At 66.7% G+C, this 53,761-nt stretch carries 59 protein-coding genes and 4 tRNA genes; 35 read left to right on the top strand and 28 right to left on the bottom strand.

What is annotated here, in order from left to right; translation table 11 throughout:
• Positions 1-95 precede the first annotated feature (95 nt).
• The 4 genes from rbfA to pnp all read left to right on the top strand — a co-directional run bounded on the left by rbfA (position 96) and on the right by pnp (position 4,189).
• Complete coding sequence (rbfA, locus tag ABE423_RS09235; RefSeq protein ID WP_005410447.1) at positions 96-479, top strand: 30S ribosome-binding factor RbfA; 384 nt, start codon at positions 96-98, stop codon at positions 477-479.
• A 107-nt stretch (positions 480-586) separates the two neighbouring features.
• Positions 587-1,495, top strand: a complete 909-nt coding sequence (gene truB, locus ABE423_RS09240) for a tRNA pseudouridine(55) synthase TruB (RefSeq protein ID WP_125894340.1) — start codon at positions 587-589, stop codon at positions 1,493-1,495.
• 173 nt (positions 1,496-1,668) lie between these two features.
• Positions 1,669-1,929, top strand: coding sequence for a 30S ribosomal protein S15 (gene rpsO / locus ABE423_RS09245; RefSeq protein ID WP_005410445.1), 261 nt, complete (start codon positions 1,669-1,671; stop codon positions 1,927-1,929).
• A gap of 151 nt (positions 1,930-2,080) precedes the next feature.
• Positions 2,081-4,189 carry a polyribonucleotide nucleotidyltransferase gene (gene pnp / locus ABE423_RS09250; protein WP_125427128.1) on the top strand — a complete coding sequence of 703 codons (2,109 nt, stop codon included), beginning with the start codon at positions 2,081-2,083 and terminating at the stop codon, positions 4,187-4,189.
• 120 nt (positions 4,190-4,309) lie between these two features.
• On the opposite strand, the gene ABE423_RS09255 is transcribed toward pnp, so the two are convergent.
• Entirely contained in the window at positions 4,310-5,296 is a 987-nt protein-coding gene (locus ABE423_RS09255) for a hypothetical protein (RefSeq protein ID WP_346485821.1), read from the bottom strand.
• Positions 5,297-5,518: 222 nt separating this feature from the next.
• On the opposite strand from ABE423_RS09255, the gene ABE423_RS09260 reads away from it, so the two are divergent.
• Both ABE423_RS09260 and ABE423_RS09265 read left to right on the top strand, forming a co-directional pair.
• A complete protein-coding gene (locus ABE423_RS09260) occupies positions 5,519-6,709 on the top strand; it encodes a glycoside hydrolase family 18 protein (RefSeq protein ID WP_346485823.1) in 1,191 nt (396 codons plus the stop codon).
• A gap of 90 nt (positions 6,710-6,799) precedes the next feature.
• The gene (locus ABE423_RS09265) at positions 6,800-7,192 is read left to right on the top strand and encodes a VOC family protein (RefSeq protein ID WP_346485825.1); all 393 of its coding nucleotides are present in this window, start codon (positions 6,800-6,802) and stop codon (positions 7,190-7,192) included.
• Positions 7,193-7,321: 129 nt separating this feature from the next.
• On the opposite strand, the gene ABE423_RS09270 is transcribed toward ABE423_RS09265, so the two are convergent.
• The 3 genes from ABE423_RS09270 to ABE423_RS09280 are packed head-to-tail and all read right to left on the bottom strand — an operon-like array spanning position 7,322 to position 9,451.
• Positions 7,322-8,881 (bottom strand): PepSY-associated TM helix domain-containing protein, encoded by a 1,560-nt coding sequence (locus ABE423_RS09270; protein WP_329893986.1) that lies wholly within the window; start codon positions 8,879-8,881, stop codon positions 7,322-7,324.
• A 10-nt stretch (positions 8,882-8,891) separates the two neighbouring features.
• On the bottom strand, positions 8,892-9,155 hold the full coding sequence (locus ABE423_RS09275) for a hypothetical protein (protein ID WP_049401219.1): 264 nt from the start codon (positions 9,153-9,155) through the stop codon (positions 8,892-8,894).
• Positions 9,155-9,451 (bottom strand): hypothetical protein, encoded by a 297-nt coding sequence (locus ABE423_RS09280; RefSeq protein ID WP_005410439.1) that lies wholly within the window; start codon positions 9,449-9,451, stop codon positions 9,155-9,157. The genes ABE423_RS09275 and ABE423_RS09280 overlap by 1 nt, the downstream gene beginning before the upstream one ends.
• A gap of 429 nt (positions 9,452-9,880) precedes the next feature.
• On the opposite strand from ABE423_RS09280, the gene thrS reads away from it, so the two are divergent.
• The 11 genes from thrS (at position 9,881) to ABE423_RS09335 (ending at position 18,365) form a co-directional block, all read left to right on the top strand.
• Positions 9,881-11,782: a threonine--tRNA ligase gene (thrS, locus tag ABE423_RS09285; protein WP_032128659.1), complete on the top strand. Its 1,902-nt coding sequence runs from the start codon at positions 9,881-9,883 to the stop codon at positions 11,780-11,782.
• Between the two features lie 63 nt (positions 11,783-11,845).
• On the top strand, positions 11,846-12,373 hold the full coding sequence (infC, locus tag ABE423_RS09290; RefSeq protein ID WP_074725076.1) for a translation initiation factor IF-3: 528 nt from the start codon (positions 11,846-11,848) through the stop codon (positions 12,371-12,373).
• A 266-nt stretch (positions 12,374-12,639) separates the two neighbouring features.
• Complete coding sequence (gene rpmI, locus ABE423_RS09295; protein WP_005410436.1) at positions 12,640-12,837, top strand: 50S ribosomal protein L35; 198 nt, start codon at positions 12,640-12,642, stop codon at positions 12,835-12,837.
• Positions 12,838-12,848: 11 nt separating this feature from the next.
• Entirely contained in the window at positions 12,849-13,208 is a 360-nt protein-coding gene (gene rplT / locus ABE423_RS09300) for a 50S ribosomal protein L20 (protein ID WP_006380762.1), read from the top strand.
• A 193-nt stretch (positions 13,209-13,401) separates the two neighbouring features.
• Complete coding sequence (locus tag ABE423_RS09305) at positions 13,402-14,397, top strand: phenylalanine--tRNA ligase subunit alpha (RefSeq protein WP_005417865.1); 996 nt, start codon at positions 13,402-13,404, stop codon at positions 14,395-14,397.
• Positions 14,398-14,518: 121 nt separating this feature from the next.
• On the top strand, positions 14,519-16,900 hold the full coding sequence (gene pheT / locus ABE423_RS09310) for a phenylalanine--tRNA ligase subunit beta (RefSeq protein ID WP_346485828.1): 2,382 nt from the start codon (positions 14,519-14,521) through the stop codon (positions 16,898-16,900).
• Between the two features lie 27 nt (positions 16,901-16,927).
• Positions 16,928-17,227 (top strand): integration host factor subunit alpha, encoded by a 300-nt coding sequence (locus ABE423_RS09315; protein ID WP_005410432.1) that lies wholly within the window; start codon positions 16,928-16,930, stop codon positions 17,225-17,227.
• A complete protein-coding gene (locus ABE423_RS09320; protein ID WP_005410431.1) occupies positions 17,208-17,564 on the top strand; it encodes a MerR family transcriptional regulator in 357 nt (118 codons plus the stop codon). Before ABE423_RS09315 ends, ABE423_RS09320 begins: the two co-directional genes overlap by 20 nt.
• 68 nt (positions 17,565-17,632) lie before the next feature.
• Positions 17,633-17,709 (top strand) — tRNA-Pro (locus ABE423_RS09325).
• Between the two features lie 117 nt (positions 17,710-17,826).
• Entirely contained in the window at positions 17,827-18,027 is a 201-nt protein-coding gene (locus ABE423_RS09330) for a hypothetical protein (protein ID WP_014037933.1), read from the top strand.
• Positions 18,024-18,365, top strand: a complete 342-nt coding sequence (locus ABE423_RS09335; RefSeq protein WP_346485830.1) for a phosphotyrosine protein phosphatase — start codon at positions 18,024-18,026, stop codon at positions 18,363-18,365. Before ABE423_RS09330 ends, ABE423_RS09335 begins: the two co-directional genes overlap by 4 nt.
• On the opposite strand, the gene ABE423_RS09340 is transcribed toward ABE423_RS09335, so the two are convergent.
• Positions 18,344-18,781: a GNAT family N-acetyltransferase gene (locus ABE423_RS09340; protein ID WP_346485832.1), complete on the bottom strand. Its 438-nt coding sequence runs from the start codon at positions 18,779-18,781 to the stop codon at positions 18,344-18,346. The two genes, ABE423_RS09335 and ABE423_RS09340, sit on opposite strands and share 22 nt — an antisense overlap.
• An 85-nt stretch (positions 18,782-18,866) precedes the next feature.
• Positions 18,867-19,376, bottom strand: a complete 510-nt coding sequence (locus tag ABE423_RS09345) for a DUF3011 domain-containing protein (RefSeq protein WP_346485834.1) — start codon at positions 19,374-19,376, stop codon at positions 18,867-18,869.
• A gap of 240 nt (positions 19,377-19,616) precedes the next feature.
• On the opposite strand from ABE423_RS09345, the gene ABE423_RS09350 reads away from it, so the two are divergent.
• Positions 19,617-20,012 carry a hypothetical protein gene (locus ABE423_RS09350; RefSeq protein ID WP_012511691.1) on the top strand — a complete coding sequence of 132 codons (396 nt, stop codon included), beginning with the start codon at positions 19,617-19,619 and terminating at the stop codon, positions 20,010-20,012.
• Between the two features lie 24 nt (positions 20,013-20,036).
• On the opposite strand, the gene ABE423_RS09355 is transcribed toward ABE423_RS09350, so the two are convergent.
• Positions 20,037-20,729 carry an aspartate/glutamate racemase family protein gene (locus tag ABE423_RS09355; protein WP_134951707.1) on the bottom strand — a complete coding sequence of 231 codons (693 nt, stop codon included), beginning with the start codon at positions 20,727-20,729 and terminating at the stop codon, positions 20,037-20,039.
• 86 nt (positions 20,730-20,815) lie between these two features.
• On the opposite strand from ABE423_RS09355, the gene ABE423_RS09360 reads away from it, so the two are divergent.
• The 5 genes from ABE423_RS09360 (at position 20,816) to ABE423_RS09380 (ending at position 23,131) form a co-directional block, all read left to right on the top strand.
• A complete protein-coding gene (locus tag ABE423_RS09360) occupies positions 20,816-21,127 on the top strand; it encodes a metalloregulator ArsR/SmtB family transcription factor (RefSeq protein ID WP_042358872.1) in 312 nt (103 codons plus the stop codon).
• Positions 21,127-21,477, top strand: coding sequence for a polyketide cyclase (locus ABE423_RS09365; protein ID WP_197615937.1), 351 nt, complete (start codon positions 21,127-21,129; stop codon positions 21,475-21,477). Before ABE423_RS09360 ends, ABE423_RS09365 begins: the two co-directional genes overlap by 1 nt.
• Before the next feature lie 37 nt (positions 21,478-21,514).
• Positions 21,515-22,123: an ATP-dependent Clp protease proteolytic subunit gene (locus ABE423_RS09370; protein WP_032128666.1), complete on the top strand. Its 609-nt coding sequence runs from the start codon at positions 21,515-21,517 to the stop codon at positions 22,121-22,123.
• Positions 22,124-22,221: 98 nt separating this feature from the next.
• Positions 22,222-22,863, top strand: a complete 642-nt coding sequence (locus ABE423_RS09375) for a LysE family translocator (RefSeq protein ID WP_032128667.1) — start codon at positions 22,222-22,224, stop codon at positions 22,861-22,863.
• 94 nt (positions 22,864-22,957) lie between these two features.
• Positions 22,958-23,131 (top strand): DUF1328 domain-containing protein, encoded by a 174-nt coding sequence (locus ABE423_RS09380; RefSeq protein WP_006380555.1) that lies wholly within the window; start codon positions 22,958-22,960, stop codon positions 23,129-23,131.
• A 22-nt stretch (positions 23,132-23,153) separates the two neighbouring features.
• Here ABE423_RS09380 and ABE423_RS09385 read toward each other — a convergent pair whose 3' ends face one another.
• The 4 genes from ABE423_RS09385 to ABE423_RS09400 form a co-directional block, all read right to left on the bottom strand.
• Positions 23,154-23,486 carry an SMR family transporter gene (locus ABE423_RS09385; RefSeq protein ID WP_005410423.1) on the bottom strand — a complete coding sequence of 111 codons (333 nt, stop codon included), beginning with the start codon at positions 23,484-23,486 and terminating at the stop codon, positions 23,154-23,156.
• Between the two features lie 13 nt (positions 23,487-23,499).
• On the bottom strand, positions 23,500-24,072 hold the full coding sequence (locus ABE423_RS09390; protein ID WP_049401207.1) for a TetR/AcrR family transcriptional regulator: 573 nt from the start codon (positions 24,070-24,072) through the stop codon (positions 23,500-23,502).
• 86 nt (positions 24,073-24,158) lie between these two features.
• Entirely contained in the window at positions 24,159-24,392 is a 234-nt protein-coding gene (locus ABE423_RS09395; protein WP_032128669.1) for a DUF1653 domain-containing protein, read from the bottom strand.
• 12 nt (positions 24,393-24,404) lie between these two features.
• A complete protein-coding gene (locus ABE423_RS09400) occupies positions 24,405-24,689 on the bottom strand; it encodes a hypothetical protein (protein WP_253144734.1) in 285 nt (94 codons plus the stop codon).
• A 404-nt stretch (positions 24,690-25,093) separates the two neighbouring features.
• Here ABE423_RS09400 and ABE423_RS09405 point away from each other — a divergent pair, with 404 nt between their 5' ends.
• From ABE423_RS09405 to ABE423_RS09415, 3 genes are all read left to right on the top strand, one after another.
• Positions 25,094-25,300, top strand: coding sequence for a hypothetical protein (locus ABE423_RS09405; protein WP_049423877.1), 207 nt, complete (start codon positions 25,094-25,096; stop codon positions 25,298-25,300).
• 132 nt (positions 25,301-25,432) lie between these two features.
• Positions 25,433-25,996, top strand: coding sequence for a DUF3011 domain-containing protein (locus ABE423_RS09410; RefSeq protein WP_346485837.1), 564 nt, complete (start codon positions 25,433-25,435; stop codon positions 25,994-25,996).
• 167 nt (positions 25,997-26,163) lie between these two features.
• Positions 26,164-26,367 carry a hypothetical protein gene (locus tag ABE423_RS09415; protein WP_005417823.1) on the top strand — a complete coding sequence of 68 codons (204 nt, stop codon included), beginning with the start codon at positions 26,164-26,166 and terminating at the stop codon, positions 26,365-26,367.
• A gap of 152 nt (positions 26,368-26,519) precedes the next feature.
• Here the strand turns inward: ABE423_RS09415 and dxs are convergent, their stop codons facing one another.
• From dxs to ABE423_RS09450, 7 genes are all read right to left on the bottom strand, one after another.
• Positions 26,520-28,427 (bottom strand): 1-deoxy-D-xylulose-5-phosphate synthase, encoded by a 1,908-nt coding sequence (gene dxs, locus ABE423_RS09420; protein ID WP_110714350.1) that lies wholly within the window; start codon positions 28,425-28,427, stop codon positions 26,520-26,522.
• A 105-nt stretch (positions 28,428-28,532) separates the two neighbouring features.
• On the bottom strand, positions 28,533-29,198 hold the full coding sequence (locus ABE423_RS09425) for an HNH endonuclease (RefSeq protein WP_019336875.1): 666 nt from the start codon (positions 29,196-29,198) through the stop codon (positions 28,533-28,535).
• A 507-nt stretch (positions 29,199-29,705) separates the two neighbouring features.
• The gene (locus ABE423_RS09430) at positions 29,706-31,496 is read right to left on the bottom strand and encodes an acyl-CoA dehydrogenase C-terminal domain-containing protein (RefSeq protein ID WP_346485839.1); all 1,791 of its coding nucleotides are present in this window, start codon (positions 31,494-31,496) and stop codon (positions 29,706-29,708) included.
• A gap of 65 nt (positions 31,497-31,561) precedes the next feature.
• Positions 31,562-32,038 (bottom strand): LEA type 2 family protein, encoded by a 477-nt coding sequence (locus ABE423_RS09435; protein ID WP_032130304.1) that lies wholly within the window; start codon positions 32,036-32,038, stop codon positions 31,562-31,564.
• 162 nt (positions 32,039-32,200) lie between these two features.
• Positions 32,201-32,752, bottom strand: a complete 552-nt coding sequence (locus tag ABE423_RS09440) for a lipocalin family protein (protein WP_032130303.1) — start codon at positions 32,750-32,752, stop codon at positions 32,201-32,203.
• A 140-nt stretch (positions 32,753-32,892) separates the two neighbouring features.
• Positions 32,893-32,968: transfer RNA gene (locus tag ABE423_RS09445), tRNA-Phe, on the bottom strand.
• 73 nt (positions 32,969-33,041) lie between these two features.
• Positions 33,042-33,117: transfer RNA gene (locus ABE423_RS09450), tRNA-Phe, on the bottom strand.
• Between the two features lie 334 nt (positions 33,118-33,451).
• Between ABE423_RS09450 and ABE423_RS09455 the strand changes: the two genes are divergently transcribed.
• A complete protein-coding gene (locus tag ABE423_RS09455) occupies positions 33,452-34,477 on the top strand; it encodes an NADP-dependent oxidoreductase (protein ID WP_197615933.1) in 1,026 nt (341 codons plus the stop codon).
• A 37-nt stretch (positions 34,478-34,514) separates the two neighbouring features.
• On the opposite strand, the gene ABE423_RS09460 is transcribed toward ABE423_RS09455, so the two are convergent.
• Positions 34,515-35,357: a methylated-DNA--[protein]-cysteine S-methyltransferase gene (locus ABE423_RS09460; protein WP_032130301.1), complete on the bottom strand. Its 843-nt coding sequence runs from the start codon at positions 35,355-35,357 to the stop codon at positions 34,515-34,517.
• A gap of 132 nt (positions 35,358-35,489) precedes the next feature.
• On the opposite strand from ABE423_RS09460, the gene ABE423_RS09465 reads away from it, so the two are divergent.
• Positions 35,490-36,251: an SDR family oxidoreductase gene (locus ABE423_RS09465; RefSeq protein WP_032130300.1), complete on the top strand. Its 762-nt coding sequence runs from the start codon at positions 35,490-35,492 to the stop codon at positions 36,249-36,251.
• Between the two features lie 6 nt (positions 36,252-36,257).
• On the opposite strand, the gene ABE423_RS09470 is transcribed toward ABE423_RS09465, so the two are convergent.
• Positions 36,258-36,743 (bottom strand): hypothetical protein, encoded by a 486-nt coding sequence (locus ABE423_RS09470; protein WP_197585214.1) that lies wholly within the window; start codon positions 36,741-36,743, stop codon positions 36,258-36,260.
• Between the two features lie 161 nt (positions 36,744-36,904).
• Between ABE423_RS09470 and ABE423_RS09475 the strand changes: the two genes are divergently transcribed.
• Complete coding sequence (locus tag ABE423_RS09475) at positions 36,905-37,075, top strand: hypothetical protein (protein WP_165929940.1); 171 nt, start codon at positions 36,905-36,907, stop codon at positions 37,073-37,075.
• 62 nt (positions 37,076-37,137) lie between these two features.
• Here the strand turns inward: ABE423_RS09475 and ABE423_RS09480 are convergent.
• From ABE423_RS09480 to ABE423_RS09495, 4 genes are all read right to left on the bottom strand, one after another.
• Positions 37,138-37,213, bottom strand: a tRNA-Ala gene (locus ABE423_RS09480).
• A 95-nt stretch (positions 37,214-37,308) separates the two neighbouring features.
• Positions 37,309-38,241 carry an alpha/beta hydrolase gene (locus ABE423_RS09485; protein WP_253144726.1) on the bottom strand — a complete coding sequence of 311 codons (933 nt, stop codon included), beginning with the start codon at positions 38,239-38,241 and terminating at the stop codon, positions 37,309-37,311.
• Positions 38,231-39,124, bottom strand: a complete 894-nt coding sequence (locus ABE423_RS09490) for an alpha/beta hydrolase (RefSeq protein ID WP_032130297.1) — start codon at positions 39,122-39,124, stop codon at positions 38,231-38,233. Before ABE423_RS09490 ends, ABE423_RS09485 begins: the two co-directional genes overlap by 11 nt.
• Positions 39,125-39,144: 20 nt before the next feature.
• Complete coding sequence (locus ABE423_RS09495) at positions 39,145-40,200, bottom strand: sugar phosphate isomerase/epimerase family protein (RefSeq protein ID WP_253144722.1); 1,056 nt, start codon at positions 40,198-40,200, stop codon at positions 39,145-39,147.
• Positions 40,201-40,301: 101 nt separating this feature from the next.
• On the opposite strand from ABE423_RS09495, the gene ABE423_RS09500 reads away from it, so the two are divergent.
• Entirely contained in the window at positions 40,302-40,883 is a 582-nt protein-coding gene (locus ABE423_RS09500; RefSeq protein WP_049461862.1) for a TetR/AcrR family transcriptional regulator, read from the top strand.
• A gap of 180 nt (positions 40,884-41,063) precedes the next feature.
• Complete coding sequence (locus ABE423_RS09505) at positions 41,064-43,394, top strand: TonB-dependent receptor (RefSeq protein WP_346485845.1); 2,331 nt, start codon at positions 41,064-41,066, stop codon at positions 43,392-43,394.
• A 74-nt stretch (positions 43,395-43,468) separates the two neighbouring features.
• Here ABE423_RS09505 and ABE423_RS09510 read toward each other — a convergent pair whose 3' ends face one another.
• Both ABE423_RS09510 and rnd read right to left on the bottom strand, forming a co-directional pair.
• Entirely contained in the window at positions 43,469-44,542 is a 1,074-nt protein-coding gene (locus ABE423_RS09510; RefSeq protein ID WP_032130293.1) for a hypothetical protein, read from the bottom strand.
• A 90-nt stretch (positions 44,543-44,632) separates the two neighbouring features.
• The gene (rnd, locus tag ABE423_RS09515) at positions 44,633-45,712 is read right to left on the bottom strand and encodes a ribonuclease D (protein ID WP_032130292.1); all 1,080 of its coding nucleotides are present in this window, start codon (positions 45,710-45,712) and stop codon (positions 44,633-44,635) included.
• 84 nt (positions 45,713-45,796) lie between these two features.
• On the opposite strand from rnd, the gene ABE423_RS09520 reads away from it, so the two are divergent.
• Together ABE423_RS09520 and ABE423_RS09525 are read left to right on the top strand one after the other, a co-directional pair.
• On the top strand, positions 45,797-47,683 hold the full coding sequence (locus ABE423_RS09520; RefSeq protein WP_346485847.1) for a formylglycine-generating enzyme family protein: 1,887 nt from the start codon (positions 45,797-45,799) through the stop codon (positions 47,681-47,683).
• Between the two features lie 89 nt (positions 47,684-47,772).
• Positions 47,773-48,669: a M48 family metallopeptidase gene (locus tag ABE423_RS09525; protein ID WP_106468687.1), complete on the top strand. Its 897-nt coding sequence runs from the start codon at positions 47,773-47,775 to the stop codon at positions 48,667-48,669.
• Positions 48,670-49,287: 618 nt separating this feature from the next.
• Here ABE423_RS09525 and xseA read toward each other — a convergent pair.
• Together xseA and queG are read right to left on the bottom strand one after the other, a co-directional pair.
• Positions 49,288-50,619: an exodeoxyribonuclease VII large subunit gene (gene xseA / locus ABE423_RS09530; RefSeq protein WP_049463075.1), complete on the bottom strand. Its 1,332-nt coding sequence runs from the start codon at positions 50,617-50,619 to the stop codon at positions 49,288-49,290.
• Positions 50,620-50,663: 44 nt separating this feature from the next.
• Positions 50,664-51,734 carry a tRNA epoxyqueuosine(34) reductase QueG gene (gene queG, locus ABE423_RS09535; RefSeq protein ID WP_346485850.1) on the bottom strand — a complete coding sequence of 357 codons (1,071 nt, stop codon included), beginning with the start codon at positions 51,732-51,734 and terminating at the stop codon, positions 50,664-50,666.
• Between the two features lie 23 nt (positions 51,735-51,757).
• Between queG and ABE423_RS09540 the strand changes: the two genes are divergently transcribed.
• Positions 51,758-53,242, top strand: coding sequence for an NAD(P)H-hydrate dehydratase (locus tag ABE423_RS09540; RefSeq protein ID WP_346485852.1), 1,485 nt, complete (start codon positions 51,758-51,760; stop codon positions 53,240-53,242).
• Positions 53,239-53,721, top strand: coding sequence for a tRNA (adenosine(37)-N6)-threonylcarbamoyltransferase complex ATPase subunit type 1 TsaE (tsaE, locus tag ABE423_RS09545; protein ID WP_253143611.1), 483 nt, complete (start codon positions 53,239-53,241; stop codon positions 53,719-53,721). The genes ABE423_RS09540 and tsaE overlap by 4 nt, the downstream gene beginning before the upstream one ends.
• Positions 53,722-53,761 lie beyond the last annotated feature (40 nt).

A 53,761-nucleotide genomic window follows, 5' to 3' on the forward strand; every position in this document is an offset into this window, starting at 1 on the left:
ACATTGTTGTCGCCCCCGCCCGGGGGTCGGGCGACCATTGAATCAAGAGTCGTGCCCGACCGTTGGTCGGGCGACAACTGAACCAAGAGCTCCTCGTGCCCAAGACTTTCCATCGAACCGACCGTGTCTCCGCCCAGCTGCGCCGTGAACTCGGCACCCTGGTGCACAACGCCGTGCGCGAGCACGGGTTGCCCTCGGTGAGCGTGTCCGACGTGGAAATCACCCGCGACATGGCCCATGCCAAGGTATTCGTCACTGCGCTGATGCCGGAACGTTCGGCTGAAGCCGTGGCCGGCCTGAAGGAGCTGGGCTATCGCCTGCGCATGGACCTGGCCCGTGCGATGAAGCTGCGCCACGTGCCGGAGCTGCATTTCCACTACGACGACTCGGTCGACCGTGGTGAGCACATCGACAACATCCTGCGCGATCTGCCTGATACGTTGGCCGCCGAGAAGCGTCGCGAGAGCGACGAAGAATAACCGCGCGACGCCGGGCATGCCCGGCGTCGTTGCATTCCGGCTGCGCGATGTCTGATGCAGACCGCGCTGCAGCAGTCGAGCATGGCTCGACTCTACAAAATCCTGTCATGACCCGAATTCAGTTCCGCCGCCTGGATGGCATCCTGCTGCTCGACAAGTCGACCGGCATGAGCTCCAACGCCGCCCTGCAGGTGGCCCGTCGCCTGTTCCGTGCCGAAAAGGGTGGCCATACCGGCAGCCTCGATCCGCTGGCCACCGGCCTGTTGCCGCTGTGCTTCGGCGAGGCGACCAAGATTGCCGGTCTGCTGCTCGGCTCGGCCAAGGCCTACGACGCCGAGATCATGCTGGGCCAGACCACCGACACTGACGATTCCGAAGGCCAGGTGCTGCTGCAGCGCCCGGTGCCTTCGATCAGTGCCGAGGCCCTGCAGGCGGCGCTGGCGCCGCTGACCGGCAGCATCCGCCAGCGTGCTCCGATCTATTCGGCACTGAAGCAGGGTGGGGAGCCGCTGTATGTGAAGGCCCGCCGCGGTGACGTCATCGAAGCGCCGGTGCGCGAGGTGCAGGTGCACGCCATCGAGGTGATGGAGCAGCAGCCCGAGCGGTTGCGGCTGCGCGTGACCTGCGGCTCCGGCACCTACATCCGCAGCCTGGCCCGCGACCTGGGCGAGGCGCTGGGCTGCGGTGCCCACATCAGCGCGTTGCGCCGGCTCTGGGTCGAGCCGTTCCATGAACCGGCGATGGTCACCCTGGACCAGCTGCGGGCGATGGTCGAGGCCGGTGACGAGGCCGGGATGGACGCGCTGCTGCTGCCGCTGGCGGCCGGCCTGGCTGAATACCCGCGGGTCGACCTCGATGCCGACCAGGCCCACCGTTTCTGCGTCGGCCAGCGCCAGCGCGACCTGTCCTGGCCGCATGGCCTGGTGGCCGTGTTTGGCCCGGACGATGCTGTCCAGGGCCTGGGCCAGGTCGATGACAGTGGCTTGCTGGCTCCGCAGCGTCGTTTCAACCTCTGACCTGGGCCGGGCGGTTCAGCCCCGGTCCTTGTCCCGGAAGCCCCCGACCGTTACAATTTCGCGGCCGTTTTCCGGCAACCTGCCTCGCGCAGGTTTCATCCTCGTAGTCCACGGCGAGCCTGGCGGTGCGCGAAGCGCGTTCCTGCCGGCCACGCATCACAGAGAAAAAAGAAATGTCGATCGACACCCAGAAGGTCATTGAAGACAACAAGCGCAGCTCGGCTGACACCGGCTCCCCGGAAGTCCAGGTTGCACTGCTGACCGCCCGCATCGAACTGCTGACCGGCCACTTCAAGACCCACAAGAAGGACCACCACAGCCGCCGCGGCCTGCTGCAGATGGTCAACCGCCGTCGCAGCCTGCTCGACTACCTGAAGAAGAAGGACGTCGAGCGTTACAAGGCCCTGATCGAGAAGCTTGGCCTGCGTCGCTAAGCAACGAATCCCCCGCGGCGCAGCGATGCGCCGCGGTTTTGTTTTGTAGCACCGCAATCCCCGATTCAGGCCGGAACGATCCGGCCACCCGCTGGCGGCAAGGGTCGCCGACGGTCCAAATTCGCAGACAGCATCCCCAAGGACACCCTCCGTGGCAAAAATCACCAAAACCTTCCAGTACGGCAAGCACACCGTCACGCTCGAGACCGGCGAAGTCGCCCGTCAGGCCAGCGGTGCCGTCATCGTCAAGATGGACGACACCGTACTGCTGGTCACCGCCGTCGCCGCCAAGAGCGCGCGCGAAGGCCAGGACTTCTTCCCGCTGACCGTCGATTATCAGGAAAAGTTCTACGCCGGCGGCCGTATCCCGGGTGGTTTCTTCAAGCGTGAGGGCCGTGCGACCGAGAAGGAAACCCTGATCTCGCGTCTGATCGACCGTCCGATCCGTCCGCTGTTCCCGGAAGACTACAAGAACGAAGTGCAGATCATCGCCACGGTCATGTCGTTGAACCCGGACGTGGACGGCGACATCCCGGCCCTGATCGGCGCCTCGGCTGCCCTGGCCCTGGCCGGCACCCCGTTCATGGGTCCGATCGGCGCTGCCAAGGTCGGTTACAAGAACGGCGAGTACATCCTGAACCCGACCGTCAGCGAACTGGCCGACTCGCAGCTGGAACTGGTTGTCGCCGGTACCTCCAACGCCGTGCTGATGGTCGAATCCGAAGCCGCGCTGCTGTCCGAAGAAGTGATGCTGGGCGCCGTGACCTTCGGTCACCGCGAAATGCAGAAGGTCATCAACGCGATCAACGAGCTGACCGTCGAAGCCGGCACCAAGCCGTCGACCTGGGAAGCCCCGGCCAAGAACGACGCGCTGATCTCCGCCCTGAAGGAAGCCATCGGCCCGCGCCTGGGCGAAGCCTTCCAGGTGCGTGACAAACTGCAGCGCCGTGACGCCATCTCGGCGATCAAGAAGGACGTGGTCGAAACCCTGGCTGGCCGCGTGGCCGCCGAAGGCTGGAACCCGGCCGAGCTGTCGAAGGAATTCGGCGAGCTGGAATACCGCACCATGCGTGACTCGGTGCTGGACACCAAGGTCCGCATCGACGGCCGTGCGCTGGACACCGTCCGCCCGATCGCCGTGAAGACCGGCGTGCTGCCGCGTACCCACGGTTCCTCGCTGTTCACCCGCGGCGAAACCCAGGCCATCGTGACCATCACCCTGGGCACCGCCCGTGATGGCCAGGTCATCGATGCCGTTGCCGGTGAGTACAAGGAAAACTTCCTGTTCCACTACAACTTCCCTCCGTTCTCGGTGGGTGAGTGCGGCCGCATGATGGGCCCGAAGCGCCGCGAAATCGGCCACGGTCGCCTGGCCAAGCGCGGCGTGCTGGCTGTCATGCCGTCGCTGGAAGCCTTCCCGTACACCATCCGCGTCGTCTCGGAAATCACCGAGTCGAACGGTTCCTCGTCGATGGCCTCGGTCTGCGGTTCGTCGCTGGCCCTGATGGACGCCGGCGTGCCGGTGAAGGCGCCGGTTGCCGGTATCGCCATGGGTCTGGTCAAGGAAGGCGAGCGCTTCGTCGTCCTGTCCGACATCCTGGGTGACGAAGATCACCTGGGCGACATGGACTTCAAGGTGGCCGGTACCGCTGAGGGCATCTCCGCCCTGCAGATGGACATCAAGATCGAAGGCATCACCGAAGAGATCATGAAGCAGGCCCTGCAGCAGGCCAAGGCTGGCCGTCTGCACATCCTGGGCGAAATGGCCCACGGCCTGACCGCTCCGCGTGAAGAGCTGTCGGACTACGCGCCGCGCCTGCTGACCATCAAGATCCACCCGGACAAGATCCGCGAAGTGATCGGCAAGGGTGGCTCGACCATCCAGGCCATCACCAAGGAAACCGGCACCCAGATCGACATCCAGGACGACGGCACCATCGTCATCGCTTCGGTCAATGCCATCGCTGCCCAGGCCGCCAAGGCCCGCATCGAGCAGATCACCTCGGACGTCGAGCCGGGCCGCATCTACGAAGGCAAGGTCGCCAAGATCATGGACTTCGGTGCGTTCGTCACGATCCTGCCGGGCAAGGACGGTCTGGTCCACGTGTCGCAGATCTCCAGCGATCGCGTCGAGAAGGTCGGCGACGTGCTGAAGGAAGGAGATGTGGTCAAGGTCAAGGTGCTGGAAGTCGACAAGCAAGGCCGTATCCGCCTGTCGATGAAGGCCGTGGAAGAAGGCGAAGCCGCCAGCGCCGAATAATCGGCGGTGGGTGTCAACCTTGGTTGACACGCTCCTGGAATCGCTGAAATGAAAAAGCGGGCTTCGGCCCGCTTTTTCTTTGCCTGGAATCCTGTGGATGAGGACCGTTGGTCCTTGCACTTACGCGTCTTCTTCGTCCTCCCCCAGCCACCAGACCTGGCCTGGCTCCGGGTCGCTCATCGGGTGCTCGCGCTGTTCGATGGCCTCCAGCACCCGGCCGGGGGCTGCAGCGACCCACACCGCCATGAGCTTTTCCACCGCAGCCCGGCCCTGTGCGGCCACGCCGAGGTCACGTTCGCGTCTCCATTGGTCTTCATCTGGCGCCTCATCACCATGCTGGTGCGGCGTGCCGTAGCTGCAGCGGCGGCACAGCCGGCGCACGGTAGCCGTCCAGTCCTCGACCATGCCGATGCCGGGCAGGGTGATTGCCTCCAGCGCAGCGATGTCATCGGCCGAATCGCACTGCACGAACACGGTGAAGGTCGCCATGTCCGATGCCTGCAGGCGCTGCATTGCATTGAACACCGGCACCTCGTGTTCGCTGTACGTACGGCGGCCGGTCGAGGCGCCGTCGTGCAGCACGATGTCGCCGAAGCGAAAGCCGCTTTCGGGCAGCGGTACGTTGTGGATGCGTGCACGCACCGGATCAATGCGGCTCATGTACACCACTTCGGCATCCGACCACGGTGCCAGGCGCACGCAGGCCACGCCGAAGTGGCCCTCGATCGGGCCCTCGCCTTCGGGCAGGGTGATGCCACAGCGGGTCCACTGGCGTCGTGCTTCGGCCCAGTCCGCCATGCCGGTGGCGGCGATGCCGGCATTCCAGGCAGTGGCGACATCGAATTCCCCACGCAGCTGCTCCGATTGCAGGTTGTCCTGCAGTGAGGCAGCCCAGTCGCGCAGATACTTGTGCGCCAATCCGCGCATGTAATGCAGGTACGGCACCTCCGGAGCGAGTGCGATCAGCTCGCCGAACAGCGCCACCGCCTGCTGCAGGTCGCCTTCGTGGAAGGCGTCGTAGGCGCGTGCCTCCAGGGCCTGGCATTCGTCGAGGGTTTCGTCGTCCAGCAGGTCGCCGTCGTCGAGGTTGTCGTGGTCGGTGCTCATGTCCATGCGCGGTTGAAGGTCCGCGGCTACCTTAGCCGATGCGCGAGCCCGCGAACGCAGCGTCGGCGTGTGTCCTGCTGCAGTGCATGAGGGTCGTTGCATGACTGGCGCGTTGTCGTCATCCGGCGGGATGCACTTGTCCACTGGACGACATGCCACGACAACCGTCCCACAGCCCCATCCGTTTGCTAACGTGGCTGCGCCTTCGAACCGGGAGATCCCATGTTCCGCCAGACCGTGGCTGCCCTTGCCGTGCTGATTGCCGGTGCTTTGCCCATAGCCGTGCATGCGGCACCCGCGCAGCCGCCGATCTTCGGTGCCTACTACCCCGGTGGGTCGGCCGAGCGCTACCCGGTGTCGAGCATTCCGGCCGAGCGCCTCACCCACCTGTTCTACGCGTTCTCCACCATCGAGGACGGGCGCTGCACGATCGGTGCGGAAGCGCCGAAGAACTTCGCGGCGCTGGCCGAGCTGAAGAAGGCGCACCCGCATCTGCGCACGTTGATCTCGATCGGTGGCTGGGGCGCAGGTGGATTCTCCGATGCAGCGCTGACCGAGGGCAGCCGCAAGCGCCTGGTCGACTCATGCATGGCGCTGTTCTTCGATCGTCATGCTGGCAGTTTCGATGGCGTGGACATCGACTGGGAGTTCCCAGTCAGTGGCGGACCGAAGGAGCTGGCACATCGCCCGCAGGACCGCGCCAATCTGACCCGGCTCGCGCAGGCGTTCCGCGTGGCCCTTGATGCGCATGGCCGCAAGGCGGGGCAGCCGATGCTGTTGACCGCCGCACTGGCCGCCGGTCGCCTGCAGACCGATGGCCCCTACGATCCAGCCGCAAGCTATGACCTGCCGGCGCTGGCCAAGGTGTTCGATTTCATCAACCTGATGAGCTACGACATGGGCACCGGCTTCTCGGCGGTGTCGACGTTCAATGCGCCCCTGCATGAAGTGCCGACCGATCCGCTGGCGCCGGAACTGCGGCGCTGGAACAACGTTGTCGGCGCGGTGCAGTACTACCGCGAGCGCGGGGTGCCAGCCCACAAGCTGGTGCTGGGTGTGCCGTTCTACGGGCGCGGCTTCAAGGTCACCGGCGATGCGCCGGATGGGCTGTACCAGTCCTACAGTGCACCGGCCGATGCCGGCGACTGGCGCGTGATCAAGGCGCGCTATCTCGACCAGCCGGGCTGGACGAAGCACTGGCAACCACAGGCGCAGAGCCCGTGGCTGTACAACGCCGAGCAGAAGGTTTTCATCAGCTATGAAGACCCGCGCTCGATCGGCCTGCGTGCGCAGTTCGCCCGCGAGCAGGGCCTGGCCGGCGTCTTCATGTGGGAGCTGACCGGCGACGACGAACAGGCCAGCCTGCTCAACGCCATGCTGGGCCCCTGGCAGAAGGCACGCATCGGCGATTGAGCTGCATCAGGCGATGTCCGGCGCAACGCCGCAACGCCATCGGCCCGACCCCGCACAGCATGTCCATGCCCGCAGCGCTACGCTGCGGGCATGATCCATCTCGAACGCTTGGACCATCTGGTCCTCACCGTCGCCGACATCGACCGCAGCTGTGATTTCTACCAGCGCGTGCTCGGCATGCAGGTCGTGCACTTCGGCGCGGGCCGTACCGCACTGCAGTTCGGCCAGCAGAAGATCAACCTGCATCCGGCCAGCGCCCCGCTGCAACCGCATGCGCTGCGGCCCATGCCGGGCAGCGCCGATCTGTGCCTGGTCACGCGCACGGCGACGACCGATGTGCTGGCCCACCTGCAGGCGCAGTCCGTTGCAGTGGAGGAGGGGCCGGTGGCACGTACTGACGCGCTGGGGCTGATCGAATCGGTGTACTTCCGCGACCCGGATGGCAACCTGATCGAAGTGAGTCGTTACCCCGGCGAGGCATGATCCTGCTTGGGTAGCGTCGAGCTTGCTCGACGGAGCTTGGCGCGAAATCAACAGCTGTCGAGCATGCTCGACGCTACAGGGGGCGTTGCGCGTAACGGTCGGTAGCGCCGGGCCATGCCCGGCGACGGCTCAGTTGGCCCAGACGCTGTTGGGGTCGCCGTTGCGGGCGCGGCGTTGGCTGGCCACAGCCAGGCGGGCGAAGCCGAAGGCCATGGCCAGCGCGATGGCATCGACCCAGAACAGCGGCCAGTGGCCACGCGCAGCAGCACGCCACAGCCAGTCACCATTGAGCGCGCCATGCAGGATCGGCACCAGCGCGGTGCTGATCGCCGCCGCCCACAGCAGTTCGCGTGCCGCCTGCGCCGGGCGTCGCAGCGCGGCCCACAGCGCACAGGCCGCCCAGCTGCCGAAGCAGGCCCAGCGGATGCCGTGGTCGACCGCGGACGGTGCCAGCCGCTCCAGCACCAGTGCGGTGACGAACGCCACCGAAATCGCAACGCACAGCCCGATGCAGACGCCGACCGTGGCCCGTGCCATGTTCACCCCGGCACGCGGTTGCTGCGGCTGGCGACGCTTGCGCCGCGATTCGATCCACAACAGGTTGCCGGAGTAGAACAGGAAGGCACCGCCAAGGCCGAGCAGGAAGTACAGCCAGACCACCACACCGTTGCCGAACTCGCCGAAGTGCAGGGCATAGGCCGCGCTGAGCGTGGCGTGGTTGGCGTCGCGCTGGCCGGGCAGCTGCGAGGCCAGGACGTTGCCGGTGGCCACGTCCAGTGCCACCGCGCCGAGCGGGCCGAGCGTTCCGGTGGATTCGCCGGTGATCTCGATGGTGGCGTTGGCATCGCCGGCGTTGGCCAGCTTCAGGTAGGCCGGTTCGAAATTGGCCACGCCCTGTGCACGGGCCACTTCAAGCGCGCGCGCATGCAGCACGCGCAGGCTGCCCGGCGGCGCCGGGATGCCGCTGGCGTCGCGCACCGGCGCGGTGTCCATTGCGGTCGGTACCGCCTGCAGGGCCTTGCCGTCGTAGATCAGCGGGTTGAGCAGGGCCATCTGCACGAACACCAGGCAGAGCAGGGCGCCGGTCACCGCGAACATCAGGTGGAAAGGCAGGCTGAGCACGCCGATCACGTTGTGCGCGTCCTGCCACAGCTGCTTCAGGTTGCGGCCCGGGCGCAGCGCGAACAGATCGCCGAACAGCTTCGGCAGGTGGATCACCAGGCCGCTGAGCAGGGCCATGCCATACAGCAGGCTGACGATGCCCATCACGTAGATGCCGGCCACCGGCAGTCCGAGGCTGTAATGCAGCTCGTTGACCAGTTCGGCCAGCCCGGTCTGTGGCGGCGTGGTGCTGCCGGCGATCTGTCCCGGCCAGGCGTAGCGCCAGCTGCCGTCATCGGCCTGCCAGTAGGCCAGTGGCTGCGGGTGTTCGGTGCCGGGGAAGGTCATGCCGACGTGGCGGCGCGCTTCCGGATGCGCGGCAAGCACGTCTTCCAGCAGGTACTGCGCGTCGTCCAGGCCGGCGGGGAGTGCGGTGGCTGCACCGGGCGTCTGCCACAGCGGCAGGTCGTGGTGGAACAGGGTCAGCGCACCCGCGTAGAAGGCCACGAACAGGCCGAAGCCGGCAACCAGGCCGACCCAGGTGTGCAGGGTGGTGAACGTGCGCAGCGTCTGCGAACTGAACTTCATGGGAAAGGTCTCATTGCACCGCGCCGGTCAGGCGCAGCAGCCCGAGCACGGCAAAGCCGGCGGCGGCGCTGCCGGCCAGCACCAGCCAGGCGCGCAGCGCGCTGCGGAAACTGAACGCCCACAGGGCGGCCAGCATCCACAGCGGGATGAAGGCGATGAGGGTCGGCACCAGCGCCCGTTGCCACGGGCCGGGCGGCAGCCACGCCAGCAGGCCGGTGACGGCGGCGGCCAGGAGGAAGCCGGCCACGATGCCGGCGAAGGCGCGCGGCCACATCACGGCGACTCCGTACCGGGGCGGTGCCAGGCCGCCAGCGCCGGCAGCAGCATGGCGGCCAGCATCCAGGTGCACAGCATCGCCACCAGGCCGGCGGCAAAACCAAGCTCGGCCATCCACAGCCACAGCGCGGCGGCAGCGGCGACCAGGCCGATCTGGCGGCCAAGGCGGCCGGCACGGCGCAGGCGCGGCCAGCGGCAGTGTGGCGAGGCGGCATAGAAGGCCAGCGCCGAGAACATCGCCGCCAGCATGCCCAGGCTGCAGAAGCCGAGCGTGGAAAGGCCGACGGTGATCATCGCGGGCGGCCAGCGTGGCAGCGGGCCGGCGAACGCGGGGCACGGGCGGGGCCGGCGGGAGCCGGTCGGAGCGGGTGGCGCATCACGGGGTCCTGGGGGAAAGCGGGCAGGCTGGCACAGGGCGGCCTGCGCCGACATGGTAATCATTGCAATTTCACGCCGCCAGCGAGACCCATTCAGCGGACCGTACGGTAGGCCTTGGGCTTTCCCCTGCGCTGGTTTAAGATCAGCGTAGGACCCTGACTGGAACAAGGTGGCCCGCGCCCAGCGCCGGCCGAGCGTGCGACATGAGCACTACCACCGCCCACTGTTGACCTGCCCCCGAAGGCCCTGTGTTCCAGGCGCCCTCGCGGCGCTTTTTTATTGCCCGGGCGCCGCCCCGGGAACGCTTTCCAGCCCGCCCCGCGGGCCCCGCACGAAGCCACTGCGATGATCAACATTACTCTTCCCGACGGCAGCCGCCGCGAATTCGAAAACCCCGTCAGCGTCATGGAGGTCGCCCAGTCGATCGGCGCCGGCCTGGCCAAGGCCACCATCGCCGGTGCCGTGGATGGCGTGCTGGTCGATGCCAGCGACGTCATCGACCACGATGCCAGCCTGCGCATCATCACCGCCAAGGACGAGGAGGGCGTGGAGATCATCCGCCACTCCTGCGCCCACCTGGTCGGCCACGCCGTCAAGCAGCTGTACCCGGACGTGAAGATGGTGATCGGCCCGGTGATCGCCGAGGGCTTCTACTACGACATCTACTCCGAGCGCCCGTTCACCCCGGACGACATGGCCGCGATCGAGAAGCGCATGGGTGAACTGATCGCCCAGGACTACGACGTCATCAAGAAGGTGACGCCGCGCGCCGAAGTGATCGAGATCTTCAAGGCCCGTGGCGAGGACTACAAGCTGCGCCTGATCGAGGACATGTCCGACGACATCCAGGCGATGGGCATGTATTACCACCAGGAATACGTGGACATGTGCCGCGGCCCGCACGTGCCGAACACGCGCTTCCTGAAGGCCTTCAAGCTGACCCGCATCTCCGGTGCCTACTGGCGCGGTGACGCGCAGAACGAGCAGCTGCAGCGCATCTACGGCACCGCCTGGGCCGACAAGAAGCAGCTCGAGGCGTACATCAAGCGCATCGAAGAAGCCGAGATGCGCGACCACCGCCGCATCGGCAAGCAGCAGGACCTGTTCCACCTGCAGGAAGAAGCGCCGGGCCTGGTGTTCTGGCACCCGAAGGGCTGGGCGCTGTGGCAGGTGGTCGAGCAGTACATGCGCAAGGTGTACCGCAAGACCGGCTACGGCGAAGTGCGCTGCCCGCAGATCCTGGACGTGAGCCTGTGGCAGAAATCCGGCCACTGGGACAACTACCAGGACGCGATGTTCTTCACCGAATCGGAGAAGCGCACCTACGCGCTCAAGCCGATGAACTGCCCGGGCCACGTGCAGGTGTTCAACCAGGGCCTGCACAGCTACCGCGACCTGCCGATCCGCTATGGTGAGTTCGGTGCCTGCCACCGCAACGAGCCGTCCGGCGCGCTGCACGGCATCCTGCGCGTGCGTGGTTTCACCCAGGACGACGGCCACGTGTTCTGCACCGAAAACCAGGTCGAGGCGGAAGTGACCGCGTTCCACCAGCAGGCGCTGGCGGTCTACCAGCACTTCGGCTTCGATGAGATCCAGGTCAAGATCGCGCTGCGTCCGGAATCGCGCCTGGGCGATGACGCCACCTGGGACAAGGCCGAGGGCGCGCTGCGCTCGGCACTGTCCAGCAATGGGGTGGAGTGGCAGGAGCTGCCGGGCGAGGGCGCCTTCTACGGCCCGAAGATCGAGTATCACCTGAAGGACGCGATCGGCCGTACCTGGCAGCTGGGCACGATGCAGGTCGACTTCATGATGCCGGGCCGTCTGGGCGCCGAGTACGTGGACGAGAACAGCCAGAAGAAGCACCCGGTCATGCTGCATCGCGCCATCGTGGGCTCAATGGAGCGCTTCCTGGGCATCCTGATCGAGCACCATGCCGGCCAGTTCCCGGCCTGGCTGGCGCCGACCCAGGTGGTGGTGGCCAACATCACCGACGCTCAGGCCGAGTACGTCTCGGGCGTGACCAAAACCCTTGCGGAGCAAGGCTTCCGCGTCAGCTCGGATTTGCGTAACGAGAAGATCGGCTATAAAATCCGCGAGCATACGTTGCAGCGCGTGCCCTACCTGCTGGTCATTGGTGACCGCGAGAAGGAAAATGGGGCTGTGGCGGTGCGTACGCGTTCTGGCGAAGACCTGGGCAGCATGAGCCTGCAGGCCTTCATCGAGCGGCTCCAGGCCGAGGGCGCGTAAGCAAAGGTCCGGTCCGGGGGCACAGGCACCCGGACCGGTTCGATACCCTTGGGAGAACGTAATATCAGCACCCCTGACAACAAACAGAACCGCAAGAATCAGGAAATCCGTGTGCCGCGCGTCCGCGTGATCGGCAGTGACGGAGAAATGATCGGCGTGTTGTCGCGCGACGAAGCGCTGTCCATGGCCGAAGATGAAGGCCTGGACCTGGTCGAAATCCAGCCGCAGGCCGATCCGCCGGTCTGCAAGATCATGGACTTCGGCAAGTTCAAGTTCGAAGCGCAGAAGAAGGCCAGCGAGGCCAAGAAGAAGACCAAGCAGGTCGAGATCAAGGAAGTGAAGTTCCGTCCGGTCACGGACGAGGGCGACTACCAGATCAAGCTGCGCAAGATGCGCGGGTTCCTCGAGGATGGTGACAAGATCAAGGTCAACATCCGTTTCCGTGGCCGTGAAATGAGCCACCAGGAACTGGGCCGCGAAATGGCCAACCGGATCGAGACCGATCTGGGCGAGGACATCGTCATTGAATCCCGTCCGCGCCTGGAAGGGCGTCAGATGGTCATGATGATCGCGCCGAAGAAGAAGACCTGAGGCCTGACGGGCCGCCTTCCGGGGCGCCTGGCTGAATGGTTCAGGGTAGAGGGACGCCATGGGCGTCCCTTTGCTTTTGCAGGAAGCCGGTGAATTGCCGGCGAAAGGGTTGCAGGGGCTGGTGGCAGGGCGGTTTTGCCTGTATCATGCCCGGCTCGACCCACCCAGGACGGGTCGTACGCCGATCATGGCAGGACGGAAAGAGCGGCCCAGGCCGCCGCCAGATCAGTCAGAAACCAGGGTCATATCCCATCAAGGACATTGCAATGCCCAAGATCAAGACCAACCGGGCAGCGGCCAAGCGTTTCCGCAAGACCGCCTCGGGCAAGTACAAGTGCGGCCACGCCAACCGTAGCCACATCCTCACGAAGAAAGCGACCAAGCGTAAGCGTAATCTGCGTCAGACGGGCCATGTCCGTGCAGAAGACGCAGGCCGTCTGGACCGCATGCTCCCTTACCTCTGAGGAACTGAAAAATGGCACGAGTTAAGCGTGGCGTACAGGCGCGTCGCCGCCACAAGAAGATTCTGGATCTCGCCAAGGGCTATTACAACGCCCGTCGCAAGGTCTTCCGCGTCGCCAAGCAGGCGGTCATCAAGGCACAGCAGTACGCCTACATCGGCCGTAAGCAGAAGAAGCGCAACTTCCGTTCGCTGTGGATCACCCGTATCAATGCGGCTGCCCGCATCAACGGCCTGAGCTACAGCCGCTTCATGAATGGTCTGCTGAAGGCCGGCATCACCCTGGATCGCAAGGTCCTGGCTGACATCGCCGTGCACGACGCAGCCGGCTTTACCGCGCTGGCCGAAAAGGCCAAGGGCGCGCTGGCGGCATAAGTCCTTCCCGATGCCGTAACCGTTCACTCGGAACGGTGTCAGGTCAAGGCAATGCATGGGGAAGGGCGCAAGTCCTTCCCCATTCTTTTTTGGGTCCCGGCGAGGCCATGACGGCAGCGCGGGGACGGCGGTGGCGACAGGGGTCGGCCCTTCGCGCATCGCGATGGCAGATCGACTGGAGTTCCGGCCCCCCATGAGCGACATCCAATCCCTCACCACCCAGGCGCTGGCCGATGTGGCCGCCGCACAGAGCCCCGACGTGCTGGAACAGCTGCGCGTGGCCCTGCTTGGCAAGAGTGGCAGCATCACCTCGCAGCTCAAGCAGCTCGGAGCCCTGCCGGCCGACGAGCGCAAGGCCGCCGGTGAAGCGATCAACCAGGCCCGCGACGCGCTGACCCGCGCGCTGGGCGAGCGCAAGGCGCTGCTGGAAGACGCGGCACTGGATGCGCGCCTGGCCGCCGAAGCCATCGACATCACCCTGCCGGGCCGCAATGGCGACCGCGCCGGCCTGCATCCGATCACCCGCACCCTGGAGCGCATCACCGGCATCTTCGGCCGGCTGGGCTACGAGCTGTCGGAAGGGCCGGAGATCGAGGATGACTGGCACAACTTCGAGGCGCTGAACTTCCCGCCGCACCACCCGGCGCGCGCCATGCACGACACCTTCTACTTCGGTGACGGCCGCCTGCTGCGCACGCATACCTCCGGTGTGCAGGTGCGCTACATGGGCGACCACGCGCCGCCGCTGCGCATGATCGCCGCCGGCAAGGTGTACCGCAGCGACAGCGACCAGACCCATTCGCCGATGTTCCACCAGGTGGAAGGCCTGCTGGTGGACGAGCATTCGACCTTCGCCGACCTGAAGGGCACGCTGGCCGAGTTCGTGCGCGCCTTCTTCGAGCGCGACTTCGAGATGCGCTTCCGCCCCAGCTACTTCCCGTTCGTTGAACCGGGCGCGGAAGTGGACATCGCCTGGCAGCAGCCCGATGGCAGCACCCGCTGGCTGGAAGTGCTCGGCTGCGGCATGGTCCATCCGAACGTGCTGCGCAACGTCGGCATCGATCCGGAGCGCTACACCGGCTTTGCCTTCGGCATGGGCGTGGAGCGCTTCGCGATGCTGCGTTACGGCGTCAACGATCTGCGCGCGTTCTTCGAGAACGACGTGCGCTTCCTGAAGCAGTTCGCGTAAGTCGCAACCGTGTAGCGCCGAGCCATGCTCGGCTGCTTTTCTGGATGGACGCCTCCTTGCGCATGCGCTGGGCGACCACAAAAACCGCAACGGGAGGCACGCCTCCCACCAGGGTGACACCATGAAATTCTCCGAAAACTGGCTGCGCAGCCACGTCCCGACCCGCGCTTCGCGCGATGAACTGAGTGCGGTGCTGACCGCCATCGGCCTGGAAGTGGAAGAAGTGACCGCGCTGGGCGAGGGCCTCGAGCACGTGGTCGTGGCACGCATCATCGACGCCGTACGCCATCCGGAAGCCGACCGCCTGCAGGTGTGCAGGGTCGAAGCCGGGCAGGGCGAGCTGCTGCAGATCGTCTGCGGCGCACCGAACGCACGTCCGGGCCTGGTCGCGCCGCTGGCGATGGTCGGCGCGCAGATCGGCGAGCTGAAGATCAAGCCGGCCAAGCTGCGCGGTGTCGAGTCCAACGGCATGCTGTGCTCGGCCAAGGAGCTGGGCCTGGACAACGATGCCTCCGGCCTGCTGGAACTGCCGGATGACGCACCGGTCGGCCAGGCTCTGGTCGATTACCTGGGCCTGCCGGACGCCAGCATCGAGATCAAGCTGACCCCGAACCGCGCCGACTGCTTCAGCCTGCGCGGCATCGCCTACGACGTCGCCGCGGCCACCCGCAGCGACGTGCTGGATTTCACCGCCGAGGCGATTCCCGCCATCGGCAGCCGTGAGCTGGCCATCCAGCTCGACGCCGGCGCCGAAGCACCGCGTTACCTGGGCCGCGTCATCGAAGGTGTCAACGCCGCCGCCAAGACCCCGCTGTGGATGGCCGAGCGCCTGCGCCGCAGCGGCGTGCGCCCGGTCTCGCTGCTGGTCGACATCACCCAGTACGTGATGCTCGAGCTCGGCCAGCCGATGCATGCCTACGACCTGGGCACCCTGCAGGGCAGCATCGCCGTGCGCCGTTCGCGTGCCGGCGAGAGCCTGAAGCTGCTGGACGGCCGCGACGCCGAGCTGGACGACAGCTTCCTGGTCGTGACCGACGCCGATCGTGCGGTCGGCCTGGCCGGCCTGATGGGCGGCTTCGACACCCGCGTCACCGACGCGACCACCGCCGTATTCCTGGAAGCCGCACACTTCGCGCCGGCCGCGATCATGGGCCGTGGTCGCAAGCTGGGCCTGCACACCGATGCCGGCCACCGCTTCGAGCGCGGTGTCGACCCGGCACTGCCGCGTACCGCCATCGAGTACGCCACCCGCCTGGTGCTGGACCTGGCCGGCGGCACCCCGGCGCCGGTCACCGAGGCCGTGCGTGAGGCCGATCTGCCGCAGCCGGCAACCATCGTGCTGCGCCGCGCCCGCATCACCCGCGTGCTCGGCATCACCATCGACGATGCGGAAGTGGAGCGCATCCTGCGCGCGCTGGGCATGGACGTGGTTGCCACCGCCGACGGCTGGCAGGTCACGGCGCCGAGCCGCCGCTTCGACATCGCCATCGAAGAAGACCTGATCGAAGAGCTGGCGCGCATCCACGGTTACGAGCAGATCCCGACCACGCTGCCGGGCGGCGCCTCGCGCGTGGCGATGCCGAGCGAGACCCAGCTGGACGCACTGAGCGTGCGCCGCCAGCTGATCGCCCGTGATCAGCAGGAAACCGTCAACTTCGCCTTCGTCGACGATGCGCTGCTGAGCCAGTGGCAGCTGCGCGACAACCTGGTGCCGCTGGCCAACCCGCTGTCGGCCGAACTGGCGGTGATGCGCCCGTCGCTGCTGCCAGGCCTGGTCGCCACGTTGGGCCGCAACGCCGCCCGCCAGATCGGCCGCGTGCGCCTGTTCGAACTGGGCCGCGTGTTCGCCCAGCAGGCCGGCGACGGCCGGCCGGCGCCGCTGGAAACCCCGCGCGTGGCCGCTGCGGTCTGTGGTGATGCACAGGCACTGCAGTGGGGCCTGCCGGCCCGCAAGGTCGATTTCCATGACCTGAAGGGCGATCTGGAATCGCTGGCGGCTGCCAGTGGTGCGGTACTGGAGTTCCGCCCGTCGGCCCGCCCCTACGGCCACCCGGCCCGTTCGGCCGAGGTGTTCCGCGATGGCGTGGCGATCGGCTGGATCGGGCAGATCCACCCGCGTCTGGCCAAGGCAATGGACATCGAAGCCGACGTCTATGCCTTCGAACTGGACCTGGAGCCGCTGACCGCCCGCCGCCTGCCGCGTGCCGGCGAACTGTCGCGCTTCCCGGCAGTGCGTCGCGACCTGGCATTCCTGGTGCCTGAACAGGTGGCCTGGGCCGATCTCGCGGCCACCGTCCGCCAGGCTGCTGGCCCGCTGCTGCGCGACCTGAACCTGTTCGACCGCTACGTCGGCCAGGGCGTCGAGCCGGGATTCAAGAGTCTCGCTATGGGCTTGATTTTGCAGGACAAGTCGCGCACTCTGACGGACCGCGACGTGGATGCGGTGGTGGCCGAGGCGGTCACTGCCATCGAGCGTGAACATCACGCCCGGATCCGCGGCTGAGCGGGCAGCACTCGGGGGTAGCAGGCAATGGCATTGACCAAGGCGGAGATGGCGGAAAAGCTGTTCGACGAAGTCGGTCTGAACAAGCGGGAAGCCAAGGAATTCGTCGACGCGTTTTTCGATGTGCTGCGTGAAGCATTGGAACAGGGACGTCAGGTGAAGCTGTCGGGCTTCGGTAATTTCGATCTGCGGCGCAAGAACCAGCGCCCGGGTCGCAACCCCAAGACCGGCGAGGAAATTCCGATTTCCGCCCGCACGGTGGTCACCTTCCGTCCGGGCCAGAAGCTCAAGGAGAGGGTGGAAGCTTATGCTGGATCCGGGCAGTAACCGCGAACTACCGCCGATCCCGGCCAAGCGCTACTTCACCATCGGTGAAGTCAGCGAGCTGTGCGACGTCAAGCCGCACGTCCTGCGCTACTGGGAAACCGAGTTTCCCAGCCTTGAGCCGGCCAAGCGCCGAGGCAACCGCCGCTACTACCAGCGCCACGACGTGCTGATGGTGCGGCAGATCCGCAGCCTGCTGTACGAACAGGGCTACACCATCGGTGGTGCACGCCTGCGTCTGGACGGTCCCGATGCCCGCGAGGAATCGGCGCTGAGCAACCAGATCATCAAGCAGGTGCGCATGGAGCTGGAAGAAGTGCTGCAGTTGTTGCGCCGCTGATCCCATTTCCATCGTAATCCGCTATACTTCACGGCCCGCCGCACTGGCGGGCACATCGCAGCATCAGTCGGGGCGTAGCGCAGCCTGGTAGCGCATCTGCCTGGGGGGCAGAGGGTCGTCGGTTCGAATCCGGCCGTCCCGACCACTGTGATGAATCAAGAAGCCTGCGCAGCGATGCGTGGGCTTTTTTGTGCGTGCGGTGTATGCTGCGCGCCACTCGTACTACCGCGGCTGCCGAACCCGGTACTCACGAGAACACATCATGGAATCTGCAAGAAACCGTGCCTGGCGTCGCAGCCAGGCGCGCAACCGTGGTGGCGACCGCGCCACGACCGCCTACAGCTACAAGCCCGAGAAGAACTGGAAGCTGCTGTACACGCGCGATGCCAAGCTTGCGCGCGCACGCCAGCTGGGCTTCACCTATCCGGTGCTCAGCGCCCGCCAACTGCAGGAACAGGAATGATCAACCTGCTGTTCGTCTGCAGCCGCAACCAGCTGCGCAGCCCAACCGCCGAAGCCATGTGGCGACGGCGGCCCGGCTTCACTGCGCTGTCGGCCGGCACCAGCCCGCATGCACGACGCCCCATCGGCCCGGCGGACATCCGCTGGGCCGATGTCATCTTCGTGATGGAGGCCAAGCATCAGCATCGCCTGCAGGCCGCATACGCGCGCCTGCTGGAACACAAGCGCCTGCATTGCCTGGATATCCCGGACGACTATCGCTGCATGGATCCCGTGCTGATGGATCTGCTGGACATCAAGGTGACCGCGTATCTCGATCAGCTGCCGGCAAAGCGGTAGATCAGCTCCGGGTCGCCGTCATCCAGTCCATGCACGATGCCGCTGTCGATGAAGCCCGATGCAACGAGCAGGCGCTGCATGGCGATGTTGGAGGCATTGGTCGAGGTGAACAGCTTGCGCTGTCCACGCTGTGCAATCGCGTGCCGCAGCAGTGCAGCGCCGACGCCCTGGCTGCGCCGCTCGCGCGCGACCATCAGCATTTCGACGAAGGCTTCGCCGAAGAAGTGCTCATGGAGGGTCATGTAGCCAACGATCTCGCGCTCCTGCTCGGCAACATGCACGTTGCCCCGCGCCAACCACTCGCCAATCTGTTCCGCCCGTCGAGGGTCGCTTGCCGCCACGCTGTCGAGTGCGATCAGCGCAGAGGCATCGGTTGGCGTCGCGTCGCGGACGCGCGGCGCAGTCGCAGCGGGCATGGTCGGGCTCCTGACAGGAGGGCCCAGTCTATCGGCTCTGCCGCAGGCGCAGCCGCACCCGCCGCAGCCAGCGCGTGCTCGGCAGTCAATACACGCGGAACTCGGCCCGGCAGCCGTCGCTGACCCACACGCCGCGTCGGTCCCAGCCCCAGTTCTGGTCCTCGATGCAGGCCGTCACCGACTTCTGCTTGACCAGGCGCACCTCGTGGCGCACACGGATACGGCATTCCTTGTCCTTCTTTTCGTAGGACTCGCAGACCAGGCGCTCGCCATCATCGTCACGGTCCCTGCCGCGGCCCGGCCAGCGTCCGCGCCCATAGCCGTCGGCGACGAACTCGGCGCGGCAGCCGTCGGTCACCCACAACGTGCGGCGGCTCTGGCCCCAGTTCTGGTTCTCCACGCACCGGGTCACCGACAGCTGCCTGGCCAGGCGCATCGGGCCTTCGATCGGGCATTGCGCGGTCTTGTTGAACTGCGATTCGCAGCGCAGCGCCGGAATGTGATCGGTGTCGTAGTCCTGTGCGGCCACGGTGGTGGCGGCCAGCAGCAGGGCAAGGGGGGTGCCGGTGATCGTCAGCAGCAGGCGATGGGACATGTGCAGGCTCGGTGGGGATGGGGCGGCAAGAATGGCCCAGTCCGGGGCTGCCGGAACGCTTCGTTCCGAAGATGGCTCAGTGGCGGTTTAGTAGTACGCGCGGGCCCATGCAGAGGCTTACATCCCGTATCATCGCTGCACATCCGATCGCATCGGTTTACACCCTCTTACATGTCTCCCACGCCGGTCGGCACAGCCTGTGGCTGTTGTCACTGGCATGCGGCCGGCGCGTGGAGGAGGATGCGCGGACCACGACGACCACAGGGGGTTGCGTTGATCAGCAGTACCGTCATTCATCGCTCGGCCGACGCAGGTGGCGCCGAGGTGCGGGTCCTCGACACCACGTTCAAGGGCAAGCATGTGTTCATTGCCTGGGGCCTGCGCGGGCCGGAACTGACCCGCAGCGCGGACCCGGCTGCCACCGTGGCCGCACGCAAGGCGCTGCACGCGGTTGCCGGCCACAGCGAGGGGCCGCGCAGCCCGGAAGTGTTCATCGCCAACCAGTCGGCGGTGGCGATCACGGTCTATCGCCTGCTTACCGAGGCGCGCTCCGGCGATGCCATCTTCTTCCTGTGCGATTCACAGGCGGTGGTCGAGTGGCTCATCACCGCGCTGGAAGTGCAGGGCGCGGACTGATTCCGCGCTCCGGCGCGCATCGATTCACGCCAGCGCCGCGTCCACCGCAGCCCGTGCGTGCAGTGCAGTGGTATCGAACAGCGGCACTGCGCTGTCTTCCGGTCGTACCAGCAGCATGATCTCGGTACAGCCCAGGATGATGGCTTCGGCACCGCGCGCCACCAGTCTCGCGATCACGCCGGCGTAGACCTGTCGTGAGTGCTCGCTGACCACACCGGCGATCAGTTCCTGGTAGATGATGTCGTGCACGCTGCGACGATCATCGGCTTCGGGAACCAGCACCTCCAATCCGAAGCGATCCTGCAGCCGGCCGCGGTAGAAGTCCTGTTCCATGGTGAAGGCGGTACCGAGCAGGCCCACCTTGCGTGCGCCTGCCTGCACGATGGCCTGGGCGGTGGGGTCGGCGATATGCAGCAGCGGCAGTGGGCAGACCGCCTCGATGCGGTCGGCCAGCTTGTGCATGGTGTTGGTGCAGATCAACAGCAGATCGGCGCCACCGGCCTGCAGGCGCCGTGCAGCGTCGGCCATATGGTCGCCCAGCGTATTCCAGTCGCCGTCATGCTGCAGCTGCTTGATGCCGGCGAAATCCACCGACCACAGCAGCAGCTGCGCCGAATGTGCGCCACCGAGGCGCTGCCGCACGTCCTCGTTGATGAGCCGGTAATACTGCGCCGAGCTTTCCCAGCTCATGCCGCCGATCAGGCCAAGGGTCTTCATGCACAGCTCCATGCCGGGGAGCCGTCATTGCAGCACAGCCGATGCGGGAGTTGCACTACACATTAGTGATTGCTAATGTGTTGGTCATGATCGAGAACGCCCTCTTCAAAGCGCTGGCCGACCCCACCCGCCGCCACATCTTCGAAAAGCTGGCCGAGGGCGGGCAGCATGCCAGCGCGCTGCGCGAGGGCATGGCGATCAGCCAGTCTGCGATGTCCCAGCACCTGGCGGTGCTGCGCGATGCCGGGCTGGTGAGCGAACAGCGCCAAGGCCGTTTCGTCCACTACGAGGTCGATCCGCGCGGGCTGGCGCACATCGGCAACTGGCTGCAGCGCTACCGGGCCTACTGGCCCGCGCGGATGGATGCCTTGCAGGATCTGCTGAAGGAGATGGACTGATGGACGATGTTCTGAACGAAGCGGCTCCCGCGTTGGTGATGGAGCAGTGGCTGCCAGCGCCACCGGAACGGGTCTGGCGCGCGCTGTTCGATCCGGCGCTGCGTGAGCGCTGGTTGCCTGCGGCCGATCTTGCCGATCCGCAGCCTTGCCTGTGCGAGGAGGGGCGGGAGCTGGGGTTCCGCCTGCGCGATGCGCAGCCCCCGCATCTGCACAGCCTGGTGTGTTTCCGGCTGCGCGCGGATGACGGTGAGGGGACGGTGCTGACCATCGTGCATCGGCTCACTGACCTGCGCGCGCTGCTGCCGTTGGCCGCCAACGACGATCATCGCACCATGATGCGCGCGGCCTGAGCCGGCGCCTGGATCAAACGCTACAGGGAGCAGGCACATGCGGGACAGAATGCAGCTGATACCGATGGTGGTGGAACGCAGCGAGCGCGGTGAGCGCTCCCATGACATCTACTCGCGGCTCCTGCGCGAGCGCATCATCTTTCTCAACGGCGAAGTCGATGACACTGTGTCGGCGCTGGTCTGCGCGCAGCTGCTGTTCCTGGAATCGGAAAACCCGGAGAAGCCGATCCATCTGTACATCAACTCGCCGGGTGGGGTGATCTCCAGCGGCCTGGCGATGTACGACACCATGCAATACATCTCGGCCCCGGTGCATACGCTGTGCATGGGCACCGCGCGGTCGATGGGTTCGTTCCTGCTGATGGCCGGCGAGCCCGGTCACCGTGCGGCGTTGGCCAATGCCAGCCTGCATGTGCATCAGCCGCTGGGCGGGGTGCAGGGCCAGGCGTCGGACATCTTCATCCACGCCGAGGAAATGCAGCGCACCAAGCAGCGCATCACCCGGCTGTATGCGCAGCATTGCGGACGCAGTGTCGAGGAGGTCGAGCAGACCCTGGACCGCGATCGTTTCATGAGTGCCGAGCAGGCATGCGAATGGGGCTTGATCGACCAGGTACTGGTACGGCGCGACGCGCTCGCGGCCTGAGCCTGCCTCTGTAACCACCGCATCCATGCTGCGCTGTGTGTGCCGCGCCAGGCCGGCGCACTCTATGCTGGTGGGATCTTCTGAAGTGGATGTCCGATATGGCGCTGCATACCTGGTGGTGGTTCCTCGCCACGGTGTTCGTTCTGTGTGGTACGCCGGGGCCGAACATGCTGCATATCCTCGGTCGCAGCGTCGGGCTCGGCTTTCGCGGTAGCGTGCCGGCGATGGCTGGCTGCCTGCTGGCGATGCTGCTGGTGCTGGCGGCCTCCGCAGCAGGCCTGAGTGCGCTGCTGCATTCCTCGCCGATGCTGTTTGAGGTGCTGCGCTATCTGGGCGTGGCCTATCTGGCCTGGCTGGGCCTGAAGGCATGGCGTGACAGTTGCCGGCCGGCACCACCGGTGACGGTCGATGCCGCGCTGCCGGTTGCGGCGTCGCTGGGCGCGTGGAAGGTGTTCCGTGGTGGCCTTCTGGTGGGCCTGAGCAATCCCAAGCTGCTGCTGTTCGCTGCGGCGTTCCTGCCGCAGTTCGTCGACCCGTCGCGTGGCCAGGCGCTGCAGTACAGCGTGCTGGTTGCCACCTTCGCCGGCTGCGAACTGTTCTGGTACGTGATGTATGCCGCCGGTGGCCATGGCCTGCGCCGATGGTTGGCCAAACCCTTCGCGCGGCGCTGGTTCGAGCGGCTGGTGGGCAGCGTTTTCCTGGCCTTTGCAGTGGCCCTGCTGCGTTTCCGCCCGCGCTGATTCACGCCGCGCACGCGGCCTGTTCACGACTGCCGCATCGGCTACGGCCTAGCCTGATCATCCAGTACGCAGTCCCCACGGGGAAAGGTTTGACATGATCAAGTGGGCCATCATCTTCGCCATCATCGGCGTCATTGCGGGCGTGCTCGGCTTCGGCGGCATTGCCGGCGCCGCGGTCGGCATCGCCAAGTTCCTGTTCTGGGCCGGCATCATCATCGCCGTGGTGCTGTTCCTGCTCGGCATGACCGTAGCGAAGAAGGTCAGCTAGCGTTGATCGCGCAGCAGCGTACTCAGTGTGCGCTGCTGCGCGAGAACAGATTGATCACCAGTACGCCAGCACAGATCAGGCCGATGCCGATCAACGCCGGTGCATCCAGGCGCTGCTTGAACACCACCAGCCCGATCAGCGAGATCAGCACGATGCCGACGCCGGACCAGATCGCGTAGGCGATGCCGGTCGGGATCGACTTCATGGTCATCGACAGCAGGTAGAAGCACAGTCCATAGCCGACCAGCGCGCCCAGTGTCGGCGCCAGCCGGCTCATGCCGTCGGATGCCTTCAGCAGCGACGTGGCAATTACTTCCAGCACGATGGCAGCGGCAAGGTAGAGATAGGGATTCATTGAGCGCTCCTGCTCACTGCGGGTCGCATAGTTTCAGGGCCTGTTCGGCCATCGCCAATGCGTTGGCGCGTTCTTCCTCGTCCAGCGGACGCCCATAGGCCGTGGCCCAGTAGCCATCGGCAGCGCAGCGCGCCGCATACAGTCGGGGATCGTTGGCTTCGCCGGCGAACTCGGCCAGCATCGCACGCTTCCAGGTGCGCCAATGCGCGAGCAGGGCTGGTTCCATCAGGTTGCCCAGGGTCAGGCCGATGTCGTTGTCCTGTTCCTGCTGCAGCAGATGCTCGAAATTGGCCTGCACATAGGCGCGGCTGAAACGGCCATGCCCTTCGGGGTTTTCCTGCAGCAGGGCACGCACCCGCGCTTCGAATTCGCCGATGAGCGCTCCGATGGCTTCATCCACCAGTGCCTGCTTGCTGCTGAAATGATGGAACAGCGCACCCTTGCTGACACCGGCGGCCTGTGCGACGTCCTGCACGGTCAGCGCGGCCAGGCCATTACGGCCGATCACTTCAATGGTGGCCTGCAGCAGTGACTGGCGCACGCTGTCGGGCGCCTTGCGGCGCGAACGGGAGGGGGATGCGGACATGGCGGGAAGAAACCGACTGGACGGTACGATTGTAACGCAGGCCCGTGGTGTCACCGCGCTGCCGGCCAGGGCCGGCAGCGGAACCGTCATGCGTCGATGCGGGCGAAACGCGGCTGCGGTCCGTGTTCGCCCGGTACCTGTTCGACGAACATGGCATACGGGCGCACCCACAGGCCGCCTTCGCCATAGAGCGCGCGATACAGCACCAGTGGCTCCAGCGTCTCGCTGCTGCGGACGATATCGAGCACGTCGTACTCGCCGCCCTTGAAGTGGCGGTAGCGACCCGGGGCCAGGGTGGGTAGCGGGCTCAGCTCAGCCATGGGGTGCGCGCCTCACTTGCGTGCCGGGCTGGCCGGCTTCGCGCAGTAGGCATCGATGGCCTCGGCGGTATTGGCCAGGCCCTGTGCCTGTGCCAGTTCCCACGGGCGTTCGCAACGCTGGCTGCGCTCGCACCACTGGTAGCCGGCCGAACCAATGCATCCGTGGGCATCGCGATCGCCGCCCACCTTCGGTATCGCAGACGAGGTGGTCGCCGCATCGGCACGTGCGGCGGCGTCGTGCTGGTTGGCGCACGCGGTCAGCACCAGCAGGGCTGGAATCAGAAGAAGCGCTTTCATCGGGCGGGCTCCGAGCCTAAAGCGACAGTGTCTGTCGCAAATAGCCCTCCAGCAAGCGCTCAGTGCATGGCGGCGCGGATCAGCTCTTCAATCAGCACCAGATAGCTGGCGACGAAATAGAACTTCAGCAGCGTCCAGCGCTGCTGCGAGAAGAAGGTGCGCATGTGGAAGGGGCCCCTGTTGGTGACGGTAGTGTGAAGCTCCGTCAACTCCGTGACAAGGGTCACGGAACGCCTTCACTAAACAGCCTCAGGGATGTGAGGGTTGGGAAGCGCCCGACCGAATCCTGAGGCATTTTCGTACAAATCTGATGGGCCATCTCCGACGCGATCGATAGCCTGAGGGTGTACTGGCACGTGGCCCTGCCGCCTGTCACCGCCTCTTTCCTTCCGCAGGAGCTTCTCATGGTCTTTACTGTCCAATGCACTGCCCGGCACTGGTCCGTGTTGCATCCGAAGGCGGGTGACGCCACCCGTTACGCCCGCGGTGCCGATGCCTTCGACGCGGCCGCTGCGCTGGCCCTCGAGCACCATCGTCGCACCGGCCAGCGCAGCACGGTCCGGGTCGAGGCGCTCGGCAGCACCGTGGATGCGCTCCATATCGGGGAGTGACGCCACCGGCCGAGGCGCAGTCAGCCACGGTTGAGTTGTTTGAATGGGGAAAGAACCGCCGTGGGGCGCCCCCCTGTGCGCCGCGCCACGAATCCCGGATGCTTGCGCCATCGTATTCATCCGGAGATTCCGATGGGCAAGGCACTCACCTGGCGCACCCTGGCCTGCACGCTGCTGCCGATGCTGGCGGCCGCAGGCGGCGCGCAGGCGCAGAGCTATGGCTACGGTTATGACGACGATCGCTATGGCGGTCGTGATGGCGGCGGCATCGTCCGCTGCGAATCGATCAAGAACCGCAGCAATGAATGCCGCCTGGAAGGCCGTGCCCGGATGATCCGCCAGTTGTCCGGTTCGCCGTGCGTGGAAGGCGAGACCTGGGGGCAATCGCGCTACGGTGTGTGGGTCACCCAGGGCTGCCGTGCCGAGTTCGTTGGCGAGTACCGCCATGGCGGTGGCTGGGGTGGTGGCCATGGCAACGGCTGGGGCAACGGTGGCAATGGCTGGGGCGGGGGTGAGGTGATCACCTGCCATTCCAACGGCCACCGCCAGGAGTACTGTGATGCCCGCATCCGTCGTGGTGTGCGCCTGGTGCGTCAGGATTCACGCAGCGCCTGCATCGAGGGCCAGACCTGGGGCTGGAACCGTCGTGGCATCTGGGTCAGCGACGGCTGCCGGGCGCAGTTCCAGGTGAATTGAGCTCGCCCATCGAAAATCAGAATAATCTGATACAGCTCACATTTTGAACGTCGTATCTTCTGTGATCAGGGCACCCCTGCGTGCCCCTGATCCGTCGCGATGAAGTCTGCCGTAACCGGCACGCCCGTCCCGCCACCGTCGATACGCTGCCTCAAGGAGTGAGCTGCATGTTGATCCGCCTGCAATGCGAGCAACGCCAATGGCGCGTGCTGCACCCGGACCGGCCGGAACCGATCGAGTTCCGCGATGGTGCCCGGGCCTACGATTTCGCTGAAACCCTTGCACGCCTCCACTTCGTCGACACCGGGCAGCGCGCTGCGGTGCGGGTGGAGGCCAGCGGTGCGTTCGTGGAAGCGGTCAGCTACGGCTGAGGGTTGGGGTTTCCGGCCAGATCATCGTTCCGGAGCCCGCTAGCCACGCACAGCGTGGATCTACTTTGCATCTGTCTCCACGCATGGCGTGGATCGACCCCTGTTCCGCAGTAGATCCACGCCATGCGTGGATCTACTGGTGGTGACCGGCCTCAGCCTGCTGCGCTGAGCGGCGGGGTCCCGGCAGCCAGCTGCGGCCAGCGCTTGAGCACCGCCGCGCGGATGCCCGCCGCATCGATACCGGCTTCGGCCAGCAGGTCCTCACGGCTTGCGTGGTGCTGGTAACTGTCGGGCAGGCCCAGGTGCAGGATCGGGCGCAGTACGCCTTCGGCGTTGAGCAGTTCGCCGACGCCGGAGCCGGCGCCGCCGGCCACCACGTTGTCTTCGATTGTGACCAGGCCCTCGTGCTGGGCGGCCACGGCCAGCACCAGCTCGCGGTCCAGCGGCTTGATGAAGCGCATGTTGACCACGCTCAGGCCCAGTTCGCGGCCGACCTGTTCGGCGGCGGCCACGGTGCTGCCGAAGGCGAGCAGCGCGACGCGGCTGCCCTGCAGGCGCAGCTCGCCCTTGCCGATTGGCAGGGTGGACAGGTCGGTACCGGCGGCAACGCCGGTGCCGGTGCCGCGCGGATAGCGCACGGCAGCCGGGCCCGGATGCTGCAGGCCAGTGCTGAGCATCTGCCGGCACTCGGCTTCGTTGGACGGTGCCATCACCACCATGTTCGGCACGCAGCGCAGGAAACTCAGGTCGAGGTTGCCGGCATGGGTGGCGCCGTCCGGGCCGACCACGCCGGCGCGGTCGATCGCGAACAGCACGTCCAGGTCCTGGATGGCCACGTCATGCACCAACTGGTCGTACGCACGCTGCAGGAAGGTCGAGTAGATCGCCACCACCGGCTTGCCACCCTGGGTGGCCATGCCGGCGGCGAGGGTGACCGCGTGCTGTTCGGCAATTGCCACGTCGAAATAGCGCTGCGGGTATTCCTTGCTGAAACGTACCAGGCCGGAGCCTTCGCGCATCGCCGGGGTGATGCCGTACAGGCGCGGCTCGGCGGCGGCGGCGTCACACAGCCAGTCGCTGAATACATCGGTGTAGGTAGGCTTCTTGGCACCGGCCTTGGCCACTAGGCCCTTGTCCGGATCGAACGGGCCGACGGCGTGGTAACCGATCTGGTCGCCTTCGGCCGGTTCGTAGCCCTTGCCCTTGGTGGTCATCACGTGCAGCAGCTTCGGGCCCTTGGAGGCGCGCAGCGTCTTCAGCGTAGACAGCAGGGCGGACATGTCGTGACCGTCGATCGGACCGGTGTAGTGGAAGCCCATTTCCTCGAACATCGTGGACGGCACGAACATGCCCTTCCAGTGTTCTTCCCAGCGCTTCACGAAGCGCGCCGGGTTGTTCTTCTTGTCGCCGAGGATCTTCTTGCCGCCTTCGCGCAGCGCATTGAGCGTGCGGCTGCCGGTGGCACGGCCGAGCATCTTGGTCAGGCCACCCACCGCCTCCGAGATCGACATGTTGTTGTCGTTGAGGATCACCAGCAGGTTCGGCTCGGGCTCCATGCCACCGGCGTGCATCAGCGCTTCGAACGCCATGCCGGCGGTCATTGCGCCATCACCGATCACTGCAACGACCTGGCGGTTGTCGCCTTCGGACTGGCGGGCGATGGCCATGCCGAGTGCGGCCGAGATCGAGGTCGAGGAGTGGCCGACGCCGAAGGTGTCGTACTCGCTCTCTTCGCGCTTCGGGAACGGCGCGACGCCGTCCTTCTGCTTGACGGTGTGGATCTCGTCGCGGCGACCGGTCAGGATCTTGTGCGGGTAGGTCTGGTGACCGACGTCCCAGACCAGCTGGTCCTGCGGGGTCTGGTACAGGTAGTGCAGGGCCACGGTGAGTTCGATCACGCCCAGGCCGGCGGCGAAGTGGCCGCCGCTCTTGCCCACCGACTCGATGAGGTAGGCGCGCAGTTCGTCGGCGACCGCCCTCAATTCGGATTCGTCGAACGTGCGCAGGTCATCCGGTGTCTGGATGCGCGCGAGGCGGGGATAGCGGGCAGAGTCGATCATCATGTTCGCACTTGTTCTGAACGCCCATTTTCGCCCTCAAACGGGGGTGGGGCAAGCAAACGCCGCCGCCCGTGACAGGACGGTGAGGGTTGCATTTTCAGCGATTCAGGTGCTCAGTTTTGACCGCTTGGGCAATTGCGCCTTCAGGAAGGCCATCTGGTCGGCCAGGATGTTGCGGTTGGACAGGATCAGGTGCTCGATCCAGCTGGGCCGGTAAGGCACCGCCAGCAACGGCATTCCGGCCTGCTGCGGGGTGCGGTCGCTCTTGCGCGAGTTGCAGTGGAAGCAGGCGGTGACCACGTTTTCCCAGCAGTCCAGGCCACCCTTGGACAGCGGCATGACGTGGTCGCGGGTGAGCGTGGGGCGGTTGAACTGCTGGCCGCAGTACATGCACAGGTGCGCGTCGCGGGCGAACAGGGCCGGGTTGGTCAGGTTCGGCGTGGGGTCGATCGCGCGGGAGCGGGCGTGGCCGCGGGCGGCGATGATCGGGTGCAGGTCCATGCCGCTCTGCAGGCCGCTGAAGCGGTTGGTGCCGCCGTGGATGTGCAGGCAGGGATCGCCGAGTGTCCAGGCCACGGCTTCGCGGGCGTAGAGGCACGCCGCATCCTGCCAGGTGATCCAGTCCAGTACGCGTCCGTGGGCATCAAGCGAGAGCAGCCGGACCGAACCGGGGCGATGCAGCGTCGTGGCGTTGGGCGATGCTTCGGCGCCCGGAGCAGAAAACGGAGCTCCGGCTTCGATCAGACCCAAGCGTGTAGTGTCTGTCTCCATCGGGAGAACAGCTTATACCTGAATGTTGACGATTTGTGTATCGCCTGTCGGCGATACGCAAATCGTCAACATTCAGGTCCACGCATTCCTCCTATCCCCCGCACCTGTCGGTGCGCCCCCTTTAGCAACCCAGCCCGCCGTTGGCGCGCTGGGTTGCCCGCGCATTCTTCCTAATCCCCGCGCCTGTCGGCGCGCCCCCTTTAACAAAAGGGGGCTTTTCTCCAGATGGATTTCGGTGGTTTCCATCCACGCATGGCGTGGATCTACGGTGTCGACCAAGGTCGACACCTACCAGCAGCAGAAATCTGTCGAGGGCGGGGTGGGTCCGGTTGCGGGGGCGTGAGCCGCATGGATGCGGCGACCGAGCTTACATGGACGTACTTGCAGCGTCCCCCGCAATTGGACCCACCTCGCCACCCCGCAGGAAGCCAGCTCTTGCCGTTGATGTTGCTGTTGCGGGTGCCGGCCAGCGGCCGGCACTACCGCGGGTGCCGGGCGCAGCCCGGCTCAGGCGCCGAAGCGCTCGTCGTCCATCGCCATCAGCGGGGCGGCGCCGGCCTGGATCGCGGCGGCGTGGGCGAGGGTGCGCGGCAGTACGCGGGCGAAGTAGAACCGTGCGGTCTCGCGCTTGCCCTGAGCGAAAGCGGCGCCGTGCGCGCTGGCATCGGCGGCGGCCACGCTGCGGGCCCACCAGTAAGCCAGCACCACGTAACCCGAATAGAACATGTAGTCGTAGCTGGCCGCGCCGAGTTCGTCCGGATTGGAAGCCGAACGCTGCAGCACATCCATGGTCAGCTTGCCCCATTCGGCGGCCTTGGCGCGCAGCGGGCCGATGAACTCGGCCAGCGCTTCGTTGCCCTCGTTGGCCTTGGCGAAGGCTTCGATCTCGGCCAGCATCAGCTTCAGGCCGGCGCCCTGGCTGGACGCGGTCTTGCGGCCGATCAGGTCCAGCGCCTGGATGCCGGTGGTGCCTTCATACAGCGTGGTGATGCGTGCATCGCGGGCCAGCTGCTCCATGCCGTGTTCGCGGATGTAGCCGTGGCCACCGAAGCACTGCAGGGCGTTGTAGGTGTTCTCGATGCCCCATTCGGTCTGGCAGGCCTTGGAGATCGGGGTCAGGAAGCTCACCAGGGTGTCGGCGCGCTCGCGCTCGGCGGCATCCTCGGCGTGGTGGGCGACGTCGATCAGGGTGGCGGCGTGCAGGGCCAGCAGGCGGCTGCCCTCGACCAGTGACTTCACCGTCAGCAGCATGCGGCGCACATCCGGATGGACCAGGATCGGGTCGGCCGGCTTGTCCGGGAACTTGGCGCCGCTCAGGGCGCGCGACTGCAGGCGCTCACGGCTGTACTTCAGTGCGTTCTGGTAGGCGCGCTCGGACAGGCCGATGCCCTGCAGGCCGACGCCCAGGCGCGCGGTGTTCATCATGGTGAACATGGCCTGCAGGCCCTTGTGCGGCTGGCCGACCAGGTAGCCCTGCGCACCATCGAAGTTCATCACGCAGGTGACCGACCCCTTGATGCCCATCTTGTGCTCGATCGAGCCGCAGCGCAGTGCGTTGCGCTCGCCGACGTTGCCTTCGCGGTCGACCTTGAACTTCGGGGTGACGAACAACGAGATGCCCTTGGCACCCGGAGGGGCGTCGGGCAGCTTGGCCAGCACCAGGTGCACGATGTTGCCGGTCAGGTCGTGCTCGCCGGCAGTGATGAAGATCTTGGTGCCGGTGATCGAGTAGCTGCCATCGGCATTCGGCTCGGCCTTGGTCTTGAGCAGGCCCAGGTCGGTGCCGCAGTGCGGCTCGGTCAGGCACATGGTGCCGGTCCAACGGCCCTCGATCAGCGGCTTCAGGAAGGCCTCGTGCTGCCAGGCCTCGCCGTGCTGCTTCAGCGCTTCGATGGCGCCGTGCGAGAGCAGCGGGAAGTTGCCCCAGGCCAGGTTGGCGGCGTTGATCATCTCGTTGAGCGGCACGCCCAGGGTGTGCGGCAGGCCCTGGCCGCCCAGCTCCGGCGAGGCGGTCAGGCCGGTCCAGCCGCCATCGACGAACTGGTCGTAGGCCTGCTTGAAGCCGGGCGGGGTGGTCACTTCACCGGTGGCCTGGTCGAGCACGCAGCCGATCTCGTCGCCGACGCTGTTGAGCGGGGCCAGCACGGTGGCGCTGAAGCGGCCGGCTTCTTCCAGCACGGCATCGACCACGTCGGCGGTGGCGTCGGTGAAGCCCAGGCGGGCGAACAGGGGTTCGACCTTGAGCACATCGTGCAGGGCGAAACGGAGGTCGGAAAGCGGGGCGGTGTAGCTGCTCATCGGTACGTCTCGATTTGATCAGGGACAGGGGGAGCGGCGCCGGGCGCCGCGGCGGAAAGCGGGAGTCAGCGCAGCACGCCCGGCAGGCCCGGGGCCTGGTTGAGGGTGCTGCGGCTGCTGATGTCGAAGCTGCGCTGCTTCTTTTCCTGCGGCGTGGCTGCCACCGTTCCCTTCAGGCCATAGGCCAGGGTGCGGTTGCTGGCCAGCGCATCGGCCACTACCAGGCGTGCGGCCGAGCTGGGCACCAGATTGACCTGGATGACGTCGGCCGAGGTGCCGCCGATGGAAATGCCCGGCTTGGCCTGCAGGGTGCCGGCGTCGCTGTCGCCGACGGTCAGCGCCAGCGCGACGTCATCGAAGGTCATGGGCATGGAGCTGTAGTTCTGCAGGCGCAGGGCTACGGTCCAGTTGCCGTCGGCGCGCACGGTCAGCTGCTGCAGGCTGGCCGCCGGTTCCGAAACACGCTTGACGATGCCGTTGTTGCAGGCAACAAGGGCGAGGGTGCACAGGACGATCAAGGCGATACGGAAGCGGTGGAGCATGGGCGCAGGTCCTCTGGAGGGGTGCGTTGGATAAGCATACTACGGCGTATGGTCGTTTGGATCGCCTGTGGCGACCCGTCGCAGAGGGTAGCGCGTGAAGATGGCGGCCGGGCGTGCGCGGCGCCGGATGGCACGCGCGTGGTGCGCCGGATGCGGCGCGGTTCAGTCGGCGGGCGTATCGCGAATCGGAGCCATCAGGCGCAGTGGGCCGAGGTCGTAGCCCATCGTCTCGGCTTTCTCTTTCAACTGTTCGAACCGGGCGCGATCCATTTCCGGCAGGCGCGAGAGGATCCACAGGTACTTACGGTCCGGTTCACCGACCAACGCCCACTGATAGTCCGGGTCCAGTGCCAGGACCCAGTAGTCCGCCCAGACCAGTGGCACCCAGCTCAGCCAGTCCGGCACGAAGCGCACCTGCAACTGGCCGGGATGGCCGGCAACCGGGCGTGCCACGCCTTCAGCAACCACGCGTTCTCCGTCGCCGTTGCGGCAGGCATTGGTGACACTGATGCGGCCATCGCGGCGCAGCCCGTAGTTGGCGGTGATTTCGCCAACGCACTGCTTCTGGAACGACACCGGAAGATGCGCGATCTCGTGCCACTGGCCTGCGTAGCGGTCGATGTCCAGCGTGTCGACTGCGCGCACCGGTTCGGCGGCGATCACCGGGGAGGCGGCCAGCAGCAGGCAGGCAAGCAGGGTGGGGCGCAGAGGCATCGGCAGGCTCCAGGCAGGAGTCTGGAGCGTAGGTGCCACCGCACATGCCGGTGTAAATGTTTCGTCAACCGGGTGGTGTGGCCGCCGCTTGCGCGGAGCGCGAACAAAAAAAGACCTGCATTTCTGCAGGTCTCTGAAGATGGTGGCCGAAGACGGAATCGAACCGCCGACACGGGGATTTTCAATCCCCTGCTCTACCAACTGAGCTACTCGGCCAAATTGTGTGGCAACCGTGATCAAACCCGGTTTCCGGAAAAAAAAGACCCGCATTTCTGCAGGCCTTCGAAAGTGGTGGCCGAAGACGGAATCGAACCGCCGACACGGGGATTTTCAATCCCCTGCTCTACCAACTGAGCTACTCGGCCACATGTTTCGTTGCAGCGAGGTCGCTGCCAAGGACGCGTATATTACGGAGGTCGGCTGCCTTCGGCAAGCGTTTTGCCAAGATTTCTTCACATTGCCGTCTGCGCGCTCGCAAGTGCTTGATCCTCCGTTCTGGGGCGGGGCGTGGCCAGTCGATCATCGTCTGCGGTGGAAATCAGCAGATCGCCGCGATCGCCAAAGCTGCAAGGGCAAGGGCTGCGCCGGACCTGCGCCGGTCCGGGCGATGGAACGCTGTTTTCGTGGCCGCCATCGGGGATGGCTGCGGCGTAGTGTCGGCACTCCTTTCCTGATGCTGGCAACAGCAGAGACCTGGCCATGTCCGATCCCTCGACCACCTCCCGCATCGTGCTTGCGTCGCGTCCGCAGGGGGCGCCAAGTGCAGCCAACTTCCGCCTGGAACAGGTTGCGTTGCCGTCATTGGCCGATGGCGAGGTGCTGCTGCGCAACCGCTACCTGTCGCTGGACCCGTACATGCGTGGACGCATGGACGAGGGCCCCTCGTATGCCGCGCCGGTGGCGGTGGGCGCGGTGATGGAAGGGCAGACCGTGGCCGAGGTGCTGCAGTCCAACGCCGAGGGCGTAGCCGCAGGTGAGCTGGTGCTGGCGCCGGGGGGCTGGCAGACCCACGCGGTGCTGCCGGCCAAGGCACTGGGGCGCCGCCTGGACCCGGCCGGACTGCCGCTGAGTACCGCGCTGGGCGTGTATGGCATGCCCGGCTTCACCGCCTATTCCAGCCTGCATGAAATCGCCCGTTTGAAGCCGGGCGAGACGCTGGTGGTGGCTGCCGCGACCGGGCCGGTGGGCGCGACCGTGGCCCAGCTGGCGAAGCTGCAGGGCGCGCGCGTGGTCGCCATCGCCGGCGGCGAAGCCAAGCGTGCCTATCTGCAGACGCTGGGCGTGGACGTGGCGCTGGATCATCGCGCCGCTGATTTCGCCGCGACGCTGCGCGCGGCAGTGCCCAGGGGTATCGACGTGTATTTCGAGAACGTGGGCGGACACGTGCTGGATGCAGTGCTGCCGCTGCTCAACGACTTCGCCCGCATTCCGGTGTGCGGCACCATCGCCACCTACAACGAGCGGGGCGTCGAGCAGCCCGGCCCGGACCGGTTGCCCGCACTGTTCAGCCAGATCCTGCGCCAGCGCCTGACCGTGCGTGGTTTCATCGTGCACGACTTCAACCATCTGTGGCCGGAGTTCGAACGCGAGATGCCGCAATGGCTGCGCGACGGCCGCATCCAGTACCGCGAGGATGTGGTGGAAGGGTTGGAGAATGCGCCGGAGGCGTTCTTCGGGCTGTTGCAGGGGCGCAACTTCGGCAAGCTGGTGGTGAAGCTGGATTGAGGCCTTGGCGGTGTGCCGACCAAGGTCGGCACCCACGTCAGGCAGTCGAGGCCTTTTCCCGGCGCAGCAGTTCGCGCTTGCGCGCTACGCCCCAGGCATAGCCGGACAGGTCGCCATCGCGGCGCACCACGCGGTGGCAGGGCACGGCCACCGCCAACGGATTGCTTGCGCATGCGCGTGCGACGGCACGGCTTGAGCGCGGCGCGCCGATACGCGCGGCGATATCCGCATACGAGGCAGTCTGCCCGCGCGGAATCTGCTGCAGTGCCTGCCACACCCGTTGCTGGAACGCGGTGCCACGGATATCCAGCGGCAACGTGGCGCCTCGCGAAGGATCCTCGACCAGGCCTACGACCTGTGCCACCAGTTGCTCGTAGCCCTGGTCGGCGCCGACCAGTTCGGCTTGGCGGAAGCGTTGCTGCAACGACTGCAGCAGTGTCTCCGGATCGTCGCCGAGCAGGATCGCGACCACGCCGGTCCCGCTGCTGGCCACCAGCACGCTGCCCAGTGAGCTTTCGGCAAGCGCGAAGTGGATGACTTCGCCGCGCCCCCCTGCGCGCCATTGCTTGGGCGTCATGCCCAGCAACTTCGGTGCGTTCTCGTAGAAGCGTCCACTGGAACCGAAGCCAGCATCGTGGAAGGCGTCGGTGATGCGTTCCTGTTGTTCCAGCCCGGTGCGCAGGCGGTCGGCGCGCAGCGCGGCGGCGTACTGCTTGGGGGTCAGCCCGGTGGACTGCTTGAACAGGCGATGCAGGCGCGTCGGGCTGCAGCCAGCGATATCGGCCAGTTCCTGCAGCGAGGGTTCGTCGAGGCTGGTCTGCAGGTGGCGGCAGACCCGTTCGATGCGGTCATCGAGGGCGGTGGTGGCGGTACTGTCCATGGCCGGATTCTGGCACGTGCCGGTGCTGCGGAAACTCCGTTTCCTGCACTCACCTGTGAGGCCCGGAAACGGAGTGTTGGCGGGCCGAACGCACGGCATCGTGGCGGCCACTTCACAACCGGTACCACGACCATGCGCCTGAACAACAAGATCGCTCTCATCACCGGTGCCAGCGCCGGTATCGGCCGCGCCAGCGCGCTGCGCTTCGCCGCCGAAGGAGCAAAGCTGGTGCTCAACGCACGGCGGCCGGAGCCGCTGCAGGCGCTGGCCGAGCAGATTCGCGCTGCCGGTGGCGAAGCCGTGGTGCATGCCGCCGACGTGGCCAACCCGGGCACGGCGCAGGCGCTGGTCGATCTGGCCCAGCAGTCATTCGGCGGCCTGGACATCGCGCTCAACAATGCCGGCATGCTCGGCCCGGGCGTGCCGGCGGCGGAGTTTCCGGTGGATGCCTGGCGCGAGGTGATGGCCACCAATCTCGACGCCGCCTTCCATGCGGCACGCGCGCAGCTGCCGGCACTGCTGGCGCGCGGCGGCGGCTCGCTGGTGTTCGTCGGTACCTTCGTCGGCCACACCGTGGGATTCCCGGGCATGGCGGCCTATGCGTCAAGCAAGGCCGGGCTGATCGGCCTGAGCCAGGTGATCGCTGCCGAATACGGTGCGCGCGGCGTGCGCAGCAACGTACTGCTGCCCGGTGGCACCGATACGGAGATGGGCCGGCAGGCCGCACCGACCGGCGATGCCCGCGACTTCGTGCGCTCGTTGCACGCACTCAAGCGCCTCGCCGAGCCGGAGGAGATCGCCAATGCGGCGCTGTTCCTGGCCAGCGATGAGAGCAGTTTCGTTACGGGTACCGCGATGCGCGTGGAGGGTGGGGTGTCGATCACCCGTACCTGAGCGCGGTCACGTGCGTGGTGAGTAGCGAATGCCGCTGCTGGCCATGAAGCCTTTCGGATCGAAACGGGCCCAGGCTTCGCCCCAGTTGAACCGGGCGCAGCCGCCGGCCAGTTTTCGCCCCAATGCCGTGGCCAAGGTGCGGCGCATGAACGCGACTTCGGCATCGATCGCTGCCTGGGTTGGCCAGCCGTCTTCCAGTGTTGCACCGGGTAGATCGACGCCCATCGTCACCATGTCGAGCTGTTGCCCGTGGAAGCACAGGCTGATGCCAGCGGGCGCACCGCCCAGGCTGAGCCGGTGCAGGCTGAGCCAGTGATAGCCGGTGCCGACATCACGCTCCCCACTTACCAAGGCGGTAAAGGCGATGCGCGCTTCATCCAGTGAGAGCGTGGGGCAGATCAAGGCCGGCAGATTGCCGAGCTGGATGCTGCCGTCGGTCGCATCGAGGCGCATCGGCACGGCGTGTGCTGCGTGCTGGACAGAAGAGGGCATGGCATACCGGTGGGCGTGGTGCGTCGGATTCTGGCTGCACGGGGGCCGCAGCGGCAAGCCAGTGCCTGCACATGACGTTGGCACAGGACTGACCTGTGGCTTACCCGGCAACCTCTAGCGTGATGGGCAACGTTGGCGTTCCGCCGGCGAGGGAGATTTCAATGAACGAGCGAGGCAAGGATCAGGACCCGAAGCAGGGCATCCAGGAAAGCCGCCAGGACAGGAAGCAGGACGACGTGGCCAAGCAGCGGCCGGGGCAGCGCGATCAACAGGTGCGCGATACGCACTCGCGCAGCCCGCAGCGCAAGGACGGCGGCGAGGAGCCGGCCTGAGCCGGGGGGGCTGAAAAGAAAAAACCCGCAGATCACGGAGATCTACGGGTTCTTCTGAATAGTGGTGGAGCCAAGGAGGATCGAACTCCTGACCTCGTCATTGCGAACGACGCGCTCTCCCAGCTGAGCTATGGCCCCACGGCAGGCTTTCAGTGTAGCGCCGCCTGCCGGGCTTGCCAAGCGCCGGACCGGAACGGCGGCAGGCGTGGATCTGCCGCCGTCCCCCAGCCGGTTCAGGCCAGCGCCTGGCGCAGCAGATCGCCCGCGCGCTGTATCGCCATGCCGGTGGAAGCGGCCACGCCCTGCAGGTGGATGCAGGCGTGGATCATCCCCGGCAGCCGCTCCAGCATGCAGTCGACACCCGCAGCCTGCAGGCGGTGCGCGTACTGCTCGGCCTCGTCGCGCAGCGGATCGTGCTCGCAGCTGAGTACGGAGGCAGGCGCCAGCCCCTGCAGGTCGGTTGCGTGGGCGGGCGAGGCCAGTGCCGGCGGTGGATCCAGATCCATCCCACTCAGATAGGCCTGCCAGCAGCGCTGCATCAGTTCGGCGCTGAGGTAATAGCCCGTGGCGTAGTCGCGGTAGGAACCGCTGCCCATGCCGGCATCCAGCGCCGGGTACAGCAGCAGTTGGTGGCACGGTTGCGGCAGGCCCCGTTCGCGCAGCAGCAGGCAGCAGGCGGCGGCGAGGTTGCCGCCGGCGCTGTCGCCACCGATCGCCAGCCGCCGTGGGTCCAGGCCGAGGCGCTCGGCGTTGTCCTGCAACCACCGCCAGGCGTCGGCGACGTCATGCAGTGGAACCGGGAACGGGTGCTCCGGCGCCAGCCGGTAACCCACGGCGACAATCACGCAACCGCTGGCATTGGCCAGCGCGCGGCAGGGGCCGTCATAGACCGCCAGCGAACACTGGAACCAACCGCCGCCGTGGGCGAACAGCAGAGCCGGTACCGGTCCATCGGGAAGCCCTTCCGGCGTGTAGAAACGCAGCTCCAGCGCATGCCCGTCGCGCGCGATTACCGTGTGTTCGATCACATGCGCAACCGGCTGTGGTGCTCCCTGCAACTGTGGCAGCGCGCTCTCGCTGATCGCCCGCAGTTCGCGCAGGTCTTCCGGCAGCGCATGCGCGGCGACGGCGTCGACAAACTCCTGCAGCGCCGGTTCAAGCAGCATGGCGTGCCTCCTGCAGGAACGGCAGCAGCTGTGCAAGGAACGCCTGCGGCGCTTCTTCCATGATGAAGTGGCCGCAGCCCGGCACGATGCTGCCGCGCACATCATCGGCATGCGGTTGCAGGGTCAGCATCGGGGCATCGCCAGTGGCGTGTTCGGCGCCGATCGCCAGCACCGGCATCGGCAAACGGTGCTGCGCACGCAGCTTGTTCTGGCGGATCGTTTCCGGAATCGCGCGGTACCAGGCGAAGCCCGCCCTCAGTGCACCGGGCCGACTGTAGGCGGCAATGTAGGTATCGGCGGCCACCGCATCACGGCGGTACGACCAGCGGTCGAACATGAATTCCAGGTAGGCGCGCTCGCGCCCCGTAATCAGTGCTTCCGGCAGGTCGGCCACCTGGTTGAACATGAAGTGCCAGAGGAAGATGTTGTCAGCCGGTGCGGCGAAGATGCCCGGTTCCGGCGCCAGGCCGGGAATCACCGCTTCGGTGACCGCCAGCTGGCGCACGGCCTGCGGCTGATCGCTGGCCAGCGCATAGGCGATCCACATGCCGATGTCATGTCCGACCACCTGGTAACGATCGTGGCCCAGTGCCTGCATGGTCTGGTGCAGGACGGCGGCGGCACTCCCAGTGTCGTAGCCGTGGGCAGGGCGGTCGGATTCGCCGATGCCCGGTGGATCGACCGCGATGGCTTCGAAACCGGCTTCGGCCAGCGCATGCAGCACGTGGCGCCAGGCATACCAGGTCTGCGGCCAACCGGGAATCAGCAGCACCGGCTCGCCATGGCCGGCGGAAACACAATGCACGCGCTGGCCGTCGATACGCAGGTAGTGATGGCGCAGGGCATCGTCGCCGGCAGTGCCAGCGGAAGAAAGGGTGTTCATGGGGGTTGCTCCGTTGGGGCTCAGGCGATGCCGAGCATCTGCTGCATCTGTGTGGTGCTGATCGGTGCACCGGCGAAGTCGTCGAAGATCTTGTCGGTGACCGGAATGATGTGGTCGCGGATGAACGCGGCACCTTCGCGCGCGCCGGCTTCCTGGTCCTTCAGGCAGCACTCCCATTCCAGCGTCGCCCAGCCCGTGTAGTCGTACTGGGCCAGCTTGGAGAAGATCGACTTGAAGTCGACCTGGCCGTCGCCCAGCGAGCGGAAGCGGCCGGCGCGCTCGGTCCAGTCGGCATACCCGCCATAGATGCCCTGGCGGCCGCTCGGGCGGAACTCCGCATCCTTGACGTGGAACATGCGGATCAGCGGGTGGTAGATGTCCAGGTACTCCAGGTAGTCCAGCTGCTGCAGCACGAAGTGGCTGGGATCGAACAGGATGCGGCAGCGCGGGTGTTGGTCGACGCGTTCGAAGAAGCGCTCGAAGCTGGTGCCGTCATGCAGGTCTTCGCTGGGATGGATCTCGTAGCAGAGGTTGACGCCGTTGTCCTCGCAGGCATCGAGGATCGGCCGCCAGCGTCGTGCCAGTTCGTCGAACGCCGCGTCGATCAGGCCCGGCGGGCGCTGCGGGAACGGGAACAGATACGGCCAGGCGAACGAGCCGGAGAAGGTGCCCATGTCCTGCAGGCCCAGCCGTCGCGAGGCACGGGCGGCCAGGTGCAGCTGCTGCTGCGCCCATTCGCTGCGGGCCTTCGGGTTGCCGCGCAGTGCTTCGGGGGCGAAGCCATCGCAGAGCTCGTCGTAGGCCGGATGCACGGCCACCAGCTGGCCGAGGATGTGGGTGGTCAGTTCGCTGACCTGCAGGCCGTGCTCGGCCAGGGTGCCGCGGAGGTCGTCGCAGTAGTCCTGGCTGTCGGCAGCCGTGGCCAGGTCGAACAGGCGTGCATCCCACGCGGGAATCTGCAGGGCCTTGAAGCCGTGGCCGGCGGCCCACGCGGCAATGCTGGCGAGGCTGTTGAACGGGGCCTGGTCGCCGGCGAACTGCGCCAGGTGCAGGCTGGGGCCCTTGAGGGTCTGCATGTGTCGCTCCAATTGTTTGTCGATCAACAAAGAATAGGCGCGACCCTCGCGGTGGTCAACACCCGCGTTACACTGCGCGCCTCACTGGAGCAGGCAGGCAGATGGCAGGGCGACCGCGCGAATTCGACAGGGACCAGGCGTTGCGCAAGGCGATGCTGCTGTTCTGGCAGCACGGTTATGAGGGCACGTCGATGTCGGCACTGGTCGAGGCACTGGGCATCGCCTCTGCACGCATCTATGCCGCGTTCGGCAGCAAGGAGCAGTTGTTCCGCGAAGCCGTTGCGCTGTATGAGGAAGGCGAGGGCGGCTTCGCGCCGCGCGCGCTGGAGCAGGCCACGCTGCGCGAGGCGATCGGGTCCATGCTGCGTGACGCCGTGTTGACCTACACCCGGCGCGGGCGGCCACACGGTTGCCTGGTGGTGTCCTCGGCCAGCAGCGTGTCGCCCGATGGCGAGGGCGTACGGGACTGGCTGGCCAGCCATCGTCGCCAGCGTACGGCGGCGATCATTGCGCGGCTGCAGCAGGCGCAGGCCGAAGGGCAGCTGGCTGGCGATGTGGCGGTGCAGGCACTGGGCGATCACTTCGCCACGGTGCTGCACGGCATTTCGGTGCAGGCCCGTGACGGCATCAGCCGCGAGCGGCTGCTGGCGATGGTCGATGTGGCGTTGACCCCGCTGCCCTGAGTCAAGCCTTCGGGGCGTGCCGAATGCCCGGTGACTGTGCCGAAACCGCTTGTTTCGCCGGGTTTGGGTGCTGCGCAACGAAATCGTAACAATTTGGGGGATAATGGCGGCTTGCGCAGTTATCCTCCTTTTTGCCGCCCGGCTCGCGCAGGCCGCACGGACGCCTCCTCAGAGCATTTCATGCCCTCCCATTCCGATTCCCGCCGCCTGTCGGGTATGTCGTCTTCCTTTGTTTCCTTCCGCCGCCATCCGCTGGCCCTGGCCTGTGCCGGCCTGGCCCTGGTCGGCAGCTTCGGCGCCGCCGCACAGGACAGCGCGCCGACCCCGACCGGCCTGGACACGATCACCGTGACCGCCGAACACCGTGAGCAGAACCTGCAGGAAGTGCCGGTCTCGGTGGGCGTGGTGCAGGGCGAGCGCATGCGCGACTTCACCGCCGGCGGCGACGACACCCTGCTGGCGCTGTCCGGCCGCGTGCCGAGCCTGTATGCGGAAACCACCACCGGCCGCATCTTCCCGCGCTTCTACATCCGTGGCCTGGGCAACATCGACTTCTACCTCGGTGCCTCGCAGCCGGTGTCGATCATCCAGGACGACGTGGTGCTGGAACACGTGGTGCTGAAGTCCAACCCGGTCTATGACGTGGACCAGGTGGAAGTGCTGCGCGGCCCGCAGGGCTCGCTGTTCGGCCGCAACACCACCGCCGGCATCATCAAGTTCGACACCCTGAAGCCGACCCAGGACTACACCGGCCGTGTCAGCGCCAGCTACGCGTCCTACAACAGCGTGTCGATCGACGGCGGCTTCGGTGGCCCGATCAACGACATCGCCTCGTTCCGTGTGTCGGCCCTGTACCAGCACCGCGACGATTACGTCGACAACACCTACAAGGGCCCGAGCGCCGACGGCACGGTCAGCCCGAAGAAGAACGCCATGGGCGGCTTCGATGACCGCAACGTGCGCGCCCAGCTGCTGCTGACCCCGAGCGACCAGTTCTCGATCCTGGCCTCGGCCCACGCCCGTGATTACGAAGGCACCTCAACCCTGTTCCTGCGCGGTGCGCTGACCAAGGGCTCGAACAAGACCGACGTGCCGCGCGACAAGGTCGCCTACGACGAAGCCGGCAACAACCCGCAGGCGTACAAGACCTATGGCGGTTCGGTGAAGGCGCGTTATGACTTCGGCGCGATCGACTTCACTTCGATCACCGCCTACGAAACCACCTCCGGTTACAGCCGTGGCGACACCGACGGCGGTGCCGCGGTGAACTTCCCGGTCAACGGCGTGCCGAACGGCTACGGCCAGTCGATGGGCCGCATCCGTGACCTGGACCAGTGGACCCAGGAATTCCGCCTGGCCAGCCATGACGACAGCGCCCTGCAGTGGCAGGCCGGTGCGTTCTACTTCAACGGCAGCGACACCACCGACTTCTACCAGCGTGCATGGTTCCTGCAGGGCGCGGCCCGCAACCCGAACAACTGGGTGCGCCTGCGCAACAAGAACACCTCGTGGGCCGGGTTCGGCCAGATCAGCTACGCCTTCACCGACAAGTTCACCGTCACTGCCGGCCTGCGCCAGACCAAGGACGAGAAGCACACCCGCCTGCTGAAGACGGCTGACACTGCCGCTGGCGTGGTCACCTACAAGGGCCGCACCGACGTCAAGATGTCCGACACCACCCCGAGCTGGGATCTGAGCGCGATGTATCAGATCACGCCGGACGTGAGCGTCTACGCCAAGGTCGCACGCGGCTTCCGCGGCCCGACCATCCAGGGCCGTTCGGCGGTGTTCAATGCCGACTTCACCACCGCTGATTCCGAGACCATCCTGTCCTGGGAAGCGGGCGTGAAGAGCAGCCTGTGGGACAACCGCCTGCGCCTGAACGCCACCGCGTTCACCTACACCGTCAACGACATCCAGCTCAACGGCAACGATTCGGACGGCAACGGCGTGCTGTTCAACGCCGACAAGGCCAAGGCCTACGGTTTCGAAGCGGACATGGAGCTGCGTCCGATCCCGAACCTGACCCTGAGCGCCGGCCTGAGCCTGCTGCACAGCGAGATCAAGGACAAGCGCGTGTACGCGCAGGTCTGCGGCCTCAATGGCCAGGTGGTCTGCACCGTCGGCGACCCGACCATCAAGGTCGGTGCCAACACCTTCGCGCAGATCGACGGCAACCCGCTGCCGAACGCGCCGAAGTACAACGTCAACCTGGCGGCCCGCTACGACTTCCCGGTCAGCGACGCCGGCACCATGTTCGTCTCCACCGACTGGAACAAGCAGGGTTACACCAGCTTCGTGCTGTACGACAGCAAGGAGTTCAACTCCAAGGGTGACTTCGAGGGTGGCCTGAAGATCGGCTACTCGGGTAGCTACGGTGCCTACGAAGTGGCGCTGTTCGCGCGCAACATCACCAACGAGAAGAACCTCAAGGGTGTGATCGAGAACTACATGGCCGCGGTCTACAACGAGCCGCGCACCGTCGGTGTCTCGCTGAACATGAACTGGTAAGCCCACCCCGTCGTGTAACGGAAACGGCGCTCATCGAGCGCCGTTTTTCGTTGCTGGTCAGGCATCATCCGTGCTCAAGGCGTGGCGCTGACGCCCTTGCCCAGCGCTGCATCGGACGGCGCACTGGGGCCCAGCACCTGCAGCTGCATCGCCTCCATCCGCTCCAGTACCTTGCGCTGCTTGCCGTTGAGGCCGCGCGAGGTGATTGCGATGTGCTTGCGTGCAGCGTCCAACGGCGCGGGTTGGTAGTGCACCCTGAAGCGGCGCAGGGCGCAGCCCGTCAGCTTGTCGACCGGTGCGCAGTCGTTCGCGTTGAAATCGATATCGCCGTCGGCGGCAACAATGAAGGGGCTGAGCAGGATCTGCCCTTCGTGGGCAGTGAAGGCCAGTGGCGCGTGGGCCTTGGCGATGACCGCCTGGATGCGTACGGCAGGGATGTCTTCAGGGACGATCCTGTCATCCCAGTAGCCTTCGGTGGGGCGCGAGGTTTCATAGTTCTGGGTGCCCCATGCCACGCAGTTGCCGGAAGCCACGTGCACCGAGATGCAGACCTGCTGGGAGTGCTGATCGGTCAGGACGCCCGGTGGTACCCAGACCTTCTTCCAGGAATAGAAACGGTAGTCGACGTCGGCAAGGCGGGTGGCGCCGATGTCCTTCGATACTTCGTCCATGGTCCCCAGCGGCTTCAGCTTGGCCACGCGGGTGTTCAGGCGGTAGTTCTCCGCACCGTTCAGCAGATAGGTGCCCGGCGGAATCAGATGCACCTCGAACACGTCCATCAACACCGTCCGCTGCGGGCCGGTTTCCAGTTCGTTGGTGTTGAACAGCTGCACATAGCCCTGGGAGGGAATGTCCTTGTGCTGGAAGGACACCCGCGTCGAGAACCCGGGCAGGTCGGTCGAGCGGTTGCCCAGATGAAAGCCGGGGACCGGAGAGCCGACGCCTGGCCCGCCGTTGTGCACGACATACGGGGCCGGCACCAGCACGGCAACCAGACCATCGCGGGTGGCACCGTCAATGATGTCCACCAGCTTGGCTGTGTTCTCCTTTTCCTGTGCATAGGAAAGCGGTGCGGCCTGCCCAGCGCATGCCAGGACCAACGGGGTTAGCAGCAGTGCGCAGGCGGTCGCGATCTTGAGGGTCTGCATCGACGTCTCCTTGTCAGTACCGGCAAACCCTAGCACGGCCCCTGCAGGCCTGAGGTGCACGGCGCCGGCGTGGTCCGGCGCCTTGTGCCATCAACGTGCCGGCAGCAGTGCCTGCAGCCGCGACTCCAGTTCCTGCTGGCGCCAGCCGGCCAGTGCTGCCGGCCATTGGCGGCGTTCCAGATAGCTTTCCAGATGCTTGCGAGAGGCCAGCACGCCATCCGGCAGGCCCAGCTCGCGGCTGCGCTCGGCCACCGCGTCTTGAAGCTTCTTCACCGCCTGCTTGTTGCTGTCGTTGGCGGGTAGCGCCAGCGGTGCCCCGGCCTCATCGGCCAGCGGTGTGGACAGCGCCTGCCAGACCGCGCCGGCCAGCTTGCGCGGTGCCTTCGGGAACTGCTCGAACAGCTTGCCTAGCGCAGCCTCGTCGGCCGGTGGCGTGCGCGCCAGGGTGGCGGCCAGTTCGTTGTCCAGGATCCAGCTTCGCGGGCGGTCGCTGTTGCGTGCCTGTACATCACGCCAGCGCAGCAGGCGCAGCAGGCGGTGCTGTGCGGCCGCGTCGAGGAACTGCGCCGAGCGCATCGCCAGATGCGGCCAGCGGTCTTCGTCATTGGCGACGCTGGCCAGCAGGCGCTCGCCATCGTCATGCAGCCACTGCTGGCGGCCGAGTGCCTGCAGCTTGGCATCAATGGCGTCATGCAGCGCGAACAGGTGCTCGACGTCGTCGGCGGCATACTGCAGCTGCGACTCCGAAAGCGGGCGGCGCATCCAGTCCGAACGGGTTTCGCCCTTGGCCAGGGCGACGCCGGTGATTTCCGCCACCAGCTTCTGGTAGCCCATGCCGCCGCCGATGCCGGCCAGCGCAGCACCGATCTGGGTGTCGAACAGTGGTCGCGGCAGCACGCCGCACGCCCACTTGAAGGCGACCAGGTCTTCGCTGGCGCTGTGCATCACCTTGGTGATGGATTCATCGGCCAGCCACGGCGCCAGCGCCTCGGTCATGCCGGGAATCAGCGGGTCGATCAGCAGGATGTCCTGCCCGACCGCCATCTGCACCAGGGCCAGCTGCGGCCAGAAGGTGCGCTCACGGATGAATTCGGTATCCAGGCCGATGCGGGTCGGGCGCTGCTGGAAGTACGCATCCAGCTCGGCGGGGGTGGTGATCCAGGTTGCCACGGGTCAGGGCCTACTACTCGGGTTTGCTCAGGCAGGGGAGAATAGCCTAACGTCGGTGCGCGTCCGTGCCGAAGGAGGCTCTGCTTGCGTTTTTCGTTGTCACCCGTGCTGTGCACCGCCCTGGCCTTGGCCCTGGCCGGCTGCACGCCGTCGCCCCCCACGGCAACGGACCGGAGTGCCGGGGAACAGGCGCGCCCGTCCGCGGACGCAGACAGCGACGAGCGCCCGCAGGCCGGGCAGGGCAGCGTGACCATCGCCGGTGAGGATGCCGCCGAGGATGTACAGCAGTGGACGCCGCCGCGGGTGGACCGCCAGGGCCGCAGCCTGGCCCAGTTGCGCCGCGCCGCCGAGCAGGCGTTCGCCGAAGGACGGCTCTATGAGGATGCCGATGCCGCCATCCCGCTGTGGCTGGCGGTACAGGAAGAGGATCCGGATGACCGCCAGGCCCGCCAAGGCCTGCAGCGCGCCCGCCAGCGCCTGCAGCAGCAGGCGGATGCGTTGCTGGTGCGGCCGCTGAAGCAGCGCGAGGCGCTGGCCGAGGCCAGCCGCCAGGCGCTGGTGTTGCTGACGCTGGCGCCAAAGGACGAAAAGGTGCGTGCGCTGCAGGGACGGGTGGAGCTTGCCCAGCGTGTGGTGGCTTACAACCGCGCCGGCGAAGAGGACCTGCGCTCGGACCGGATCGGCGAGGACGGGGACGGGGCCATCGGCAACTTCCGTGAGGCACTGGCACTGGATGAGGACAACAGCCGCGCACGGCAGGGACTGGCCGCGGCCGAAAGTGGACTGATCCGCCGCGCCGAAGACGCGGCACGCACGCGTGATTTCGCCAGCGCCGGCAGCTGGCTGGCCGAAGCGAGCAAGGTGCGCGACTCGTCGCCCACCATCGCCGACGCGTTCGAGCGCATCGAGCAGATCCGTGCGGCGGCATTGCTGCAGCTGCGCGATGACGGCCTGCGCGACCTGTCCACGCCGCAGGGCCTGAAGCCGGCGCGCGAGAAACTGGCCGAGGCCCTGCGCATCGCCCTGCCGGGAGACGCGGTGGTGGCCCAGCTGCGTGAGCGTATCGACCTGGCCACCCACTACGGCAGCTTCCGCCCGGGCCAGGTGTTCAGCGACGCCATGCGCGATGGCGGACGCGGGCCGCAGATGGTGGTGGTGCCGCATGGCGGTTTCCAGATGGGCGCCGGCGATGCCGAGCCGGGCTCGAGCGATGCCGAGCGACCATCGCACTATGTGCGCTTTGATCGAGGCTTTGCGATGGCGATCACCGAGGTCACGGTCAGCGATTTCCAGCGCTACGTGAAGGCGACCAATGCGCGCCCACGGGCGACGCGGCGCGGCCATTCGGTGGTCTATGACGAACGCAGCGGCAACTTCATCCGCCGCAGCGGCGTGGACTGGCGCTCGGATTACGACGGTGGCCGCGCGATGGCCAATTCGCCGGTGATGCACGTCAGCATCCGCGATGCCGAAAACTATGCGGCGTGGTTGTCCGAGCAGACCGGGCGCAGCTACCGGTTGCCCAGTGAAGCAGAGTTCGAGTACGCGCTGCGCGGTGGCAGCAGTGGTCGCTACCCCTGGGGCGATGCCGGCACGCCGCCGCCGGGCAGCGGCAATTTCACCGGCAGCAAGGACGTGTCGCCGTCCGGGCGGCATTGGCACAACGCCTTCATCGGCTATGGCGATGGCTGGTGGGGGCCGGCACCGGTAGGGAGTTTCCAGGCCAATGCCTTCGGCCTGCACGACATGGGCGGCAATCTCAGCGAATGGGTGGCCGATTGCTGGCATGCCAGCTACCGGCGCGCGCCCTCCGATGGCGCCGCCTGGTTCAACCCGGGCTGCCGCGCACGGGTGATCCGGGGCGGCAACTGGGCCAATGCGCCGGAGCAGACCCGTGCCGCCTGGCGGCAATCCCAGGACTCGGATACCACCAACGCGCGCATCGGCTTCCGCCTGGTACGCGGCATCTGATCGGCGGCCGGCTTCACCCGTTGCTGGCATCGGCGCACTAAGATTGCGCCGTGCCCGCCGGCCGGCGGGGCCCGCTGGAAGCCGACCCGATGCGCAATGATCCCTTCTCCCGCTCGCCGCAAGGCCCACAACGGCGCGGCCTGTTCGGCAACATCCGCTGGTGGGTGCTATTGCTGGCCGCTGGCTATGCGGTCTTCTACTGGTTTTCCAACCGCACGGTGGATCCGTATACCGGCGAGAAGGTGATGATCGACAGCAGCCTGGATGCGCGGCAGGAGACCGCTTTGGGGCTGCAGGCCTACCAGCAGATCCTGTCGCAGGAACGGCCGATGGATCCCAATGCGCCGATCGCGCGCGATGTGCGCGACATCGCCCAGCGGTTGATTGCCAAGGTCGATGTGGTGGAGACCGCGCTGGCCCAGGAGCACGGCGTGCAGCCGGCGCATTTCGCGCGGGATTTCCAGTGGGAAGTGAATGTGATCCCATCCGAGCAGGCCAACGCGTTCTGCCTGCCGGGCGGCAAGATGGCGGTCTACACCGGGCTGGTGCCGGTGGCGCGGACCCGTGATGCGATGGCGGTGGTGATGGGCCATGAGATTGCCCATGCGCTGCTGCGCCACGGTGCACAGCGCATGGCCCAGCAGAAGCTGACCCAGATCGGGCAGATGGCCGGCGCCGCCAGCGGCATGGATGCACAGCAGCAACAGATGATGATGTCGGCGATGGGTTATGGGTATCTGCTGCCGTATGCGCGCAGCCACGAGACGCAGGCCGATGAAGTGGGGCTGATGCTGGCCGCAGCGGCGTGCTTCGATCCACGCGAGGCGGTGCCGCTGTGGCAGCGCATGGGCCAGGCCAGCGGTGGCCAGGCGCCGCCGGAATTCTCCTCGACCCATCCCAACCCGGGTACCCGCATCCAGAACCTGCAGGCGTTGATGCCGAAGGCACTCGAATACCGGCAGAAGTTCTGCGAGCAGGCAAAGTAGAGGGTTGTTCGGCAGGGCTGCGCCCTGCACCTGCCGAAGCAACAGCAACAGCGTGCATTCCGTGGGATGGCGGGGTGGGTCCGGTTGCGGGGGCCGCTGCAAGTACGTCCATGTAAGCTCGGTCGCCGCATCCATGCGGCTCACGCCCCCGCAACCGGACCCACCCCGCCTTCGACAGATTCTCGCAATCTGTTCGCTCTTCTGTAGAGCCGAGCCATGCTCGGCTCAAATCGTTCCGATATCGAAATATTCGATTCCGATGGAGATTCATCCACGCATGCGTGGATCTACCGTGTCGACCAAGGTCGACAACTACCAACAGCCTCCGGAATCTGTCAGAGGCGGGGCGGTGTGGTTGTGCAGGACCGTTGGCGCCATGGATGGCGCCATCGAGCCCCCATGGGTGAGGGCGCTTCGTTTGCGAAGCACTGCTTCGCAAGCGCCCGAACGCACAGCCGCCAGCGGCTGGGCCGGACCGCGGAGCGGGGTTTACGGCGTGTCCTGCACAGCCACACCGCCCCGCCATCCCACGGAATACCAGCTTTGGCTGTTGCTTCGGCTGTTGCTGTTGCTTGAACGCTTCTGCAGGTGCAGGGCGCAGCCCTGCCGAACACCCCTTTACTTGACCTGCACCTCGATCACGCCGTCGCCAACGCGGGCCTGCAGGGCGTCACCCGGCTGCACCTGGTCGACGTGCCGCACCAGGGCACCATCGTCACTGCGGGTCAGGATGCTGTAGCCACGCGCCACGGTCGCCAGCGGGCTGACGGCTTCCAGCGAACGCGCCAGCCCGCGCAGGCGCAGTGCATCGCGTTCCAGCAGACGCTGCATCGCAATCTGCGGGCGCCCGCGCAGGGCTGCCAGGCGGCGCTGCATCGCGTCGAGCTGGCGTTGCGGATGGTGCCCGCGCAGCACTGCCGCCGCATGGCGCAGGCGCGCGGCACGGCGTTCCTGTTGCTGGTTGAAGGCGGCATGCAGGCGCCGACCCAGATCCAGTTGGCGGCGGCGCAGCAGGTCCAGCCGCGCCTGCGGGCTCTGTGCGTTCAGGCGCAGCAGGGCACGATCGGCGCGCTGCATCGCCTGCTGCATCGCATGCCGTTGCAACTGCACCATGCGGGCGGCCGTGCGGCGCAGGCGCAGGGCCAGTTCGCGCTGGTCGGGTACCAGCAGCTCGGCCGCCACCGACGGCGTCGGTGCGCGCAGGTCGGCGGCAAAATCGCTGAGGCTGAAGTCGGTTTCGTGGCCCACCGCCGACACCACCGGGGTGCGGCTGGCGGCGATCGCTCGGGCCAGGGCTTCATCGTTGAAGGCCCACAGGTCTTCCAGCGAGCCGCCGCCGCGGGTCAGCAGGATCACGTCGTAGCGGCCACTGGCGTCGGCGGCCTGCAGCAGGCGGGTGATCTGCGCGGCGGCACTGCTGCCCTGGACCAGGGTCGGCAGCAGGTCCACTTCCAGCAGCGGGAAGCGGCGGCCGAGCACGCTCAGCACGTCGCGTACGGCGGCACCGGTGGGCGAGGTGATCACTGCCAGGCGCTGCACGTGCGCCGGCAGCGGCCGCTTGCGTGCGGGGTCGAACAGGCCCTCGGCCTCCAGGCGTGCCTTCAACTCCTCGAAGGCGCGGCGCAGTGCGCCTTCGCCGGCTTCTTCCATGTGGTCCAGCACCATCTGGTACTCGCCACGGGCGTCGTACAGCGTCACCTTGCCGCGCACCAGCACGCGCATGCCTTCGCGCGGCACGAACTTCAGGTACTGCGCCTTCATCCGGAACATCGCCGCGCGCAGCTGCGCACGTGCGTCCTTCAGGGTGAAATACAGGTGCCCGGAGGCAGGGCGCGCCACGCTGCCCAGTTCGGCCTCGACCCAGATCGCCGGGAAGCTGCCTTCCAGCAGGTCGCGGGCCAGGGTGTTGAGCTGGCTGGGGGTGAGGATGTCGTTGTTGCGTGGCTGCATGGGAACGGCGTGCTGCGGGCGGAACGGGGGCTCAGGATCGCACGTCAGCGCACCGTATGCTGGCCCAGCGCCCACTGCACGTGTTCACGCACCAGCGGCGAGGGATCATCGATGCGGGTGTGCAATGCGGCGAGCGCTTCGGCCGAGGGCGGTGCATTGCCCAGTGCCACGGCGATGTTGCGCAGCCAGCGCTCGTGGCCGCTGCGCCGGATCGGGCTGCCTTCGGTGCGGCGCAGGAACTCGGCTTCATCCCAGGCGAACAGCTGGTCCAGCCGCGCGGTATCGAGGTTGTTGCGCGCGCGGAAGTCGGCTTCGTCGGTACGCTTGGCGAACTTGTTCCAGGGGCAGACCAGCTGGCAGTCATCACAGCCGTAGATGCGGTTGCCGATCAACGGCCGCATCTCTTCGGGAATGGCGCCGTCGTGCTCGATGGTCAGGTAGGAGATACAGCGCCGCGCGTCCAGCCGCTGAGGGCCGGTGATGGCCTGGGTCGGGCAGACATCGATGCAGCGCGTGCAGGTACCGCAGTGTGCTGTGGCCGCTGCATCGATCGGCAGCGGGATATCGATGTAGATCTCGCCGATGAAGAACCAGGAGCCGCCATGGCGATCGATCAGGCAGGTGTGCTTGCCGATCCAGCCCAGGCCGGCATTGCGCGCCAGTGCGCGTTCCAGCACGGGCGCCGAATCGACGAACACGCGGTAGCCCAGCGGTGCCACTTCATCGTTGATCTGCGTGGCCAGCTTCTGCAGGCGGTTGCGCATCAGCTTGTGGTAGTCGCGGCCCAAGGCGTAACGGGCCACGTAGGCGCGGCCCGGGTCGGCCAGGGTTGCCCAGGCTTCGGTGTCGTCCTTGTGGCTGTAGTCCATGCCTACCGAGATCACCCGTACGGTGCCGGGCAGCAGCTCGGCCGGGCGCGCGCGCAGGGTGCCGTGGCGCGCCATCCAGTCCATCGTGCCGTACAGGCCCTGGCCCAGCCAGTCGGCCAGGTGCGCCTCATCCTCGCCCAGCTCGATGCCGGCGATACCGCAGCGCTGGAAGCCATGCGCACGGGCGAGTTCACGGATGCGCTGCACGGCCTGGGCCGGATCGACAGGGATGGGGGCGGGGGACATGTGCACCAGTATAAAATCCCTGCATGGCCAACCTTGCCGATCTTTTCGATTCCGCTGCCGCGCGTGCGCTTGATGCGCAGGCCTCGGCGCTGGCCGCAGAGGGCGGTTGGGGCCTGATGGCACAGGCCGGCCAAGCCGCCTGGCAGTGCCTGCTGCAGCATTGGCCGCAGGCGCAGCGGATCGGCGTGGTGGTTGGTGCGGGCAACAACGGCGGCGACGGCCATGTGCTGGCCCGCCATGCGCTGCAGGCCGGACGTGAGGTGACGGTGATCGCCTTGCCGGGTAAGCCACCGTCAACCGCGCTGGCACAGCGTGCAGCATCGGAATTCACATCCGACGGCGGCACCCTCACCGATTTCGACGGCGCGCTTCCCGAGGCCGATATCTGGGTCGATGCCCTGTTCGGGCTGGGCTTCGATCGCGTGCCGGAGGGCGTGGCGCGGACGCTGATTGCCGCGCTCAACGCGCAGGCGGCACCGGTTCTGGCGCTGGACGTCCCCAGTGGCGTGGATGCCGACCGCGGCGCCGTACCGGGCGAGGCGGTGAGGGCGGCGCTGACCGTGCAGTTCATCGTGCCGCATCGCGGGCTGTACACCGGCGATGCGCTGGACCATTGCGGGCGGAAGGCGCTGGCGCCGCTGCAGCTACCCGCGGCCGCATGGCAGGGCGTGTCACCCGCTGCGCAGCTCTGGACGCAGGTGCGCCTGCCAGCCCTGCTGCCGCCGCGCCGCACCAATGCCCACAAGGGCGAATCCGGGCACGTGCTGTGCGTCGGCGGCAACCATGGCAGCGGCGGCGCCATCGCCATGGCGGCTGAAGCGGCGTTGCGCGCGGGTGCTGGATTGCTGAGCCTGGGCACCCGCCGCGACCACGTTGGCCCGTTGCTGGCTCGGCTGCCCGAGGCCATGACCCATGCACTGGAAGATGGTGACGCGCTGCCGGCACTGCTGGACAAGGCCACGGTGGTGGCGATCGGCCCCGGTCTGGGCCAGGACGAATGGGCGCGCGCACTGTTTGCGCGGGTGCTGGCCAGCGCCAGGCCACTGGTGGTCGATGCCGATGCACTGAACCTGCTGGCGCAGGATCCGCGCGCGCTGCCCGACGCCATCCTTACGCCACACCCGGGCGAGGCCGCGCGCCTGCTGGGTTGCAGCACGTCTGACATCCAGGCCGATCGCTTCACCTGCGCGCAGGCACTGGCCGAGCGCTTCCACGCCGTGGTGGTGCTGAAGGGCGCCGGCAGCATCGTCGCAGCGCCGGGGCAACGGCCACGACTGATTGCGGCTGGTAATCCCGGCATGGCCGTGGGTGGCATGGGAGACCTGCTGACAGGCATCATCGCCAGCCTGCGTGGGCAAGGCCTGGCCGCCTTCGATGCCGCCGCCGCTGGTGCGCTGTTGCATGCGCTTGCCGGCGACGTCGCTGCCGCCGACGGCGCGCGCGGCCTGCTTCCAACTGATCTGCTGTCGCCGCTGCGGCGACTGGCCAACCCGGAACTTTCCCGATGATCGATTTCTTCCTTGCCGACAGCGATGCCACTGAACTGCTCGGGCAGTGGCTGGCCGCCACCCGACCGCCGCAGGCGCTGGTCGAACTGCGCGGCGACCTGGGCGCCGGCAAATCCACCACCGCCCGCGCACTGCTGCGCGCACTGGGCGTGCAGGGGGCGATCCGCAGCCCGACCTACACCCTGGTCGAGCGCTATCCGCTGGCCAGCGGTGGCGAGGCCTGGCATCTGGATCTGTACCGGATCGGCCAGGCCGGCGAGCTCGATTTTCTCGGACTGGACGAGGGCAGCGCGGTGTTGTGGCTGGTGGAATGGCCGGAACGCGGCGCTGGCGCGCTGCCGCCGACCGACCTAGTGGTGGCGCTGGAGATCGAGGGGCAGGGGCGTCGCGTCCGTCTCACTGGAGCCAGCGACGTCGGACATGTATGGCTGGAACGGCTCCCCCAAGGGGGCGACTTGCAGGCCATTTCTGTCGGCTGACGAGAACAAACACCGGCAGGTTACGGATTATTAAGGAAAA

Origin of the sequence: Stenotrophomonas sp. TWI1409 (assembly GCF_039673015.1) — a bacterium.
Classification (GTDB): domain Bacteria; phylum Pseudomonadota; class Gammaproteobacteria; order Xanthomonadales; family Xanthomonadaceae; genus Stenotrophomonas; species Stenotrophomonas maltophilia_A.

Bases quoted from the DNA above. Each gene is read 5' to 3' on its own strand.
- ABE423_RS09305 (WP_005417865.1), top strand. From the start codon at position 13,402: ATGAGCGACATCCAATCCCTCACCACCCAGGCGCTGGCCGATGTGGCC.
- ABE423_RS09540 (WP_346485852.1), top strand. From the start codon at position 51,758: ATGGCCAACCTTGCCGATCTTTTCGATTCCGCTGCCGCGCGTGCGCTT.
- rpsO (WP_005410445.1), top strand. From the start codon at position 1,669: ATGTCGATCGACACCCAGAAGGTCATTGAAGACAACAAGCGCAGCTCG.
- ABE423_RS09320 (WP_005410431.1), top strand. From the start codon at position 17,208: ATGCTGGATCCGGGCAGTAACCGCGAACTACCGCCGATCCCGGCCAAG.
- ABE423_RS09440 (WP_032130303.1), bottom strand. From the start codon at position 32,752: ATGCCTCTGCGCCCCACCCTGCTTGCCTGCCTGCTGCTGGCCGCCTCC.
- queG (WP_346485850.1), bottom strand. From the start codon at position 51,734: ATGTCCCCCGCCCCCATCCCTGTCGATCCGGCCCAGGCCGTGCAGCGC.
- ABE423_RS09345 (WP_346485834.1), bottom strand. From the start codon at position 19,376: ATGTCCCATCGCCTGCTGCTGACGATCACCGGCACCCCCCTTGCCCTG.
- ABE423_RS09455 (WP_197615933.1), top strand. From the start codon at position 33,452: ATGTCCGATCCCTCGACCACCTCCCGCATCGTGCTTGCGTCGCGTCCG.
- ABE423_RS09280 (WP_005410439.1), bottom strand. From the start codon at position 9,451: ATGATCACCGTCGGCCTTTCCACGCTCGGCTTCTGCAGCCTGGGCATG.
- ABE423_RS09405 (WP_049423877.1), top strand. From the start codon at position 25,094: ATGGTCTTTACTGTCCAATGCACTGCCCGGCACTGGTCCGTGTTGCAT.
- ABE423_RS09425 (WP_019336875.1), bottom strand. From the start codon at position 29,198: ATGGAGACAGACACTACACGCTTGGGTCTGATCGAAGCCGGAGCTCCG.
- ABE423_RS09380 (WP_006380555.1), top strand. From the start codon at position 22,958: ATGATCAAGTGGGCCATCATCTTCGCCATCATCGGCGTCATTGCGGGC.
- ABE423_RS09495 (WP_253144722.1), bottom strand. From the start codon at position 40,200: ATGCAGACCCTCAAGGGCCCCAGCCTGCACCTGGCGCAGTTCGCCGGC.
- ABE423_RS09370 (WP_032128666.1), top strand. From the start codon at position 21,515: ATGCGGGACAGAATGCAGCTGATACCGATGGTGGTGGAACGCAGCGAG.
- ABE423_RS09315 (WP_005410432.1), top strand. From the start codon at position 16,928: ATGGCATTGACCAAGGCGGAGATGGCGGAAAAGCTGTTCGACGAAGTC.
- ABE423_RS09385 (WP_005410423.1), bottom strand. From the start codon at position 23,486: ATGAATCCCTATCTCTACCTTGCCGCTGCCATCGTGCTGGAAGTAATT.
- ABE423_RS09470 (WP_197585214.1), bottom strand. From the start codon at position 36,743: ATGCCCTCTTCTGTCCAGCACGCAGCACACGCCGTGCCGATGCGCCTC.
- ABE423_RS09270 (WP_329893986.1), bottom strand. From the start codon at position 8,881: ATGAAGTTCAGTTCGCAGACGCTGCGCACGTTCACCACCCTGCACACC.
- ABE423_RS09330 (WP_014037933.1), top strand. From the start codon at position 17,827: ATGGAATCTGCAAGAAACCGTGCCTGGCGTCGCAGCCAGGCGCGCAAC.
- ABE423_RS09375 (WP_032128667.1), top strand. From the start codon at position 22,222: ATGGCGCTGCATACCTGGTGGTGGTTCCTCGCCACGGTGTTCGTTCTG.
- ABE423_RS09460 (WP_032130301.1), bottom strand. From the start codon at position 35,357: ATGGACAGTACCGCCACCACCGCCCTCGATGACCGCATCGAACGGGTC.
- ABE423_RS09365 (WP_197615937.1), top strand. From the start codon at position 21,127: ATGGACGATGTTCTGAACGAAGCGGCTCCCGCGTTGGTGATGGAGCAG.
- ABE423_RS09485 (WP_253144726.1), bottom strand. From the start codon at position 38,241: ATGCTGCTTGAACCGGCGCTGCAGGAGTTTGTCGACGCCGTCGCCGCG.
- tsaE (WP_253143611.1), top strand. From the start codon at position 53,239: ATGATCGATTTCTTCCTTGCCGACAGCGATGCCACTGAACTGCTCGGG.
- ABE423_RS09395 (WP_032128669.1), bottom strand. From the start codon at position 24,392: ATGGCTGAGCTGAGCCCGCTACCCACCCTGGCCCCGGGTCGCTACCGC.
- ABE423_RS09490 (WP_032130297.1), bottom strand. From the start codon at position 39,124: ATGAACACCCTTTCTTCCGCTGGCACTGCCGGCGACGATGCCCTGCGC.
- ABE423_RS09475 (WP_165929940.1), top strand. From the start codon at position 36,905: ATGAACGAGCGAGGCAAGGATCAGGACCCGAAGCAGGGCATCCAGGAA.
- ABE423_RS09265 (WP_346485825.1), top strand. From the start codon at position 6,800: ATGATCCATCTCGAACGCTTGGACCATCTGGTCCTCACCGTCGCCGAC.
- ABE423_RS09410 (WP_346485837.1), top strand. From the start codon at position 25,433: ATGGGCAAGGCACTCACCTGGCGCACCCTGGCCTGCACGCTGCTGCCG.
- ABE423_RS09360 (WP_042358872.1), top strand. From the start codon at position 20,816: ATGATCGAGAACGCCCTCTTCAAAGCGCTGGCCGACCCCACCCGCCGC.
- ABE423_RS09350 (WP_012511691.1), top strand. From the start codon at position 19,617: ATGCGCGGACCACGACGACCACAGGGGGTTGCGTTGATCAGCAGTACC.
- ABE423_RS09400 (WP_253144734.1), bottom strand. From the start codon at position 24,689: ATGAAAGCGCTTCTTCTGATTCCAGCCCTGCTGGTGCTGACCGCGTGC.
- ABE423_RS09260 (WP_346485823.1), top strand. From the start codon at position 5,519: ATGTTCCGCCAGACCGTGGCTGCCCTTGCCGTGCTGATTGCCGGTGCT.
- rplT (WP_006380762.1), top strand. From the start codon at position 12,849: ATGGCACGAGTTAAGCGTGGCGTACAGGCGCGTCGCCGCCACAAGAAG.
- ABE423_RS09340 (WP_346485832.1), bottom strand. From the start codon at position 18,781: ATGCCCGCTGCGACTGCGCCGCGCGTCCGCGACGCGACGCCAACCGAT.
- ABE423_RS09510 (WP_032130293.1), bottom strand. From the start codon at position 44,542: ATGCAGACCCTCAAGATCGCGACCGCCTGCGCACTGCTGCTAACCCCG.
- ABE423_RS09335 (WP_346485830.1), top strand. From the start codon at position 18,024: ATGATCAACCTGCTGTTCGTCTGCAGCCGCAACCAGCTGCGCAGCCCA.
- xseA (WP_049463075.1), bottom strand. From the start codon at position 50,619: ATGCAGCCACGCAACAACGACATCCTCACCCCCAGCCAGCTCAACACC.
- ABE423_RS09355 (WP_134951707.1), bottom strand. From the start codon at position 20,729: ATGAAGACCCTTGGCCTGATCGGCGGCATGAGCTGGGAAAGCTCGGCG.
- truB (WP_125894340.1), top strand. From the start codon at position 587: ATGACCCGAATTCAGTTCCGCCGCCTGGATGGCATCCTGCTGCTCGAC.
- ABE423_RS09390 (WP_049401207.1), bottom strand. From the start codon at position 24,072: ATGTCCGCATCCCCCTCCCGTTCGCGCCGCAAGGCGCCCGACAGCGTG.
- ABE423_RS09275 (WP_049401219.1), bottom strand. From the start codon at position 9,155: ATGTGGCCGCGCGCCTTCGCCGGCATCGTGGCCGGCTTCCTCCTGGCC.
- ABE423_RS09505 (WP_346485845.1), top strand. From the start codon at position 41,064: ATGCCCTCCCATTCCGATTCCCGCCGCCTGTCGGGTATGTCGTCTTCC.
- ABE423_RS09415 (WP_005417823.1), top strand. From the start codon at position 26,164: ATGTTGATCCGCCTGCAATGCGAGCAACGCCAATGGCGCGTGCTGCAC.
- ABE423_RS09525 (WP_106468687.1), top strand. From the start codon at position 47,773: ATGCGCAATGATCCCTTCTCCCGCTCGCCGCAAGGCCCACAACGGCGC.
- dxs (WP_110714350.1), bottom strand. From the start codon at position 28,427: ATGATCGACTCTGCCCGCTATCCCCGCCTCGCGCGCATCCAGACACCG.
- ABE423_RS09255 (WP_346485821.1), bottom strand. From the start codon at position 5,296: ATGAGCACCGACCACGACAACCTCGACGACGGCGACCTGCTGGACGAC.
- ABE423_RS09430 (WP_346485839.1), bottom strand. From the start codon at position 31,496: ATGAGCAGCTACACCGCCCCGCTTTCCGACCTCCGTTTCGCCCTGCAC.
- thrS (WP_032128659.1), top strand. From the start codon at position 9,881: ATGATCAACATTACTCTTCCCGACGGCAGCCGCCGCGAATTCGAAAAC.
- pheT (WP_346485828.1), top strand. From the start codon at position 14,519: ATGAAATTCTCCGAAAACTGGCTGCGCAGCCACGTCCCGACCCGCGCT.
- ABE423_RS09435 (WP_032130304.1), bottom strand. From the start codon at position 32,038: ATGCTCCACCGCTTCCGTATCGCCTTGATCGTCCTGTGCACCCTCGCC.
- ABE423_RS09500 (WP_049461862.1), top strand. From the start codon at position 40,302: ATGGCAGGGCGACCGCGCGAATTCGACAGGGACCAGGCGTTGCGCAAG.
- rpmI (WP_005410436.1), top strand. From the start codon at position 12,640: ATGCCCAAGATCAAGACCAACCGGGCAGCGGCCAAGCGTTTCCGCAAG.
- ABE423_RS09465 (WP_032130300.1), top strand. From the start codon at position 35,490: ATGCGCCTGAACAACAAGATCGCTCTCATCACCGGTGCCAGCGCCGGT.